At 40.3% G+C, this 57,671-nt stretch carries 49 protein-coding genes, 1 tRNA gene and 1 rRNA gene (1 of these 51 running past the window's edge); 21 read left to right on the top strand and 30 right to left on the bottom strand.

What is annotated here, in order from left to right; genetic code table 11:
* From HMPREF9969_RS00475 to HMPREF9969_RS00430, 10 genes are all read left to right on the top strand, one after another.
* Positions 1-1,127: the 3' portion of a site-specific integrase gene (locus tag HMPREF9969_RS00475; RefSeq protein ID WP_009433911.1), read on the top strand. It extends 97 nt beyond the left edge of the window; 1,127 of the gene's 1,224 nt are visible here — the last part of the coding sequence; its start codon lies beyond the left edge, outside the window; its stop codon occupies positions 1,125-1,127.
* Between the two features lie 116 nt (positions 1,128-1,243).
* Positions 1,244-1,453, top strand: a complete 210-nt coding sequence (locus HMPREF9969_RS00470; RefSeq protein WP_004381194.1) for a helix-turn-helix transcriptional regulator — start codon at positions 1,244-1,246, stop codon at positions 1,451-1,453.
* Between the two features lie 33 nt (positions 1,454-1,486).
* A complete protein-coding gene (locus HMPREF9969_RS00465; RefSeq protein ID WP_009433915.1) occupies positions 1,487-2,851 on the top strand; it encodes a toll/interleukin-1 receptor domain-containing protein in 1,365 nt (454 codons plus the stop codon).
* On the top strand, positions 2,848-4,356 hold the full coding sequence (locus HMPREF9969_RS00460) for a hypothetical protein (protein ID WP_004381192.1): 1,509 nt from the start codon (positions 2,848-2,850) through the stop codon (positions 4,354-4,356). Before HMPREF9969_RS00465 ends, HMPREF9969_RS00460 begins: the two co-directional genes overlap by 4 nt.
* A gap of 9 nt (positions 4,357-4,365) precedes the next feature.
* Positions 4,366-5,970, top strand: a complete 1,605-nt coding sequence (locus HMPREF9969_RS00455) for a site-specific DNA-methyltransferase (protein ID WP_009434003.1) — start codon at positions 4,366-4,368, stop codon at positions 5,968-5,970.
* 3 nt (positions 5,971-5,973) lie between these two features.
* Positions 5,974-8,514, top strand: a complete 2,541-nt coding sequence (locus HMPREF9969_RS00450) for a DEAD/DEAH box helicase (RefSeq protein ID WP_009433923.1) — start codon at positions 5,974-5,976, stop codon at positions 8,512-8,514.
* A gap of 137 nt (positions 8,515-8,651) precedes the next feature.
* A complete protein-coding gene (locus tag HMPREF9969_RS00445) occupies positions 8,652-11,849 on the top strand; it encodes a P-loop NTPase fold protein (protein ID WP_009433953.1) in 3,198 nt (1,065 codons plus the stop codon).
* Position 11,850: 1 nt separating this feature from the next.
* Complete coding sequence (locus tag HMPREF9969_RS00440) at positions 11,851-13,389, top strand: RNA-binding domain-containing protein (protein ID WP_036894497.1); 1,539 nt, start codon at positions 11,851-11,853, stop codon at positions 13,387-13,389.
* Positions 13,390-13,393: 4 nt separating this feature from the next.
* Positions 13,394-14,125 carry a hypothetical protein gene (locus HMPREF9969_RS00435; protein WP_009433954.1) on the top strand — a complete coding sequence of 244 codons (732 nt, stop codon included), beginning with the start codon at positions 13,394-13,396 and terminating at the stop codon, positions 14,123-14,125.
* The gene (locus HMPREF9969_RS00430) at positions 14,122-14,964 is read left to right on the top strand and encodes an agmatine deiminase family protein (RefSeq protein WP_009433879.1); all 843 of its coding nucleotides are present in this window, start codon (positions 14,122-14,124) and stop codon (positions 14,962-14,964) included. Before HMPREF9969_RS00435 ends, HMPREF9969_RS00430 begins: the two co-directional genes overlap by 4 nt.
* 166 nt (positions 14,965-15,130) lie before the next feature.
* Here HMPREF9969_RS00430 and HMPREF9969_RS00425 read toward each other — a convergent pair whose 3' ends face one another.
* The 8 genes from HMPREF9969_RS00425 to HMPREF9969_RS00385 form a co-directional block, all read right to left on the bottom strand.
* Complete coding sequence (locus HMPREF9969_RS00425; protein ID WP_009433891.1) at positions 15,131-15,778, bottom strand: hypothetical protein; 648 nt, start codon at positions 15,776-15,778, stop codon at positions 15,131-15,133.
* 2 nt (positions 15,779-15,780) lie between these two features.
* Positions 15,781-16,701 (bottom strand): relaxase/mobilization nuclease domain-containing protein, encoded by a 921-nt coding sequence (locus HMPREF9969_RS00420; protein ID WP_009433893.1) that lies wholly within the window; start codon positions 16,699-16,701, stop codon positions 15,781-15,783.
* Complete coding sequence (locus HMPREF9969_RS00415; protein ID WP_009433932.1) at positions 16,698-17,051, bottom strand: plasmid mobilization protein; 354 nt, start codon at positions 17,049-17,051, stop codon at positions 16,698-16,700. Before HMPREF9969_RS00415 ends, HMPREF9969_RS00420 begins: the two co-directional genes overlap by 4 nt.
* Positions 17,052-17,194: 143 nt before the next feature.
* Positions 17,195-18,124 carry a toprim domain-containing protein gene (locus tag HMPREF9969_RS00410; RefSeq protein ID WP_009433995.1) on the bottom strand — a complete coding sequence of 310 codons (930 nt, stop codon included), beginning with the start codon at positions 18,122-18,124 and terminating at the stop codon, positions 17,195-17,197.
* A 482-nt stretch (positions 18,125-18,606) separates the two neighbouring features.
* Positions 18,607-19,797, bottom strand: coding sequence for a primase-helicase family protein (locus tag HMPREF9969_RS00400; protein ID WP_009433920.1), 1,191 nt, complete (start codon positions 19,795-19,797; stop codon positions 18,607-18,609).
* 3 nt (positions 19,798-19,800) lie between these two features.
* Positions 19,801-20,094, bottom strand: a complete 294-nt coding sequence (locus HMPREF9969_RS00395; RefSeq protein ID WP_009433880.1) for a helix-turn-helix domain-containing protein — start codon at positions 20,092-20,094, stop codon at positions 19,801-19,803.
* A 124-nt stretch (positions 20,095-20,218) separates the two neighbouring features.
* Positions 20,219-21,139 carry a hypothetical protein gene (locus HMPREF9969_RS00390; protein ID WP_009433951.1) on the bottom strand — a complete coding sequence of 307 codons (921 nt, stop codon included), beginning with the start codon at positions 21,137-21,139 and terminating at the stop codon, positions 20,219-20,221.
* Positions 21,140-21,377: 238 nt separating this feature from the next.
* Positions 21,378-21,459 (bottom strand) — tRNA-Leu (locus HMPREF9969_RS00385).
* Between the two features lie 194 nt (positions 21,460-21,653).
* On the opposite strand from HMPREF9969_RS00385, the gene HMPREF9969_RS00380 reads away from it, so the two are divergent.
* Complete coding sequence (locus tag HMPREF9969_RS00380) at positions 21,654-22,745, top strand: mannose-1-phosphate guanylyltransferase (protein WP_009433874.1); 1,092 nt, start codon at positions 21,654-21,656, stop codon at positions 22,743-22,745.
* A 124-nt stretch (positions 22,746-22,869) separates the two neighbouring features.
* Here the strand turns inward: HMPREF9969_RS00380 and HMPREF9969_RS00375 are convergent, their stop codons facing one another.
* The 5 genes from HMPREF9969_RS00375 to HMPREF9969_RS00355 form a co-directional block, all read right to left on the bottom strand.
* Positions 22,870-23,271: an HIT family protein gene (locus tag HMPREF9969_RS00375; protein WP_009433882.1), complete on the bottom strand. Its 402-nt coding sequence runs from the start codon at positions 23,269-23,271 to the stop codon at positions 22,870-22,872.
* Between the two features lie 18 nt (positions 23,272-23,289).
* Complete coding sequence (gene greA / locus HMPREF9969_RS00370; RefSeq protein ID WP_009434004.1) at positions 23,290-23,760, bottom strand: transcription elongation factor GreA; 471 nt, start codon at positions 23,758-23,760, stop codon at positions 23,290-23,292.
* Positions 23,761-24,576: 816 nt separating this feature from the next.
* Positions 24,577-25,164, bottom strand: a complete 588-nt coding sequence (gene pdxT, locus HMPREF9969_RS00365; RefSeq protein ID WP_009433914.1) for a pyridoxal 5'-phosphate synthase glutaminase subunit PdxT — start codon at positions 25,162-25,164, stop codon at positions 24,577-24,579.
* Entirely contained in the window at positions 25,161-26,033 is an 873-nt protein-coding gene (gene pdxS, locus HMPREF9969_RS00360) for a pyridoxal 5'-phosphate synthase lyase subunit PdxS (protein WP_009434012.1), read from the bottom strand. The genes pdxT and pdxS overlap by 4 nt, the downstream gene beginning before the upstream one ends.
* Before the next feature lie 12 nt (positions 26,034-26,045).
* Entirely contained in the window at positions 26,046-27,023 is a 978-nt protein-coding gene (locus HMPREF9969_RS00355) for a hydroxymethylpyrimidine/phosphomethylpyrimidine kinase (protein WP_009433975.1), read from the bottom strand.
* Between the two features lie 276 nt (positions 27,024-27,299).
* Between HMPREF9969_RS00355 and HMPREF9969_RS00350 the strand changes: the two genes are divergently transcribed.
* Positions 27,300-29,765 (top strand): TonB-dependent receptor, encoded by a 2,466-nt coding sequence (locus HMPREF9969_RS00350; RefSeq protein ID WP_009433904.1) that lies wholly within the window; start codon positions 27,300-27,302, stop codon positions 29,763-29,765.
* A 487-nt stretch (positions 29,766-30,252) separates the two neighbouring features.
* Here the strand turns inward: HMPREF9969_RS00350 and HMPREF9969_RS00345 are convergent, their stop codons facing one another.
* The 12 genes from HMPREF9969_RS00345 to HMPREF9969_RS00290 all read right to left on the bottom strand — a co-directional run bounded on the left by HMPREF9969_RS00345 (position 30,253) and on the right by HMPREF9969_RS00290 (position 44,299).
* Positions 30,253-31,479 carry a clostripain-related cysteine peptidase gene (locus HMPREF9969_RS00345; RefSeq protein ID WP_009433955.1) on the bottom strand — a complete coding sequence of 409 codons (1,227 nt, stop codon included), beginning with the start codon at positions 31,477-31,479 and terminating at the stop codon, positions 30,253-30,255.
* Positions 31,480-31,650: 171 nt separating this feature from the next.
* Positions 31,651-32,949: a tyrosine--tRNA ligase gene (gene tyrS, locus HMPREF9969_RS00340; RefSeq protein ID WP_004384512.1), complete on the bottom strand. Its 1,299-nt coding sequence runs from the start codon at positions 32,947-32,949 to the stop codon at positions 31,651-31,653.
* A gap of 142 nt (positions 32,950-33,091) precedes the next feature.
* Positions 33,092-33,388, bottom strand: coding sequence for a membrane protein insertion efficiency factor YidD (gene yidD / locus HMPREF9969_RS00335; RefSeq protein WP_009433976.1), 297 nt, complete (start codon positions 33,386-33,388; stop codon positions 33,092-33,094).
* Complete coding sequence (gene rnpA, locus HMPREF9969_RS00330) at positions 33,388-33,822, bottom strand: ribonuclease P protein component (RefSeq protein WP_009433898.1); 435 nt, start codon at positions 33,820-33,822, stop codon at positions 33,388-33,390. The genes yidD and rnpA overlap by 1 nt, the downstream gene beginning before the upstream one ends.
* A gap of 60 nt (positions 33,823-33,882) precedes the next feature.
* Complete coding sequence (locus HMPREF9969_RS00325; RefSeq protein WP_009433905.1) at positions 33,883-34,638, bottom strand: uroporphyrinogen-III synthase; 756 nt, start codon at positions 34,636-34,638, stop codon at positions 33,883-33,885.
* A 6-nt stretch (positions 34,639-34,644) separates the two neighbouring features.
* Positions 34,645-35,577 carry a DUF4271 domain-containing protein gene (locus HMPREF9969_RS00320; protein WP_009433998.1) on the bottom strand — a complete coding sequence of 311 codons (933 nt, stop codon included), beginning with the start codon at positions 35,575-35,577 and terminating at the stop codon, positions 34,645-34,647.
* 8 nt (positions 35,578-35,585) lie between these two features.
* Positions 35,586-36,878 (bottom strand): methionine adenosyltransferase, encoded by a 1,293-nt coding sequence (metK, locus tag HMPREF9969_RS00315; RefSeq protein ID WP_009433931.1) that lies wholly within the window; start codon positions 36,876-36,878, stop codon positions 35,586-35,588.
* 172 nt (positions 36,879-37,050) lie between these two features.
* Positions 37,051-38,001, bottom strand: a complete 951-nt coding sequence (locus HMPREF9969_RS00310; RefSeq protein ID WP_009434013.1) for an FMN-dependent dehydrogenase — start codon at positions 37,999-38,001, stop codon at positions 37,051-37,053.
* Positions 38,002-38,139: 138 nt separating this feature from the next.
* Positions 38,140-39,087 (bottom strand): AEC family transporter, encoded by a 948-nt coding sequence (locus HMPREF9969_RS00305; protein WP_009433938.1) that lies wholly within the window; start codon positions 39,085-39,087, stop codon positions 38,140-38,142.
* A gap of 241 nt (positions 39,088-39,328) precedes the next feature.
* Complete coding sequence (locus HMPREF9969_RS00300) at positions 39,329-39,943, bottom strand: HU family DNA-binding protein (protein WP_009433888.1); 615 nt, start codon at positions 39,941-39,943, stop codon at positions 39,329-39,331.
* Positions 39,944-40,423: 480 nt separating this feature from the next.
* The gene (locus HMPREF9969_RS00295) at positions 40,424-43,240 is read right to left on the bottom strand and encodes a M16 family metallopeptidase (protein WP_009433945.1); all 2,817 of its coding nucleotides are present in this window, start codon (positions 43,238-43,240) and stop codon (positions 40,424-40,426) included.
* Positions 43,241-43,363: 123 nt separating this feature from the next.
* Positions 43,364-44,299 carry a site-specific tyrosine recombinase gene (locus tag HMPREF9969_RS00290; RefSeq protein ID WP_009433900.1) on the bottom strand — a complete coding sequence of 312 codons (936 nt, stop codon included), beginning with the start codon at positions 44,297-44,299 and terminating at the stop codon, positions 43,364-43,366.
* 77 nt (positions 44,300-44,376) lie between these two features.
* Here HMPREF9969_RS00290 and aroQ point away from each other — a divergent pair, with 77 nt between their 5' ends.
* The 7 genes from aroQ (at position 44,377) to HMPREF9969_RS00255 (ending at position 49,966) form a co-directional block, all read left to right on the top strand.
* A complete protein-coding gene (gene aroQ, locus HMPREF9969_RS00285; RefSeq protein WP_009433947.1) occupies positions 44,377-44,793 on the top strand; it encodes a type II 3-dehydroquinate dehydratase in 417 nt (138 codons plus the stop codon).
* 34 nt (positions 44,794-44,827) lie between these two features.
* Positions 44,828-45,499: an O-methyltransferase gene (locus tag HMPREF9969_RS00280; protein ID WP_009433890.1), complete on the top strand. Its 672-nt coding sequence runs from the start codon at positions 44,828-44,830 to the stop codon at positions 45,497-45,499.
* Between the two features lie 63 nt (positions 45,500-45,562).
* Positions 45,563-45,898 (top strand): 30S ribosome-binding factor RbfA, encoded by a 336-nt coding sequence (rbfA, locus tag HMPREF9969_RS00275; protein ID WP_009433970.1) that lies wholly within the window; start codon positions 45,563-45,565, stop codon positions 45,896-45,898.
* A 49-nt stretch (positions 45,899-45,947) separates the two neighbouring features.
* The gene (locus HMPREF9969_RS00270) at positions 45,948-47,180 is read left to right on the top strand and encodes an FtsX-like permease family protein (RefSeq protein ID WP_009433963.1); all 1,233 of its coding nucleotides are present in this window, start codon (positions 45,948-45,950) and stop codon (positions 47,178-47,180) included.
* A 104-nt stretch (positions 47,181-47,284) separates the two neighbouring features.
* Positions 47,285-48,280 carry a virulence protein RhuM/Fic/DOC family protein gene (rhuM, locus tag HMPREF9969_RS00265; RefSeq protein WP_009433912.1) on the top strand — a complete coding sequence of 332 codons (996 nt, stop codon included), beginning with the start codon at positions 47,285-47,287 and terminating at the stop codon, positions 48,278-48,280.
* Between the two features lie 154 nt (positions 48,281-48,434).
* Positions 48,435-48,983: a hypothetical protein gene (locus tag HMPREF9969_RS00260; RefSeq protein ID WP_009433881.1), complete on the top strand. Its 549-nt coding sequence runs from the start codon at positions 48,435-48,437 to the stop codon at positions 48,981-48,983.
* A gap of 386 nt (positions 48,984-49,369) precedes the next feature.
* Positions 49,370-49,966, top strand: coding sequence for an HU family DNA-binding protein (locus tag HMPREF9969_RS00255; protein ID WP_009434010.1), 597 nt, complete (start codon positions 49,370-49,372; stop codon positions 49,964-49,966).
* A 172-nt stretch (positions 49,967-50,138) separates the two neighbouring features.
* On the opposite strand, the gene glgP is transcribed toward HMPREF9969_RS00255, so the two are convergent.
* Both glgP and HMPREF9969_RS00245 read right to left on the bottom strand, forming a co-directional pair.
* A complete protein-coding gene (gene glgP, locus HMPREF9969_RS00250) occupies positions 50,139-52,694 on the bottom strand; it encodes an alpha-glucan family phosphorylase (protein WP_009433909.1) in 2,556 nt (851 codons plus the stop codon).
* 51 nt (positions 52,695-52,745) lie between these two features.
* Positions 52,746-54,392, bottom strand: coding sequence for a glycogen/starch synthase (locus HMPREF9969_RS00245; protein ID WP_036894421.1), 1,647 nt, complete (start codon positions 54,390-54,392; stop codon positions 52,746-52,748).
* A 147-nt stretch (positions 54,393-54,539) separates the two neighbouring features.
* Between HMPREF9969_RS00245 and HMPREF9969_RS00240 the strand changes: the two genes are divergently transcribed.
* Positions 54,540-55,034, top strand: a complete 495-nt coding sequence (locus HMPREF9969_RS00240; RefSeq protein ID WP_009433894.1) for a hypothetical protein — start codon at positions 54,540-54,542, stop codon at positions 55,032-55,034.
* A 4-nt stretch (positions 55,035-55,038) separates the two neighbouring features.
* Here the strand turns inward: HMPREF9969_RS00240 and HMPREF9969_RS00235 are convergent, their stop codons facing one another.
* A complete protein-coding gene (locus HMPREF9969_RS00235) occupies positions 55,039-55,236 on the bottom strand; it encodes a hypothetical protein (RefSeq protein ID WP_036894419.1) in 198 nt (65 codons plus the stop codon).
* A 22-nt stretch (positions 55,237-55,258) separates the two neighbouring features.
* Complete coding sequence (locus HMPREF9969_RS12270) at positions 55,259-56,251, bottom strand: hypothetical protein (RefSeq protein ID WP_198005068.1); 993 nt, start codon at positions 56,249-56,251, stop codon at positions 55,259-55,261.
* A gap of 804 nt (positions 56,252-57,055) precedes the next feature.
* On the opposite strand from HMPREF9969_RS12270, the gene HMPREF9969_RS12730 reads away from it, so the two are divergent.
* Positions 57,056-57,220 carry a hypothetical protein gene (locus HMPREF9969_RS12730; RefSeq protein WP_156787924.1) on the top strand — a complete coding sequence of 55 codons (165 nt, stop codon included), beginning with the start codon at positions 57,056-57,058 and terminating at the stop codon, positions 57,218-57,220.
* A gap of 88 nt (positions 57,221-57,308) precedes the next feature.
* Here the strand turns inward: HMPREF9969_RS12730 and rrf are convergent.
* Positions 57,309-57,421 (bottom strand): 5S ribosomal RNA (gene rrf / locus HMPREF9969_RS00225).
* Between the last annotated feature and the right edge of the window lie 250 nt (positions 57,422-57,671).

Below are 57,671 nucleotides of genomic sequence, written 5' to 3'. Positions count from 1 at the left end.
GTAGAGAAGAAACGCCTGTTTTAGACGATAATGGTAATCCTGTTTTGTATGAAACAGGTAAGATGATGGGCAAGCCCAAAGTTCACATCAAACACAACAGGCGAAAAGAGAATTTGCAGTTGTATTTGATAGCCAAGCCCCGTACCCCTGCCGAGCGACAGCAAAATAAAGAAACACTTGAATTGGCTGCTAAAATTCGTGCCGAGCGTGAACAACAGTTTAAGGAAAGTATGCTTGGCTATCGTTTGAAAAAAGATAGGAGTATTAACTTCTTAGACTACTATCAGGCTTACATTGATAGCTATACCAAGAAAGACCTGCGAATGATAAAGATAGCCTTGAATCGTTTTAAAGACTTTCTGAAAGAGCACTACCCTCTCTATGAGTATAGTATCAAGCCCGATCTGATAACCAAAGAAATGATGGAACGGTTTGTGGAATATCTGCAATCGCGAAGTGTTGGTGAAGGTGCAAAGAGCATCTACCAGCGTTTCAAGAAAGTGGTGCGTTATGCTATCGACCATGAAGTGATGTTGAAAGATCCATGTAAGGCTGTGGTGTGCAAGGTCGATGAGCAGATTTTGCGCAAGGATGTGCTGTCTATGGACGAAATCCAATCTTTAATTCAATGTCATTACGACAACGAGAATCCCAATGTCAGACGAGCCTTTATTCTATGCCTATATTGTGGTTTGCGCTTCTGCGATGTGAAAGATCTAACCTATAAGAACATTGATTACACCAATCGCCTATTGAAGTTTGAGCAGAATAAAACCAAAGGACATTCTGCCAATAGTGGTGTGGTTATCCCTTTGAACGATGGTTTGCTTTCATTGATAGGAGAAGCTCCCGAAGACTTAGATACTTCCATTTTCAATTTACCCACATACGAGAGTTGTTGCAAATCCGTAAAGCGATGGGTAAAGCGTGCAGGTATCAATAAACACATCAGCTGGCATTGTGCCCGCCATAGTTTTGCCGTGAATATCTTGAATAATGGTGCCAATATCAAGACCGTTGCAAGTCTTTTAGGGCATAGCGGATTGAAGCATACCGAGAAATATACTCGTGCTGTGGATAAGTTAAAGTCGGAGGCTATTAATAGTTTGCCAGAATTGAAGTTATAACAAGAAAAATGAATTAAAGAACATTTTTTTGATTAGTAACAACCATCTTTTTACTCAAAAGAGATACATTCTGAAAAATAATGAGTAATTTTATGGCGTAATCAAGTTACATAAGTATGGAACGCAAGAAAATAAACCGTTTAAAGGTGGTTCTCGCAGAAAAAGGAATGACCAATAAACAACTGGCAGAAATCTTGGATAAAGACCCTGCTGTTATATCAAAGTGGGTAACGAATGTTGCCCAACCCAATGTTGAAATGTTCATTCAGTTGGCAAAGATATTGGGAGTGAGAGTTGATGATTTGTTGTGGACAGAGGATATTTAATCCTCATATATAAACGAGTATCGTGATATTAAGATGAAAGATCAAATATTCATAAGTCATGCGACACCAGAAGATAATGACTTTACCATATGGCTCGCTTCTCGTTTAGAAATGCGGGGCTATCAAGTATGGATTGACAAAAATGGACTTCTTGGAGGAGAACGTTTCTGGCAAACCATACAGACAGCAATTTACTCCTCTCGAAAAGTTTTGCTAGTTTATTCTAAAAATATCGTACGTGATGGTATATTCAAAAAAGGTATCGAAGATGAATTAGAATATGCCAAAAGTCTTGTAGGAATAAAGAATGACACAGAGTTTGTTATTCCGTTACATATTGATGATTCTGCATATAATCTTGTAATTGGATTACCCAATATCAATCATATCCCATTTGTTGGGAACTGGGCAAAAGGATTGGTACAGCTATTTAAGAAGTTAGATAAAGATGGAGTAACATATAGTACAGATATAGAATCTTCACTATCAAATTGGTACGAAACTTCATATTCGACCGATTCATCAATTGTCTTGAAGAAAGAATTATACTATACTTCTTGGTGGAGTGTAAAATCAATTCCCCAGAAATTTTACATGTATCAATTCCTCAATAAAGAACAGGCTACCTATATTCGACAAGCGAACATAAATATTCCTATAGCTCAATTGGCAAATACATTATCTTCTTTTGATGATAGATTGTCATATCTAATAGATAAAGAGGGACAAAGTTTTGATGTTCATCCACAGTCGGTATATTCTTTCTCTCTCGAACAAATTTTATATGGCTTCAATTCTGATAGCTTCCCTACACACAAGGATGTAGTAAATCATTTTAAAGATTTCTTGAGATATTTAATCTCGGAAATTATTAGGAATAAAGGTTATCGCAAAACGGAGCTATCTAATAAAAAATATGTTTTTTATCGACCTATATATAAGAAAAAGCCAATCCCCATTCATTTTAAATATAAATACTCCTCAAAAAACAAAAGAAAATCATTAGGTGGCAGATATAAAGATAAAGGCTTTTGGCATTACGGAATATCCATACAACCAATCGTTCATCCTTTTATTGGGGCTTCTATTAAGTCGCATTTGATATTTACTCAAGATGGGGTGAATATTATAGATAATGATTCAACTCAACACTCTTACCGAAGAAATAAAGGGAAAACCTTTTTCAATGAACAATGGAGGGATATGCTGATAGCACTTTTATTTTCTTTACAAGATAATAATGAAGAGATAAAGCTTTCAGTAAGCCAGTCTAATGATATGCTTGAAATGAAAAATTGGACAGAAACCTTTTGGAGTGAATATGGCTATTATGACCCATGTAGCACCATGAGTGAAGATGACATTGTAGACTTGATAGATGAAGATAAAACAGAATGATAGAGCCAATTATTAAATACATAGAAGAACCATTTCTAACATTTGGCTGTAACCAAAAGGCAATAGACCCGAGAGATGGCCTGATGTTATTTGGCCCTTTTGACAAGACGAAGTTAAAAGGTTCAATAACACTGGGTATTATTGGACCCGCAGCGGCACGATTATCTATGACAGATTATCTTAGAAAACTGCATGAACAAATACTGCCAATTAAAGATTCTAAAAAGTATCCTATTTTTCCTGGAATTGAATCTACAATGGGGATAGCTGTGAATTTTGGAAATATACCGCAAATAGATGTAAAAGAAGAAAATATTAAATCGGCTTTAAGACATACAAATGCACATATTCGCATTCATGAACTTGTGAATTTATATGTAGATCCTTTGATGGCTTACATGAAAGAGGAAGAAATTCCCGTGAACCTTTGGTTAGTAGTTATTCCAGAAGTTATTTTTACTTATGGCCGACCACAATCAAAAATTAAGAAAGCTGAGGATAATATACACACTAAGTTTTCAAAAGAGATTTTAAATCCAAATAATCAGAATCTCTTTCCCGAGTTTCAGAAAGAAGATGATAAAATAAGGGAAGCTTATGAATATGAAATAAATTTTCACAACCAGTTAAAAGCAAGACTGTTAGGGAGTAATATAGCGACGCAAATTATCAGAGATTCAAAAATATCAAATATTGGATTGTCTGAAAAACAAATAGAGAAAGAAGAACAAGTTAGAACTGCAAAAGCTTGGAACTTAGCATCTGCCATATATTATAAGCTTGGAGGACTGCCATGGAAAATGGGGGAGGTTCGAGAAGGAGTCTGTTATTTAGGATTAGTTTATAAAAAAACTGATGAAAAAAACAGGAATGCCTGTTGTGCGGCACAAATGTTCCTTGATTCTGGAGATGGTATGGTATTTAAAGGCAATGTCGGACCTTGGTGGAACCCACAGACCAAAGAGTTTCATTTGTCAAAAGAGGATGCATATAATATAATAAGCCAATCATTAGAATCATATTTTAGTAAATTTGGATCCTATCCATCAGAAGTGTTTATTCATGCAAGAACATACTTTGATGATGCAGAGTGGGCAGGTTTTGAAGAAGCCTCATGTAACAAATCAAAAATAATTGGTGTAAGAATCAGAAGTAACAACACCTTCAAATTGTATCGGCAATTTTCTTATTGTGTGCCGCGAGGACTAATGCTCCAATATGATGAATATAAAGCCCTTTTGTGGACCAAAGGTTATATTCCAAGGTTTAAAACTCAAATTGGATTGGAAACTCCGAATCCTATTGATATTCAAATCACCCGTGGAAATGCAAATATTGATATTGTTTGCAAAGATATTATGAGTTTGACAAAACTCAATTATAATGCATGTATTTATGGAGATGGATTACCTGTAACATTAAAATTTGCAGACTCAATAGGAGAAATATTGACAGCAGGAAAAGATTTAGACACAGGTGTATTACCTTTTAAGTTTTATATATAAAATTGAGATATGCCTACACTACATTGGATAGGAAAAGATAAGGTTGTTAACCATCATGCGGAGGTACCCTTCCGTGTGTTGGAACACAAATATGGGTATCGAGGAGACAAGCCTTCTGATACCTCTGAAACTCATAGTGGAAATAAGATTATTCATGGAGATAATCTCGAAGCGTTAAAGGCATTATTACCAGAATATGAGGGACGAGTAGATTGCGTCTATATAGATCCTCCCTATAATACAGGCGAAGAGGGCTGGGTGTATAACGATAATGTGAATGACCCACACATACGCAAATGGCTCGGAGAAGTGGTAGGTGTCGAGGGCGAAGATCTTAGCAGGCATGATAAATGGCTTTGCATGATGTATCCAAGGCTAAGGCTACTCCAGTTGCTATTATCCAGTACAGGAATTATTTTTATAAGTATTGATGATAATGAATATGCGAATCTAAAGTGTATTTGTGATGAAATTTTCGGCAGCACAAATTTTGTAGCCACTTTTATTTGGGAAAAAAGAAAAAATAGAGAGAATAGAAAGGTTGTTTCATGTCGTCACGATTATATCCTTTGCTATTGTAAAGATATAATGAAGACAGATAGATGCCTGCATCTCTTACCCATGTCGAAAGAAGCATTGAGTAGATATCAAAACCCTGATAATGACCCACGTGGCTTATGGAAGTCTGACCCAGCAACAGCACAAGCAGGACATGCCACTGAAAGCCAATTTTACACATTGATAGCTCCAAACGGAAAAAAACATACTTTACCAAATGGACGCTGTTGGTTATATACAGAAGAGGTAATGCGGCAAGCTATTGCCGATAGACGAATTTGGTTTGGAGAAAGTGGTAATAATGTTCCGCGAAAGAAGACATATCTAAATGATAAAGATAGAGGATTAACCCCTGAAACCATTCTCTTTGCTGCTGATGTGGCTACAAATGAAATCGCCAAGAACAATTTAAAAAATATCTTCTCTGAACAAATTCCTTTTACGACACCTAAACCATTCCAATTGATAGAACACCTGATTCAAATTGCAACTGATGATGATAGTATTATCCTCGATTCTTTTGCAGGCTCAGGAACGACAGCTCATTCTGTGTTAGATGTTAATTTTAATACGAAGGGCAACAGAAAGTTTATCTTAATAGAAATGGAAGCTTATGCAGAAAGTATTACTGCGGAACGAATACGCCGGGTAATCAAAGGCTACGGAGAAGGGAAGAAAGCTGTTGAAGGCTTGGGGGGCTCTTTCGATTACTACGAATTAGGTTCTCCTCTGTTCAATGAAGATGGTAACCTAAACGAGCAGGTCGGTATAGGAAAGATGCGTGAATACATTTATTATACAGAGACTCACGATTACCTGACAAATCAGCAAACAGTGGATTATCCCTATCTGTTAGACTACAAGGATGGTACGGGCTATTTTTTTTATTACGAGCCCAATGAGATCACAACTTTGTCGTATGACACATTAAACATAGTACCCAAGACTGCAGACCATTATGTGATTTATGCTGATATCTGCACGATTAGTAAAGAGCAGCTGGCGCAATTGAATATTACATTCAAGAAGATTCCTCGTGACATCAATAGATTTTAAAGTATGCAACTGAAAGAATATCAACACCAAGTGCTCCGAGATTTGGAGCAATATATTGAGACTTTGAATGGTAGCAAAAGTCTCTCTGTAGCCTATTCTCAATATTGGGGAAACAGAGGAGTTTCGGTGAACGGATTCAGTAACAGCTATCTGCATCCCTATGTCAATACCGTGAACGGTGCGCCGCGTGTAACGCTGAAAGTTCCTACAGCGGGTGGCAAGACATTCATTGCCTGCAATGCTATTAAAAGGATTATGGATAACCTGCAAACAGGTACTCCTAATCGGGTTGTGGCATGGTTTGTTCCCAGCGATACCATTCTCAAGCAAACTTTGGAGAAATTACAGGATGCCACTCATCCCTATCGTCAAACAATAGATGCATTATTTTCCCACCGTGTAACAGTGGTGGACAAGGAGGCTGCGCTGATGGGGCAAGGCATTAGCCCTGTACAGATGCACGATAATCTGACCATCTTCGTGTTAAGTGCCCAGTCGTTTGTGGAAACCATCCGTGTGAAGAAAGACAAAAGTGTAGAGCAATTGAAACCTCGTGCTTTTCGAGAGAATGGAAACTTCCTTGAACATACGCAATATTATGTTCACCCAGACCAGTTGATTGACAATGCAGACCCAACGGCACTCATACAGGTGATAGCCCAGCAGAACCCGTTGGTGATAGTAGATGAAAGTCATAACTTCAAGGCCGATCTAAGAGTAGAACTGCTCAACAATCTATCTCCCCGATTCATATTGGAATTGACAGCAACTCCACGCGACAATAGCAATATCATCAGTTTTGTAGATGCCATGCAACTGAAGCGTGAAAACATGGTGAAACTTCCCGTTATCGTGGAAAATCGCAACTCGCCTAAAGATGTGCTTGTTAGTGCCATCCGAATGCGTAATAGTCTGGAACAACATGCCGTTGAGATGGAAAAGCATGGTGGTAGATACATCCGTCCAATTGTATTATTTCAAGCTCAACCAAAGATTGATAACGACAACATTACTTTTGATAAGATAAAAAACAACCTTATTGGTTTTGGTATTCCTGAGGAGCAAATCAAAATCAAGACGGCTAATAAAGACGAATTAAAGAGCATTGACTTGATGAGTCGTGCTTGTGAAGTAAGATACATTATAACCGTAAATGCGCTGAAAGAAGGTTGGGATTGTCCCTTTGCCTACATTTTGGCAACATTGGCGAACAAAACAAGTCGTGTTGATGTAGAACAAATTTTGGGGCGCATACTCCGTCAGCCATATACCACCCAGCATCAGAATCCTTTGCTCAATCTTTCCTATGTTTTCACAAGCAGTAATGACTTCCGTGATACAGTCGAGAGAATCATTCTTTCGTTACAAAAGGCGGGATTCAGCAAAAAAGACTTCCGTGAAGTAAATATGGATAGTGTTGCAGAAGAAAAGAAAAGTATTCCCAATTTGTTTGATAAGCCACAAAATCAGGAGAAAAAGAATGAGGTAGAGGATGCTATCGAATTATCAATAGAAGAGGTAGCTACAATCAAAGAAACGATACAGAACGATGCTCCAAGTAAATATATCCAAGACTTACAAAAGCAGGCGGAGCAGATGGGCAATGAGTATAATCAGAAAATAAATGAACAGTCACAAAGTGGAAACATCGATCCACTTGCGGCTATTATACCAACAGAAATGTATTATCCTATCAATGAAAGTTATAAAGAGGTAGTAGCAGAAATAAACCTCCCTGTCTTCTACACAAAGACTGTTGCATCAATATTCTCCGATGAGGAATGGATTCCTTTGGAAAAATCGATGTTGACGAAAGGTTTTGATTTGCCTTCAAAGGATGCTACTGTGGATTTCACCATTGTCCGCCCACAGGGTATTACTATCGATGTTGCGGAATCTGGCGATGATTATGTGCCAGTGCGCCGCAATAATCAGCAAGCCATAGACTTTATTCGACAGCAATATATGGATAAGTCCGCAACCACTCAGAAAGAGATGTTAAGCAAGCAAATTGCAAGTATGGTTAAGTTTGACAATGTTGTGGAGCCAGATATTAAGAAATACATAGATAGGGTGATTTCTGGACTCGATACCGACGCTATTGCTAGTTTGGTGGACAACCTCTACTTGACACGAGATGCCATCAAAGAAAAAATAGAGATTCTCTTAAAGGATTACCAAAAACAGGTTTTCCTGCAATGGTTAAATGTGGGAAAGATTCAACTTAAAGGGCATTATACCTTTATTGATGCTATTGCAATGCCAAAAGAAGAAATGGTCGGCATTGATAAAGGGTTGTATGTTGCCGAAGAAACGGTCAATGACTTTGAATACGATGTCATTTCTGCCATAGCTGATAATCCCAATGTCTTGTTCTGGCATCGTAATCGAGAAAAGAAGGATTTCTGCATTAATGGGTATATCAATCATTACCCCGACTTTATCATTCGTATGAAGTCTGGAAACACTATTCTTGTAGAGGCAAAAGGCGACCATTTAGTCAATGATGATTCGAAGAACAAGATTTGGCTTGGTAATAAATGAGCCGACCTTGCTGGAAGCGACTATAAATATTTTATGGTATTCCAAACAAAAGAGATAGAAGGTGCAATTACTGTCAAGCAGTTGTTGCAGTATTTGAATGAGTTATAAATTAGAAATATAGTAAAAAGGAGTATAATATGAATAACCTTTTCCCAAAATTCATTCAGAATCGGCCTAAAGGGTTCGATAAGTTTGATGGCGCATCTCAGACAAAACTTGCAAAAGCAATTGCACGGCAGATTATTAAGAATGATGTTCTACCAAAAGAAGATGCCTTGCCCAAAATTATTGGTATTCAAGGAGAATGGGGGGCTGGTAAAACAAACTTGGTAAGACTATTAGAGAAAGAATTGTCTGATAAATATTATTTCTTTGAATACGACGCATGGGGGCATCAAGAAGACTTACAAAGACGTTCCATTTTAGAACTATTGACAGCTAAATTAATAGATGATAGATTTTTGTCTGGCAATTCTACAATTAGAATAAAAGGTGGAGGAGAAAAAACGGTTTCTTGGGCGGAGAAACTAAAGTACTTATTAGCTAGGAAAACAGAAAAAGTTACAGAGAAGTATCCCCAAATTAGTAATGGCATGGCTGCAACTGCATTAGTTGCAATCTTGACCCCTATTTTTACCTATATTTCATATGTTATCAAGCCAACTTCTACCAATTGGTTGCAGACAATAGTTTCTATTATTATTTCAGCTCTTCCTGTTATCATAGGATTAATCGTATGGTTATGTGCGTATCTAAGAAATCACAGGTATGGTCTTAGTTATTTATTAGCCATATATAATGATAAGATTGAAAATGATGTTTGCTATGAAACTTTAAGTGAAGATGAGCCAACGGTCATAGAATTTAAGGCATGGATGATGGACATATCAAACTATATTAAGAATAACAACAAACCGAAGTTAATACTTGTATTTGATAATATGGATCGTCTACCTGCTGAGAAAGTTAAGGAGCTATGGTCTTCTATTCATACTTTTTTTGCTGATGACGGATTTGAGAATATTTGGGCGATTATCCCTTTTGATAAAAAACATTTGGCCTGCGCTTTTGGAAATGAAAAGGCTGATGAGGCAAAGGAACTTACCCAACTTTTTATTAGTAAAACATTTCCAGTAATATATAGAGTTGCACCGCCTGTTATTACGGATTATCGTAATCTATTTGAAAAACTTTTTATAGAGGCATTTGGAAATGCGGAAGAGGACTCTCGTGAAACGATAAATAGATTATGTCGTATGGTAAGGCCTGACGCAAATGTTAGGGATATTATTATGTATATAAATGCAATTGTAGCGTTAAAGCAAGAGCGGGCAAATGATATTTCTCTTATTAACATGGCTGTTTTTTTACTATTTCAAGATGATATATTAGAACATCCTAATACGCAAATTTTGTCTGGTGAATATTTGAAAAATGTAAGCTCTATTGTCAATAATGACATGCAAATGCAAAAAGAAATAGCAGCTTTAGTATATGGGGTAGATGTTGAACTTGCAAGGCAGATCCCATTGACAAAATATATTGAAAAATGTATTTCAGAAACAGAAGGATATGATATTAATGAGTATGCTGAGTCAAATATTTCTTTTGACGCAGTTTTAGAAGATGTTGCTATCAATAGGGATGATATTCCTGTTGATAATTTAATCAATTGTATTGGCAAACTAAATAAAAATAATGCGAATATACAGAAAATATGGAATTCCATTGCTCTAAGAAAGGTGCAATTGCCAATAGAAAAGCAGATGTTAACAAATGAATACAAAGTCATACTCTCAAAAGTTAAAGATCAGCTAACCCTTAAAAGGATTGTAGAAGCTTTCTACCTAAAGATTTACGATTTTTCTGAATTTAAGGGCAATGCATATTTTGCTTCATTGAAAGAATTGGAAAAATATCTTATAGAAGAAAACATTTCATGCCAATTAACACAGGTAAAGGATAAAAATGTAAATCCAGAAATCTTCATTGATTACTTACGAGAGGCAAAGGATGAATATAAAAAATATCGTGTTCATACTGTCGCGACCTCTTTTGATGCATATTTATCTGAGAAATTGAACACTGGTGATTATTCTTATTCTGATGTAATAGCTTTATTGGACGGTGATACGAATTATAAATTCCCTAAATTAATAAATGCCATAGAATTGTATATTGAAGAAGATAAAGTTGAAGCTTCTTCTATTGGGGAGATATTTTTAACTTATAAAAAGCTATCAGATAAAAAACCATTACAAAAAAGCTTGACCTCACAGACAGTTAGTTCTATAATGCAACAAATAGAACCAACACAAAAAGGTTATATTGATATTGTTGCCATGAGATTAGCACAAGGTCAACCGGTATCATCAGTAAATACATCATGCATTCCTGAAATAGCAGGAGTTATTGATTACTATGCAGATTATGGAGAACTTCTACAAAAGAGTCTCAATTGGGATAATAGCCTACTAAATGATGTGTTAAAATATATGACTCAAAACAGAAAAGGAGAACATCTTTTGATAGAAGATATTCTTCCTCTGTACTTTCAAATAAAGGATAGGATTGGTGTTTCAGACAAAGAAATGTTAGATCAACTGTCTGATTGGAGCAATAATGTAGATGGGAATATAACTAATGATAATATTCAGAAAATTATTCCAAATGCATCGTTTTATAAGTTGTCTATTCAATACAAGAATGAACTGACAGAGAAATTAAATAAAATAGTCATTGAAGCAATTAATACAGTTTCTACAGAAGAATTATATGCTCAACGAAACAGTCGTACGACATATTATTGGTTTATAGCTATACGCGAGTTCGTCGGAACAGAGTTCATGCATCCTTTGCCTACTAATATTTCCGACTTCGGTAAGAAAATATTACAAGATATTGGTAATAATGTACAGACTCTCCCTTTGCCAGAAGACTACTCCAAGATAATCAATAGCATTGATAAATGCACTACATATTCAATAATATCAGATATACGAAATTCTTATTGTAATGGGAGGGTTTCTATCGATAGGGAAAAATTTAAATTCTTTGAACAATGGTTTAGGACACAAGGAAAACTAGAGGATAGGGCTGGAGATTCTGTTGATAAAATTTTGAAGCCAATTATAAGTAGTGAAGATTGCCGGAATATTATATTAGAACAGAAAGAATTCTATATATCCTTGATAAATCATGCAGGTAATGCTGCGAATGACTTTAAGCAAACACTACATAATATTGTTGATAATACAAAAGATATTACATTGAGACAATTTGCAGAGGCAATCGGTGTTGTTTTTGAAAGTGGAGACACAGAGAATAATGAATAAGATGATTATACAAGAAATAATACTCCGTAAAGAAGATCAGACATTTGACTGCAAAAGTATTCAAATAGATCCGAAGGCATTGGCTATCACCATCGTGGCATTTGCAAATGCTGATGGCGGAACGATTGCTATTGGTGTGTCTGATAAGACGAGGAAGATAGAAGGCGTGGATCAACATACAGAGAAGCTGAATGAGTTGCTGCGTGTTCCTTTAGATTTCTGTAATCCTTCTGTGCCTATTACCAGCAACCTACTGCCCTGTACTGATAAGGATGGGAACGACAACCATATCTTGTTGATGTATATCCCTGCAAGTTCGGAGCTACACGCTAATCAGGCAGACGAAGCCTATATGCGTGTTGGTGATAAGAGTAGAAAGTTGTCTTTTGAAGAGCGTATACAGTTGATGTACGACAAGGGCGAGCGTTATTATGAGGATACGGCTGTGTATGGTGCTACGGTAGATGATATTGATATGGCTGCTGTCGAAAGATATACGGAATTGATAGGTTATACCAAGTCTGCAAAGCAATATCTACAAGAGAACAATGGATTCTTGACTATAAACGCAAAGGGAGAAGAGCAAGTTAGTGTGGCTTGTATTCTGCTATTTGGCAAATATCCCCAGAAGTTCTTCCCTCGTGGACGCACTCGCTTTATTCGCTATAAAGGTACAGAGGAACAAGTGGGTGCAGATATGAATGTGATTAAGGATGTAACCTTTGAAGGAACGATACTTGATCAAGTGAAAGCCACGATAGCTTATCTTGAAACACAAGTGGAGGAGCATACGTTCCTTGGGCAGCATGGACAGTTCGTAACCCATAGAGATTACCCAAAGTTTGTGATACAAGAAATGGTAGTTAACGCTTGTTGTCACCGTGCCTACAATATTAAGGGTACGGAAATTCAAATCAAAATGCTTGATGATCGGCTTGTGTTCGAGTCTCCGGGCAGATTACCTGGAATGGTCAAGCCCTCTAACATCCGTCATACACATTTCTCTCGCAATCCAAAAATTGCCCAATTCCTCAAAGCGTACGACTTTGTGAAAGAATTTGGTGAGGGTGTGGATCGTGTGTGTAGAGAGTTGGAAGCTAATAGGTCGCCAATCCCTACATATCATTTGGATGATTTTATCCTTAAAATTACAGTTCCAAAAGTTATACATCGGTCTATAACCAATGGCTATGCGACTGTAAATACCAAAAATGCAACTGTAAATGCAACTGCAAATAGTCCAAAAGATACTGTAAATGCTCAAAACGCGACTGTAAATGCCGAAAATGCAACTATAAATTCCAATGATACTATAGATAGATTAATAGCAAAAGCAGCCAAACAGGGGGATAAACTTACAGCGAATCGTATCTCTATTTTACGACTGATGGTAGAAAACCCTTATATTACAAAGGAAGAAATGGCTTCTATTATAGGATTGAGTGGTAGTACAATCATGCGTAATATTGAATTTATGCGTGGCAAGTATCTTCGTAGAGTCGGCTCGGATAAAAGTGGCTTCTGGGAAATTATAGAATAGAAATATGGAAACGAATTTATTGCTTGCATTAAAACAGTTTCAGCATAATGTTGAAGTAAATCCCGATTGTTTAAGAAATTTAATAGGAGAGAAACTATTAGAAGAACAATTTTCCATGGTAGCAGACACCTTATTATTTGGTGGGTTTCTGTTAATAAACAGGAGATTTGAGATTTATGCCCATTCTATAGAATTTTATTTTCATGTAGAGAAGTCGGCTAATCAAGAGTTTGTTCATGATCCTGTTATGTTTCATCGAAATAAATTAGATGATGCAGATTATAGGACTGTGAATACACCATATTTGAAGATAGGAAGTTTCTATTTGCATAAATTTGGTCTGGATATTACTTTTGAGAAAGAAGGCGAATATCGCGCATCCATTCTAATCAAAACCTTTAATGTCGTTGATAGAAATGAGCAAAGTAATAAAGCAAATTTAAATAGAGATAAGAGGATGGCAAGCTCGTATATTTATGACTATCTCCAGTTTATGGAGCCAGACAATGATACATTAAAGTCGGCTATCCAAATGGAATGGTTACCAGAATTACAAATACTGCCATCATTTTGTTCTGTAGCAGCCCCACGCATTAATATTAATAAATTCGTCATTGATAACAATGGAAATCAAACCTCTATAAAGTCACCAGAGAAAGATATCCGACCATGGCGATACTATCGAAAAGAACCTTATCATCTGCTAACAAACTTACTAAAAGCAAGAAGGGTATGATATTATCAAGTCAAACCAACAGTGTATACTTCTCGGCTCATTTGGCCAATGACTATAGGCAATTGTACGAAGCGGTGAAGTCTGTCTTACAAGACTATCAGATACATGTAGATGTTTTGTGTAAGACTGCAGATTATTGGTGTCGTGACTATATGCCAATACAGGTTACGGATAATACTTTTGTAAAGTATAAGTACAAGCCAGACTATTTGAATAAGAGGGGAAAACGTGAGTTTATTACGAATGTAGACGAACCTTTATCTTTTCTCAATCTCAATGATAACAAGTTTATTAATCTCTCAGATATTACTATTGATGGTGGTAATGTCGTTAAGACTCCGTATCATGTTCTAATGACAGAAAAGATATTTATAGAGAACCCACAATATCAAAATAAATTAAAATTAATCTATCGCTTAGAAAAAGCTTTCCAAACAGAGATAATAATACTTCCTTGGTGTAACAGGTCGCAAGATAAGTGTGGCCATACAGATGGTATGGTAAGATTTGTAAAAGACAAAGAATTATTAATGGCAGACTATACCAATTTTGCTCCAAGAAATGGAAAGCGAATAAGAAAAATATTAGAGGAGAATGGCTATATTGTGCATGAACTTCCATTACCTTATACTATCAATGATTCGTGGGCTTATATTAATTTTCTGCAAACATCTAAGGTAATTTTGGTGCCTGGACTCAATCTAAAAACTGATAGTATAGCCTTAGAGTATTTACAGTCTTTATTTCATAGCCAAAAGATAATACAAATACCTGCTCCTTATCTAATTAGTAAATATGGAGGAGCCTTTAATTGTATGTCATGGAATATTAAAGAATAGATTTTCCGGATGTCTTCTTTTACTATATCTACCATAATAGCTTTTTATGCCTAATTTCTTGACAAGTAGAAGTAGTTATGAAGATCACAGTGTCAAAGACGATGGAAAAAGTGATATAACCAGCCCAACCAAGTATTCTGTTTGGTTAGGCTTGTTCCATATGAGGCTACTTCAGTTTCCTTTGCATCAGACTATCTGCTTTCTGCTTTAATTCCAAGTCGTAGCCATCAGTTTTCTTCTTGATATTTTTGATTGCAATTTCGTTTCGATGAATATCAAACACATCGTTGAGCCATAGGATTTCCTTTGGACTGCAACCTCGCCACACTCTGATAATTCGGAACTTCAAGGCATCATCTTTGTATTGTGGTTTGCTTTGCCACAAGAAGTAGTTGCCGACCAAAGAAACAAAGCAAAGCATAGATACAGACACCATAGTAGTAAAGACTTTTGACGACTTGATGTCGAAACTGTGCCTATGAATCTGCTCCTGTGGTTGTGGATGCTCTTTCTGCTCCTGCCACTCATGTAACATAGTCAATACGCTTGCCACCAACTTATCAATAGATTTGGCTTCCTCATCCTTGATACGCATTTGTATGGCTATATACTTATTGAGTATCTCCTTCGTTTTCTGCTCATATTGTTTGAGCAGCTCTTGGTCTTGCTGTTCATTACTTTGCGCTGGAATAGTAGGTGTAGGAAGAGAAACAGAACTGATGTCCTTTTCTTTAAGTTCCCTTACTTCCTTGTAAATTGCCTCCAACTTGTTCTTGATTTCCTCAAAGAGAACAAATGTATTATTATCTGCCATAGTTATAAATGTATTTTACGTTTTTTCTTTTTCTTCTTTTTGTCGAGTGTGTTGTAAACTTCCGCAGGAACTGTACCGTGAGACTGAAATAGGTCTAATCCTCCCTCGATGAAGTCATTAACAAGTGTGCTCGTAGCATCTGCAACATCTGATATAAGATTGACGGTTCCTTGTGCCTGTTGACAGTTTTCTTTGTTAGTCTGCTGCAAGGCAAAATCAATCTTGGAATAGCTGCAACTCCTGTCCACCTTTGATCCGTTGAAATGATAGCCGTTCTTCTCAAAGACAATGCCCTGTACTTCTTGTGTATTGCCTTTGTATTTGAAGTGCACATCAATCCCTTCATTTCTCAGGTGAGCGAGTAATGATTTCCAATTCCTGCTTTTAGGAATCTTTTCCCTTAAAGCCTGATAAATCTCATACTTGGTCTTGTCTGGTTCTTTCAAGCGGTGTTCCTTGATTTTCTCCTTGCCACTGGCAAAGTATAAATCATATTTAGTGGTCAGTTCCTTACAAATCTTCTCGCTTCTGAATCTGTCGTTTTTGTCGGAGATGGTCTTGCCGTGATTGTCTATCCTATTGAAAGCAATATGGACATGCGGATGATCCTTGTCAAAATGGCGACCTATGATATACTGCGTATCTTTTATCCCCATTTTCTCCATATACTCACGAGCGACTTGTGTCATGAACTCGTTGCTTAATTTGAGAGAATCCTGTGTGGAGAAACTCAAGGAGATATGTCCGACGACCTTACGCACTCTTGAGTTTAGATTTGTTTGGTCGATGAAGCTCTGAATGATGTGGCTAATATCATCTGTCCTTACACCCGAACTATCTATAAGTTCCGTTCCTTTCTTCGGGTCGAGGATGTAGTTAATAACACCCTTGAAGCCCGAACCTTTCATTATCTTGGCAATCATTTTCGTATCAGATTTAGGATTTTGTCAATCTTGCCAATGATGATTTTGTGGAAAGGAGCAACGACATGAAACCCATCCGCATTGGCACGATGTGCCAATTGATTGAGATTGTTTGCCATTCCACACAGCTTACGGATGAAGTCTGCTTGCTCTACGGTCAGTCGTTCAATGACATTTCCTTTATCAAGAACTTTTCTTACAAACTCACTCATGGTTACTCCTGCGCTTTTGGCTTTGCCTTTGAGCGTATAGTAATCCTGCGTATTCAGTTTCACCGTGATACGGTATTTCTTCTTTTCGGCTACGCCCTTGGTTGGGCGACCACCTTTTTTATATTCTGTTTTTATCATACTTGTTTCTTTAATTTGATTTGATGGAGACCAGCGGGATGATTCTCTGCAACGACTGTCAGGAGGTGGGCAAGTGGTTTTGGTATGCCCAAAACATAAACTTGCTCCCCCAGTAAACAGATTATGTAAAACTATTCTTGTAATCATAGCTTAATCCCTTTGGTCTTCTTATTTTCTGCTTTCTCTGAATGCTTGAATTCAGCACATAAATAGTCGTTTAGATCCTTGAAATCACTATACAAAGAAGATGAATCTAAGACTGAACGACTCAATTCTTTCGATAATTGTTTATAAGCATTCCTGCCTGCATCGTCATTATCCAAGTAGCATTGGATGCTGTCGTAATGCGACAACTTCTCTGTAACCTTATGAATATTTGATACAGAATTGAGGACTATGTAATCTTGTTGGCTTAGCCCTGTCCGCTGCGGATTCTTCAATTTTCTTAGTGTAATAAAAGACAAAAAGTCCATAAAACCCTCGAAAAGAAAGCAAATCTTCTTCGACTCATGGGCATAGAAAACACTAATATCCTTTGGAGCAATGCAGCCTTTGAAGAACGGGTTGCGTATTTCATACCCACCTGCACTATTGGGAAAACCTATCCCAAAATAATGCTTACCATTAGAGTCGTAATGAAGTTCTTTACACACAATGGTAGCTACTTCCATGTCAATACATCTTTCATATAAGTATCTGATAAGGGCAGGATGTGTCAAAGGTAGAACTTTTAAGTTCTCAAAGGGGTGTGCGTGTTGTGGTGATTCCTTCCTTGAATAAGGAATAGATAAGGGATGCACACAACTTAGAGCATTGCGTTCTATCTGTCTAATAAGATAGGACACATCGGAAGACTTATATAGTTCCTCTGCCAGAGCGATGATGTTTCCACCTTTTCCTATTCCAAAGTCATACCATTGGTTGAGATTTGTGTTTACCTTGAATGAAGCATGGTGTTCTGTACGAAAGGGGGAGAGATACCATAACTTGTTACCTTGTTGTTTGATAGGTGTATGTCCCAGACTTGCAAGAAAATCTTGCAGTCTTATTGTTTTAATTTCTTGAATGTTCATATTACAATGAAGTTGAATGGTTTGAAAAATTGATGATTTGATGAAATGAAACATAATCTACTCGTTATAAACGACTTATGTACTCATCGTAGCTTCATCACAATGCCTACCAAAGTAGAATATACTTTTATGCTTCATAGAAGTGCCAAAATCTCGATTTCATGACTTCGTTATTTCCCGATCTCGCTCTCTAACATTTTCCCGAAATACAGAGATTTCTCCGTTATAACACATCTGACCTTGTTTAGCAAGTTGTACTTTTGTGCGGACAAAAGTGTTACCGATTTCGCGAAATCGGGAAATGGGGTCGCAACTCACATAAAGGAGCCAACCAAAAGAGAAACTTGATATATTTCTCTTTTGGATAGTATAGAATACTTCTTTCATCATTCCTTTATACTGATGAGCAAAAGGATGAATGAGTAAGACATTGTCAATCAGAATCTTATATACTCCTTTCATCATTTCATCAAAATAAATGATTAAATGTTTGTGAGTAGTTCTTTGGTCGCGGTGTAGTACCTACCTGTCCTCTTGATGGGCGAATAGTTCCTGAAGCTATTGTAGTCAATCTGATAGGTGAGATAGGTAAGACTGTTGGGAGCAGGCGAGAGCTTCCAAATATCCTGCACAATCCTACGGACTTGGCTTTTGTCAGCCTTGCAGCCTGTGTTGTTTAGTAGGCACACCATATCATTGATACAGAAAGAATACTCGGTAACCACCATCTGCTCCATTACCTCTAAGCAGAGTTCAGACATTTCCAACTCTATCTTATTTCTATTGCTGCGTATTATACGCTGTAGAGCGGGTGTAAAAGTCAGCTTGGGTGCAAACCACATACGACTTTCCTTTTGGGTAGATAGCGTGCGATGCTGCAGGAAATAAAGAAAGGCAGGTATCTCGGCTTTCAGCTTTTGCAGAAAGTCGGTGTCGTCACTATCAAGCCTGTTTATTTTTCTTACCCAATATCGGTTTTCTCCCACATCAATGATGACAGGGAGTAACTCGTTATTGGAGCAGAGCACGAACTTAGCAAAGAAGGAGATTTCGTCTCTGTCTTTGCCTTTTGCTTCCACCTTATAAGAAAGTGTCGTACTGAGGTTTTTGAGCCGCTCGCTATCTTCCCTGCGGTTGAGCAAAACTTCGTCCACAACGATAAGCAGTTTCCCTGCCCAATCAGCATTGAACTGGCTGCGAAAGTCCTCATTCGTGTTGAAAGTTACATTATTCTGGAAGACAGCTTTAAGGAAATTAAGGAATGTACTCTTGCCTGTATTCCTTTCTTCTGAAACCATCAAAAGGATGGGAAGTTTCTGCACGGGTTGGAGATAGAGTAACTGCAAGTAGTCTATGCCCAACTCATATTGCTCCCCGAAAATGTGATGTACCAGGGATTCGATGTGTGGAAACTCTCCTTCTTTTGGCTGGTGCCCTATTGGTTCATAGAGATTAAGAAACTTATCGATCACAGGTTGATAGTTCACATGGTTGGGAACTGTGCAAAAGCCGTCATACTTTGGGACTGTGGCTATGAAATCCTTTCCATAGTCCTGCCGCAATGTCTCATTGTTCCACACAATACGCTTTTTGGCGAAACCGCCATTGATGCGTGGTTGGTTCACAATCTTGTATAAGGTTGTGCCAACACGGATAAAATCTTCGTGTGCCATAAGTTACTTCTGCATTAAAGGTTTGCTGCCCATGATATACCTTTGGGCTTCTTGATTTTTCTGTGCAGAAGTTTTAATAGGGTTCTGCCGTAGCCATGCTTCAAGTTCTGCTTTCTCAAAGTAAAGCATCTTTCCTTGTGGCTTGTAATGCGGTATCAAGTTCCCAGAAGTAAGTTTGTAGAGATAACTCTTGGATAGATTTAGGAACTTGCTTGCTTCCTCGAAACTAAGCACGTTCTTGTTCATGAAAACCAGTTGTTCGAGTTCTTCAACTCGCGTTTCTAATGTTTTGTCCATATTGCAAACATTTTGAATTAAACAATATGAAGGTGCACCTTCGCTAATTATTCGTTAACGAGGGCAAAATTAGAAACGATAAAAGTAATTGGCATTGAGCAATGTTTGAGGTATCAACCTATGCTCAACCTTTTTTCAGTTGTTTGATGTATTTATCAATAGTTTCCCATCCTTTCGGCTGCTTCATATTGATTTGGTCTGTTGCAGTGGAAAGATCGGTGCGTGTCAGTGATGTATCTTTTGTCTTCCCTAATACAAGTTCATTACGAGCAATCGCAGATTGCCATTCATCTGTAATGAATCCTTTCAGATTAAGACTCTGCATGAGATATGCCAGTTGGCGGTTGTTGTTTGATTTCAAGACACCTTTTAGTTTACAAGCAAAGAAGTCTTTGAGAATATTGGAGGATATGTTGGTCGTGAATAATTGAATTTCGTTGATGCAAGTGGTAAGAATCTCTATTTGCTCTTCCGTAAAATCAGATTGAAATGGATTTATTTCTTTACCAACAATGACAGGTTTCTTTTTCTGCTCACATGGTTCATCGTTTACCAAAATTGAAGAGCGAGGCTGAACGGTTTGTACCTCTGTCAATTCTATGCGGTCTATTTCTCCCATGAGATATTCTGTGTAGCGTTCATACAAAATAGCATCGACAAGATAAGAGAACATCGGCAGGGCATCATTATAGTAGATATGTGCCTCAATGTACTTTGCATATTCAAATGAAGATACGGGGAAAGAGGTATATTTCTGTTTTTGTTCTTTGGTCAGTGATTCAAAAAAGGTACTTTCCCACAAGAAGTCGCCAGCATTGTAGTACTCCTCTACACATGCGAGAGCAGAATGATTGAGATAGATGGAAGAAAGTTCATCGGTTATTCGGATATATTCTTTCTGCAAAATCTCTTTGAACTGTATATTGTTGATGCAACCTTTCTTCCTCAGAATATTTCCAATGAGCACATTGTAGGTCTGAGTAATGCAATAGCTTAATATTCGTTGAATACTGTCAAGCTGTATCTTTAGATTGTCATTTTCCATTTTTTCAATTTTCTAAGATAGGTATTGTTTACAAAGATAGGGCATTCGTTGGAGAAAAAGCCAAGAAAGGGAAATAAACAGAATAAAAGGGAAGAGTTGTCGTTAATTAAATATAAAACTAAGAGGCGAAAAGCTATAAAAGTACACCTTTCTCATTGTTTTGTTACAAAGTACACTTTTAGTACATACTGAAAAAGAAAAATCCCTTGTAAATCAGCGATTTACAAGGGATTTGTAGTACCCAGACCCGGGCTCGAACCGGGATGGGTTGCCCCACTGGTGTTTGAGACCAGCGCGTCTACCTATTCCGCCATCTGGGCTTGGCTTGCTGTTTAAGAACAACGAGTGCAAAGGTAGGTAGATTTTCTGAATGTGACAAATTTTTGAGTGATTATTTCAAGACAGGGGCATGATTAATTAGAGTTTAGGGTATTTAACACTGAAAGATTTGGTAGAATAAGATATAAAAGGTAACTTTGGAGAAAAGACATAAACAGGTTAGCTTAAACAAATTATGACTACGACACAGAACAACTATTGTGTAATACTAGCTGGAGGAAGGGGTCGTCGCCTATGGCCAAGCAGTCGGAACAATTATCCAAAACAGTTTATTGATTTCTTCGGTGTGGGTCGCACACAGCTTCAACAGACCTTCGATCGCTTCTCTCAGATTCTTCCAAAAGAGAATATATACATCAATACTAGCCGAGATTACCTTGACATCGTACGTGAACAACTCCCAGAAGTATCCCTTGACCACATCATGGCAGAACCTATACACCGTAATACGGCACCAAGTGTAGCATGGGCAGTGCACCGCATATCAATGTTTGATCCACGTGCAAACCTCATCGTATCTCCTTCCGATCAGAGTATCATCAATGAAGAAGCATTCCATCGTGATATCACCGAGGGCTTATTATTCATAGAGAAGAACGATGCCTTACTCACGATGGGAGTAAGTCCAACACGCCCAGAACCAGGTTATGGATATATTCAGAAAGGCGTTTATACTGGTCAGAACGATATCTATAAGGTGCAAGCCTTTACTGAGAAACCTGACAGAGAGTTTGCTAAAATGTTCATGACAACTAAGGAGTGGTATTGGAATACAGGCTTATTTCTTGCTAACATACACTATCTTTGGCAATGCTTTACGAACTTTCTTCCATCCGTCATACGCAGTGAGGAACAAACAAGAGAGATAATGAGTATTGAGGAAGAAGATGCCTTTATGCAAGAGAATTTCTCGCTTTATCCGAATATATCACTAGACTATGGTCTACTTGAGAAATCGAATAACACCTATGTAAAGAAGTGTCATTTCGGATGGGCTGATATAGGTACTTGGCACGGAATCTATGAGACAATGAGCAAGAAGGAAGGCGATAACGTCATTATAGACTCCGATGTCATCTTAGAAAACTCAGCCAATAACGTTATCAAATTACCGAAAGACAAATTAGCTGTCATCAATGGGCTCGATGGTTATATAGTAGCAGAAAAGGACAACGTATTATTTATCTGCAAGAAAGAAGACTCCTCTGCACTTGTGAGGAAATATGTCAATGAAGTACAGATGATTAAAGGAGACAAATTTATCTAACCTCTCTCTCCTATCCATCTCATATTCCGTCTGACAATACGTAACACCAATTATAAAACAAGAACGAGGACATATACCTTATTATATATGTCCTCGTTTTTGTTATCTACTAACAAACAAGACTCTATTTGTCTAACTCCTGGAACGCTTTAAATATCTTTGCAGCTATTTCCTGTTGCTCTTCAGCCTCAACTTTTACATGATGTTTGAAATCAACATCAGCCTCACTATTCATTGGCAATAGGTGGATATGAGCGTGATTAACTTCTAACCCCAACACAACTTGTGCCACCTTCTTACAAGGAAAGACCTCCTTTATAGCACGGGCAACCTTTTTTGCAAAGACTTCAAAGGCTGCCAAATCCTCATCACTCATATCGAAGATATAATCAATCTCCTTACGAGGAACCACCAAAGTGTGCCCCTTCGTTACAGGATCAATATCCAAGAAAGCATAGAACTGATCATTCTCTGCACATTTGTAACTAGGAATCTCACCTGCAGCAATCTTACTAAATATTGTCATAAAAAGCCTCCTTACTGATTAAACATCAATTGAAATCTTATCTATACGCAACTTGATTGTTCCTCGAGGGATTGTTATCTCAACCTCATCCCCTACCTTCTTATTCAACAAGCCCTGCGCAATAGGTGTCTTTATTGATATCTTATTTTGCTTTAAGTTAGCCTCCGTTTCACTTACGATAGTGTACTTCATCTTAGCCTTAGTCTTAACGTTTGTCATCTCAACTGTGGACATAATCTGTACAGCCTCAGTGCTTAAACGTGACACATCAACAATCTTTGCCTGCGCAACTGTCATCTTCATCTCTGCAATACGAGCCTCTAAGTGGCGCTGAGCCTCCTTTGCTGCATCGTATTCAGAGTTCTCACTCAAGTCACCCTTATCAGCAGCTTCAGCAATGGCAGCCGATGCCTTAGGGCGTTCAACAGACTCTAAATACTGCAAATCGGCTACGAGTTTATCGTAACCTTCCTGTGACATATAAGCCATAATATCTCTTTTTAAATAATTAATACGTTTTTCAATAGACATAAAAAACATAGAATTCCAACATAACTTACCAATGTCGGAATCCCATATCCTCAAATGTCTTAATCTTTATATTCTGCTGCAAAGATAACTCTTAAATATGAGATAGCAAAGTTTTAGAGGTTAAAAATACTTTTAAAAACAAATCTCTATATTGCTGCTAACCAATGATTACTATTAATCTAACACATTTATAGGTATAAAAGAGGAGTCTTTATTACAATTTGAAGATATATAATAAATTTCGCTTGATATATATCAATAAATCAAACAAGACGTAAAAAAGACAATAAAAAACTTGCATGTATAAAGAATACTACCTATCTTTGCATCGTGTTTTTCATAGTATTAGATTTAAGGTTAACAAAGGTTGGACTACAGCGGTAGTCCTTTTTTTATGTCCTTAAGTCTCATCTAGCCAAGAAATAGAGACTAATACGCTTATAATAAGGAGTGTTGCGGCACATAAACAAAGACTTTTACCCATACTGATTGAGTCTTTATCCTGTCTTGTACGAAGCATATCTCAATCATACAAACATGTATCTAAGACAGACATTATTACTTTTTAAATTAGAGGGAACGCCCTTCTCCATTCAAAAAGAGCGTTTTCTTGACGTGAGAAGAGGCTCTCTTCTTATGAAAGAAAGCCTCTCTTTATCAATAGACCAACAATACATGAATCAGAAACAACAGCTTATACAAAACAAAAATGCTTCGAATCCCACTTTATATGTGGGTTCGAAGCATCTTATTAATCATCTTAAGAAACGCTATTTATCTATTACGAATCATGTTCAAGAAGTATTCATGCACGTGTGTATCTGCATCTAATTCAGGGTGAAAAGCTGTCACCAGCTGGTTACCTTGTCGTGCAGCTACAATCCGATCATCCACCTTTGCCAATACTTCCACAGCCTCTGTAGCATCTTTTATATAAGGAGCTCGAATAAAGGTCATCGGTATCTGACCTTCAATCCCCACAAATGTAGACTCTACTCTAAAGCTACCTAGCTGCCTTCCATAGGCATTGCGTGCTGTAGTTATTTGCATTGTACCCAATCGAGGAGGTGCAGGAGCAGTTTCACTATTACCCTCCACGTCACGAGAAAGGAGTATCAAGCCCGCACAAGTGCCAAAGACTGGTAAGCCATTCTCTATTTCTTCACGAATAGGCAACAATAAACCTAATTCATCCAAGAGCTTTCCTTGCGTCGTACTCTCGCCTCCTGGGATAATCAAAGCATCTTTCTCCTGTAACCAATCCTGCTTTTGACGCACTTCAAAGCAGTCTACTCCTAACTTGCGGAGTATCATCTCATGTTCAAGGAATGCCCCTTGCAGAGCGAGAACAGCTATTCTCATTGTCCACGTTCAGCCATGAGCACCTCTATCTCATGCTCGTTGATACCCACCATAGCCTCACCTAAGTCTTCAGATAACGCTGCCAAAGCCTTCGGATCATTATAGTTTGTAACGGCTTTCACTATGGCTGCGGCACGCTTAGCAGGGTCTCCACTCTTAAAGATACCCGACCCTACGAATACACCTTCAGCACCCAGTTGCATCATCAAAGCGGCATCGGCAGGTGTTGCCACACCACCAGCTGCGAAGTTAACCACTGGTAGTTTGCCATGCTCATGCACGTATTTCACCAAGTCATAAGGCACCTGCAACTGCTTAGCAGCCTCATATAACTCATCCTCACGCTTGCTTACCAGTTCACGAATCTGGCTCTGCATCAGTCTCATGTGGCTCACTGCTTGCACCACATCACCCGTTCCAGGCTCCCCTTTCGTTCGAATCATTGTAGCGCCTTCAGCGATTCGGCGCAATGCTTCTCCTAGGTTACGAGCACCACAGACAAACGGTACATCAAACTGGTTCTTATCGATATGATAGATGTTATCAGCAGGTGACAACACCTCACTCTCATCGATATAATCAATCTCAATTGCTTGCAGGATCTGAGCTTCAGCAATGTGTCCAATGCGGCACTTAGCCATCACAGGGATAGTAACCGCTTGCTGAATACCCTTGATCATCTTAGGGTCACTCATACGTGAAACACCACCTGCTGCACGAATGTCAGCGGGTATTCGCTCCAAAGCCATTACTGCACAAGCACCCGCAGCTTCGGCTATTCGTGCCTGTTCAGGTGTAGTTACATCCATGATAACACCGCCCTTTAACATCTGAGCGAGATTACGATTTAATTCTTGTCTATTAGTCATATTGATTTGATATTAATGTTTTCTCCATTCTGTCGGAGCCTGTCCCATCTGCTTCTTAAAGAACTTTGAGAACTGAGCTTGCGAACTAAAGCCAAAATCATAGGCTATTTCTTGGATAGTTGATTGCGTTGTACGCAACTGACAGGACAATGCCTCTGCCAGCGTGTGATCGATGATACTCTTCGGCGACTTGCCTGATATGCGATGAGCCACTTGTGAGAGATAACGTGGCGAAACGTTCAGGCAGTCTGCATAAAAGGCTACATCACGGTTCGTTCGATAGTGCTTCTGTACTGCTTCTAAGAACTCGTTGTACAACAGACTACTGCGTCCACTTAGGTCGCTCTTGCGTGCAACGAGTGTTCGGATGTATTCCTTTGCATGCTTTATAGCATCTTCCATCGTTTCATCTTGGCTTAGATAAACCGCAAGGGCCGATGAGAAACTATTTGAAAGACCATGCTGTAACACTTCATCCAGCACTAATGAGCGTACACCTTGCTTATTAGCACTTATCGAAGCTGTTATTTCAGAATCCTGTAATGAGGTACAATTAAAAATTCGTTCAGCATCACTTTCACGCAGAATAACCATAGAACAAAGGGGCAATAAGCGGTGACGAATCTGCATAATAACGTCATCTGTCATCAGTCGGTCACCATTGCTTGCCGTCACAATGGGGTCATAAATAATGTGATGAGGTCTATATTTCGATAGAGCTTCTACAATAACAGCAAGCGTCTCGGTCGTTCTTATCATACCAATCTTCACCGTATCGGGTTGCATATCATTGATGATTGCTTCAATCTGACCCTTTACAATATCAGCAGGAAGATCATAGAAAGCCTGAATACCCACGGTATTCTGCACCGTAATTGACGTGACTGCAGACACTGCATAACCACCCAATGCGGCTATCGTTCTGATGTCAGCTTGCACACCAGAGCCTCCCGTACTATCCGAACCAGTTATTGTGAGTATTGTCTTCAATGGTCTTTTAATTATATTTTGACTACAAAGTAAAGAGAAAATATCCATTCCTGCAAGACTTGTTCCTATATTGACAAGAAAAACTAAAGTTATGACCTCTTTTGTTACTCATACCTCTTATTATTATAGCACACTACCGAATGAGACTAAAAGAATCTAGGAACTATTAGGGAGGTAATGGTTGATAACAATAGAGAAGAATACCTACAAACAGGTATTGCGTCGTTAACAATAAACAACTAAATTTGTCGCAGATTTACAAACTCATATACTATAATGAATAAAATCTTAATGTTTTTGATTGCTTTGATGTGTTCGCTCGCATCAATGGCACAAGGAACCGATGCCATGTTATTCGGTGACGTAAAGGCAAAAGAGGGTGGACAACATCTTCCACATGCCACAATCAGAGTGAAAGGTACAAACCTTAAGACTCAATGTGATGGTACAGGGCACTTCAAACTAAGTAACTTACCACTCGGAAAACAAACTATCATCGCCACACTGGATGGTTATCAATCCCAGGAGAAGGAGGTAGTAATGACCGAGAACAAAGGTACTGATGTTTATTTCGAGCTTGAGAAAGACCCATTGGAACTTAGTCAAGTGGTGGTAACAGGTACTCGCACAAGTCATTTTATTAAGGATGTGCCTATCAGAACAGAAGTTCTTACATCTCAAGCTCTCACTAAGAAGAACGCACAAAACCTCTATGAAGCTCTAGAAGGTGTACCAGGAATCCGCGTAGAACAGCAATGTCAGTTCTGTAACTTCTCTGAGGTACGTATGCAAGGGCTTGGTGCAGAGCATACACAGGTGCTTATTGATGGTGAACCAATATACTCTGGACTTGCAGGAGTATATGGTCTTCAGCAGATGGGAACGAATGATATTGACCGACTTGAGGTTGTAAAGGGCGCAGGCTCTGCCTTGTATGGAAGTAGTGCAGTAGCTGGTGCCATCAATATCATCTCTAAGGAACCAACCTTCGAGCCTACCATCAATGGTGATATACAATTCGGTAACTATGGCTTTAAGGGCTATAAAGGCTCTGGTTCTATGCGTTACAACAACATTGGTATCAGTGTCTTTGCACAAAGAGCAGAGATGGATGCTATCGACGAGACGCAAGACGGACTTACTCGTAAGGAGGTGAAGCATAAGGATGGGGTATCTGATCGTGTAAACGAAACGATGAATAACCTTGGTTTCAACCTCTACTTCTATCAGCCATTTACAAAGAATGATAAGCTTGTGTTGCGTGGTAAGGCTATAGACGAGCATCGATTCGGTGGAGTTATGACCAATAATCAATATTTAAACCCCTATACTGATCAGACAGAGGACATCCGCACGAATCGACTCTCTGCTGATTTGACTTATAACCTACCACTGGGTGCGCATTCAGAGTTGAATCTTTCAACCGCATACGTATACCACAAGCGCAATGCAACGAATGATACTTTCCTCCATGACTACATGGATTCGCACAAAGATCCAGCACATCCAGATGAGGACGGAGCTACTCCTCCTGTAGAGATGATGCGCCCTTACATTGCTAAGGAGCACACGGTAACTCCTTCGCTCACCTTCACTTCTATCTTAGATAAGCATACATTACTTGCAGGAGTGCAGGCTTACTTCACTCGCTTACGTGAGACTGGACTATATGTAATCTCTGCTGAAGACGAAAAGACAAGTCCTTATTACGGCGTACCATACACTTCTATCGGCAAGAAGCACGCTAACGAGGTTGGTTTCTTCGTACAGGATGAATGGAACGTAACACCTAAGTTGACCGTTGTTCCTGGTATTCGCCTCGACTCTCACAGCTCTGGTGAAGAATATTCTACCAGCGTGAAAGTTTCAGATAGCGCATTCCCTTCAACGAAGTTCAGTAAGACAACCATCAATCCACGCATTGCTGTGAAGTATGAAGTTACCCCATCGCTCATCCTTCGTGCGAATATTGGAACAGGATTCCGTGCTCCTTATGGTTTCTCAGAGGATCTCCACCTATGCAGTGGTTCACCACGTGTATGGAAATCGTCTAACTTGAAAGGCGAACGCGCCATCAGTTATAATCTTTCGGCAGACTATTATAGCAAGCAGTATCAGTTCAGTATAAATCTATTCCGCACCAACCTAAAGGATAAGATACAATTCTCTCCTGCCGACGATGAGGTTAAGAAGTTTGGATACTCGTATCAATGGGAGAATGTAGATGACGCTTACGTACAGGGAGTAGAGCTTGGAGCAAAGGCAAGTATCGCTCGTAACCTCACGGCAGGCGTCAACTGGACATTCAATCAAGGTAAGTTTAAGCACGAACGTGCCGAGTGGTCTGACCCTAATGATGAGTCAGTAAAGGAGTTCCCACAGCGTCTTAAATACGCTAAAGAGAGTCGCAACATCTCTCGCTTCCCTGGTATGACAGGCGACTTCGATATCGACTACACTCCTGGCACATGGACTTTCTCTCTCACAGGATCATTACAAGGTAGCATGTACATCGACTATAACTCCGAAGACTCAGGTCAGAACTCTAAGATCAAGAAGACTTCTACGTTCATGCTATTCAACTGTCGCGCTTCAAAACGCTTAGGAATGTGCACCATCTATGCTGGTGCTAAGAACATCTTTAGCTATATCCAAGATGAGAAACACACGGATGACGCTGCCTTTATGTACGCCCCTGTCTATGGTGCAACATGGTATGTCGGTCTCAGTGTGAAGCTATAACTCTCTGATCATTTATATAGTAAGAGTCGTATTGTCTGGTTGACAATGCGGCTCTTTTTGTTGCTGTTACATACGTGTAATATCCATCAAGACATTCCACTTTATGGGAGTAAGCTAACTAATTCAAGCCTTGAGACTATGTGTTCCAGATATTTGAGACTATGTGTTTCAGAGTTTGAGACTATGTGTTTCAGATATTTGAGACTGTGTGTTTCAGAGCCTGAGACTGTGTGTTTCAGAGCCTTGAGACTGTGTGTTTCAGAGCCTGAAACTCTATGTCTCAAAACCTGAAACAATAAGTGTCATGGTTTGAATCCAATTTGAATAGGTGCATAAAAAGACATAAGACGCATGAGAAAGGAAACAAGGGAGAAATAATGCGGAAATGTATTAGACAAAGAGCACGAACAGAATTCAAAAGGATTTAAATAAGAATAACTCCCCCTCCGAACGGAGAAGGAGCGTTTAATGAGTATGCCTTAAAGCATTAATGCGTTGCCCGATAATAGGGTGAAACAGCGAAAGCATTCGAGGCTTGCGTGTTCATAGAAGGGTCGGAAATGGTGATACCAGAATAGGTGGTGATGGGATATATAACACCATTTCTATCGACGACTGCCGATAGATAGGACGGTGTATGCCGTTTGTAAGGGACAAGCAGATTGAGCTGATTGCGGAATTGAGATAGAAGGATAGGCTCGTTAACTGCCCTCTTCTCAACATAATCTCCCATATCGAAGAAGATTGAAGGATTATATCCATCCATCGTTTGAATATTAGTGACTGGCACCGAGACAAGGTTTGTTGAATGGTTTATTTGTCGCATGATATTCACCATGCCTTCAGCTTGGGAGCAGTCGATAACACTGATTGTTCCGTATGGACTTGAGTAGCTGCTATAGAAGTTATAGAACTCATCTACTACATTCTGATAGTTTGGATTACTCTTAGTAAGCTCATTCCACAGCTGTTCATAAGGCATACCATGCGCCATAATCTCCGTTGGGCAACCAATAAGATAATGCGCACTATGTCGCAACTCGTAGGCTACCTCAATCGTTGACATATAGCAGTCATCGAAGAGGATATACTGCATTTTACCTATGCCCGATTGTGCAATACCTCGATCTAAGATAGAAATATCTGTCTTGTAGGTATCACCACCAAACCAACGGGTTAAAGGTTTTGATTCTACATCACGCCATCTTTTCTGTAAAGTATTCGAGACACTAGTACGTGTACCTGCATAAGAAGGAATCCATCCCATACCATGGCAACCCACAATCATGGAGTAATTGCGTGCTGGTGCGTATGCTTTCACACGGGTGAGAAGACTACTTATCCATCGAGACGTGTTCAATTGCTGGTTGGGCTGCGTGTTATCAAACTTCGCCAATGTATCATCTACACATTGACCACGTTGATACTTAACATTGATCAATGCGCCCTTCTCTGGAGCTTCAGATATAAATACAACCAATCGTTTATTGCCTAATCCACCTTCATTAACTATGGCTTGCTTCATGTCACGCAGGTTCGTCTTAAAGTAATCATACAAACTATAAGGGTCGCCCGACCATGGCATATAAACGATGATGGTATTATCTACTTCATTTGCATTACCATTCGTATTTGGGTCTGGTAATGGATCATCAGTACAAGAAGACAATGCAATGACTGCAATCAGCTGTAGGAAAAAGAGGAACTTCTTCATTCTATGCATATTAAAACTCGATTGGATACATCAAAATAGTAATCTTTACTTATAAGAGGGAACGTTATCTACAACGTTATTATTCCTTTCCTTTTATAAAGGGAAAGCCTTGCAACATCACAAGAGATGTGGTAAGGTTTCCATAGTCGTATTGGGAGTAAGTCGAATGACTTACTTTACAATAATCAAAGAGTAATTCTTCTTACCTTTCTGGACGAGAAGATATTTCCCATCGATGAGATCTTCGGCTGTTACAGGCTGATCGAAAGCTGCGAGCTTCTCCTTATTCAAGGATACACCACCACCCTTCACGAGCTTGCGCATCTCGCTCTTACTGGGGAAGATCTGCATGCCTTCCTGATTGAAGACATCAACGGCAGGCTGCCCAAGAACGTCCTTTGACACCTCATAGTGTGGTACATCCTTAAAGACATCAGCGAAGGTCTGCTCATCTAACTGCAATAGATTCTCTTTCGTACTCTTACCGAATAAGATATTAGAAGCGGCGATAGCCATATCTAGATCCTCTTGCGAGTGAACCATACGAGTAACTTCTTCAGCTAAGCGACGCTGCAATGTACGGCGACCAGGGTCTTGACGATGCTCTTCGATAAGCCCATCTATAACATCTTTCTCAAGTGATGTGAAGATCTTAATATACTTCTCAGCATCATCATCGCTCACATTCAACCAGAACTGATAGAATGCGTATGGTGTTGTGCGGTTGCGATCGAGCCAGATGTTACCACTCTCTGTCTTACCAAACTTCTTTCCGTCAGCCTTAGTAATTAGAGGACAAGTAAGGCAATAAGCCTCAGCCTCACTACCAAGAGTACGACGAATAAGCTCGGTACCAGTGGTCATATTGCCCCATTGGTCATTACCACCAAGCTGCAACTTAACGCCGAATTTCTCATATTGATATAAGAAATCGTACCCCTGCAAGAGCTGATAAGTAAACTCTGTAAAGCTTAGTCCATCACGAGCCTCACCATTGAGACGCTTCTGAACACTGTCTTTAGCCATCATATAGTTGACCGTGATGTGCTTACCCACTACACGAGCAAAGTCCAAGAAGGTGAAGTCCTTCATCCAATCATAGTTATTCACCATCTCTGCCTTATTAGCTTCGTTGCCATCAAAGTCTAGGAACTTACTAACCTGCTTCTTGATAGCCTCTTGGTTATGATATAGTGTTTCAGCATCGAGGAGATTACGTTCCTGGCTCTTACCTGACGGATCACCAATCATGCCCGTAGCACCTCCTACGAGTAGATAAGGCTTATGTCCACAACGCTGCAAATGGCGTAGCATCATAATACCACACAAGTGTCCAATATGCAATGAGTCAGCTGTTGGGTCTGTACCTAAGTATGCTGAAACCATCTCTTTCTGGAGTAATTCCTCTGTACCCGGCATTATTTGAGCCAGCATACCACGCCAACGGAGTTCTTCAACAAAGTTCTTCATCTATATTCTTTATTTATGAAAAGGGTAAAAGACATAGGGTGATTGGAAACCAACCAATGCATCAAAGCCCTTATCCTATATTGATATTCTATAATTATTACGTATTGGTAGCCCTGTTATTGTACCTTAGTAGTATTCTTTCTTACGGCACAGGGTCATATCCACTGCCACCCCAAGGATTACACCTCAGTATTCTCCATATTGCAAGAGCAAGTCCTTTGAAGGGACCATGCTTCATTATTGCTTGTCTGGCATACTCTGAACATGTGGGGGTAAAGCGACAAGACGGGGGCGTGAAAGGTGAGATAAACTGGCGATAGAACAATATTGGGAGTATTAATAACCACGACAAGCCACGTGACAGAAAGCTTAGAACCTTCTTAAAAGGATTCTTGTATTGCTTATCCTGCTGTATTCTATCGTCTTCAAGTTCTTTCATTAGATACGTTCTCCTATTCGATGAAGTAAGTTCTCCACTCTTTCTTCAACAGTAACAGAACTTGCTAACTCATTAGAAAGCCAAATAAAGGCTATGAGTAATCGCTTATTGGTCATCTCCGCCATACGTGGGAAGAGTAACTGCTTATGCTTACGATAAGCCTCACGCACCTGCCGCTTCACTCGATTACGCTTCACGGCACGTTTGAAATGCTTCTTAGGAACACTGATTAAAACCTGCACATCCACCATAGAGGGCACATCCTCTATATGCGTATCAACATTCCTTGCCTCCGTTCCATCAGTCAGTCGGTATACAGCTTTCAATGGGAAAGACGTCATAGCATGGCTACCACCTGTACCAAAGAGCGTATCTATAAGCTTCTTACTACACAATCGCTCTTCTTTCCTCAGTCCTTCTCCCTGCTTCTCCATACTACTCAGTTACGGATTCCAGCTCTATTCCCATTCAAAACATGAGAAAAGAACCATCTATTACTTACTCATCTTTTGCTTTTCCAAGAAGTCCCTCAACGCACCAGTCATAGAGGTGTGCTGCTTAGAAGGAGCTTGTAAGTCTAATTTCAAGCCCTGCGTTTCAACCTCCTTAGCCGTTGCAGGACCAAAAGCAGCTACCTTTATATCACCTTGCTTAAAGTCTGGTATATTCTCTTTCAACGCCTTTACACCCGTAGGACTAAAGAAGATGAGCATGTCATAATCGAAGTTCTTCACTTCTTCGTCCGTCAGTCCGTTGCTGACCGTACGATACATTACACACTCCTTATGCTTTAGCTTGTTAGCATCTAACAACTCCGAAATAGAATCTGTATGTACAGAACTTTGCGGAACAAGGTATTTCTCGCCTTTATGCTTCAGCATTGTTGGAATCAAACTATCAATCTTTCCAGTAGTTCCAAAGAACACCTTACGCTTACGATACTGCACATACTTCTGGATATAGAGTGCGATTGTCTCAATAACACAGAAGTACTTCATGTCTTCTGGTATGGTTATGCGCATTTCCTTGGCTAGATTAAAGAAGTTATCAACAGCATGTCTCGATGTAAAGACTACTGCAGTATAATCTAACAGATTAATCTTCTGCTGACGGAACTCCTTCGCTGTGAGTCCTTCAACCTTAAAGAAAGGTCTGAAAACAAGCTCCACTCCCAAGTCCGTTGCTATATCGTAATAAGGCGACTTATCGCTTGACGGCTTCGGTTGTGAGACCAAGATCTTATTTATCATTGTGTCCTAAAAGTTTATAATCAAATAGTTATCTGTAATTACTAACATTCCCCATAATACCATCATCGGTATCATTTCGAGTGCACAAAAGTACAAAATTATTTGCAGACTGACAGCTATTCTCTTGAAAAAGATGGTATAACTCTTATAAAGAGTAAGCATTTTAACGAATAAAACAACAATTAGCGCATAAACAAATGCTGCTTGTAACGACAAGGAGAAATATATCTGCAACAGGACTAAAGGGAATAGCAGCACCCCCTCAAGAGATGATAGAAAGAGCCAAGTACGTCCCCATTGTCCATTACTTTTACTATCAAAGAACACCCAGTTTACGAGTTTATAAAGCAGATTCTTTATAAAGAAATACCCCATAAAGATGCCAAAGAAGCATCCAATAACACTCAATTGTGAATCTGTCTGAAGCCCCCCATAACCGCTCCCATGCGTAAAGAAATAATAGAGAATACTAAAAAGTAGCGATGTCTGCGCTATTAAAAAGAGCTGAAACCGAACTTCATACGCTGTTTCTGTGACCACATCTTTACTTCTAGCAACATGAAAGAAACTCTTTATCTGCTTCTCTATGAAATTGCGAGAGACCGAGAATGCAATCATCGCCATCACAAAACAACCTAGAAGTAAGGCTGTCACTGTATTGTCATTACTAACAGCATAGTGCGATGGAACGCCCTGCACACCATCTGCATGTGCGTTTCCACGCCCTAGTTTAAAGTATTTATTACCTTTAAAATAACCTTCTTCTGCAAAATGAATATCCGTCAGCTGAAACGTTTTCTGCTTCTTTGGGCACAATAAACCCAGCGAGTCAACCTCTTGACTCGCCTTAGCCACAGTATCAGTCTTCGCTTTCTTCGTTGCAGCCAAAGTCGACTTCAACAGCAAAGAAGGACGAGTTATAGAATCAGTTGTCGGCATCTGTCACTTTAAAGTCCGAACGTTTTCTTTATCTCTTCAACTCTATCTAACTTCTCCCAGGTGAAGAGTTCCACCTCAATAGACTTCGTTTCATGATAACGGCTATTGAATACCTTCTTTACAACCTCATTCTGTCTTCCCATGTGTCCATAAGCAGCAGTCTCCAAATACATGGGTTGACGGAGCTTTAATTGGCGTTCGATAGCCTTTGGACGAAGATCGAATAGGCGCTGAATCTGCTCTGCTATCTCGGCATCAGACGCCTTCACATGTGAGCGACCATAGGTATTTACGTACACACTAACAGGTTCTGCGACACCAATGGCATATGCCAACTGCACTAGCATCTCATCGCTAACACCTGCAGCAACCATGTTCTTGGCTATATAACGAGCTGCATAAGCGGCAGAACGGTCTACTTTACTAGAGTCCTTACCAGAGAATGCACCTCCACCATGGGCTCCCTTACCACCATAGGTATCAACAATAATCTTACGACCAGTCAACCCAGTGTCTCCATGAGGACCACCAATAACGAACTTACCAGTTGGGTTCACCAAATACTTAATGTCATCATTGAACAGAGCCAACACCTTCTCTGATTTGACTTGAGCCTTTACACGTGGCATAAGAACCTCTAGCACGTCCTTGTGAATCTGTTCCACCATTGCTTTATCAGCCTTCAACTGCGCTTCTTTACTATCATTAGTAGGTTGAATGAAGTCGTCGTGCTGTGTAGAAACTACTATCGTATCAATACGCTGAGGGATGTTATCATCGCTATACTCCACTGTTACCTGGCTTTTAGAGTCTGGTCTAAGATAGAGCATGTGCTTTCCTTCCTTGCGTATATCTGCCAACGTACTCATAATAAGGTGTGCCAAATCAAGTGTAACAGGCATGTAATTGTCAGTTTCATTGCATGCGTAACCGAACATCATACCCTGGTCTCCAGCGCCTTGATTATCATCATCACCATTATCTACACCACGATTGATATCATCACTCTGCTCATGAATGGCGGAGAGAATACCACAACTATTACCATCAAACTGGTATTCAGCCTTTGTGTAACCAATATTATTAATTGTCTTACGGGCGATTGCCTGAAGATCAACATATTCCTTTGAACGCACCTCACCCATGATCACAACCTGACCAGTGGTATTGAATGTCTCAATAGCACAACGAGCATGCTCGTCATAAGCCAAGAATTGATCTAGTAAAGCGTCACTTATCTGATCGGCAACCTTATCTGGATGTCCCTCAGATACTGATTCCGATGAAAATAAATATGCCATATATTTACCTTATATATTATTACTTTGTTAATTATCCATTGTTATTTTAAGGTTGCAAAGTTACTGCAAATTAGCCGGATAACAAAATAAGGGCTTAATATTTATACATTATTATAGTGGTAGAAAAGTCTATTCTGTCATCCGACTAACGCACAATCGTGGCGCTTATAAACTATAGGTAGAGCACCGAAGCATCAAACGAACGAGTATCTTTCACACATGTGTACATCATTAACTCTGACAATTGCTCATTCATTTTACCGACAGTCTCTTTCACGCCCTCTGCTCCTTCTTGAAGTAAGGGCTTTAAGATTCCACGTCCCACTGACACTGCGTCGGCTCCTAAAGCCAATGCTTTATAAGCGTCATAACCTGTATCTATACCGCAATCCACAAACAATGAGATTCCAGAACCTGCTAGTGCTACCTTGATCTTAGGCAGAACCATCAGCGGAGCGACACCAAAGGGGATACGACCATGATGATGAGAGATAACAATACCAGCACATCCTGCGTCCTTGCACTTTAATGCATCTTGCACAGAAAGGACTCCTTTAGCGATAAAAGGAGTATTACCAGCAGCCTTCACATACTCCTTTAAATCGGAAAGAAGCACTGGTCCGAGGGGTAAACCATCCACTATATCGTATCGCCCATTCGTTCCTGGAACGTGATCAATATCTACTCCCACAGCTATTGCACCATGTTCGATGGCAAAGCGAATCTGATCTAGAATCATCTCATGGTCTGCGAAGGGCTTTATAATGCGTACTGTCCTAGCCCCCTCAGCTGCTATCTCGGCATACTCTTCGTCTGGCTCCATACCAACCCAGTTCACAGTACGCAGGTCTCGAGCTGCCTTGGCATATTCCAACATGGGCTTCTTACCATTCTTCAACACCTTATTGAGGTGCGAGAAAGCTGGCATCATAATCGGACTATCAAACTCCTCACCGAAGATAATTGTCTTCAACGAAGGCTCAACAGCATCAATAACACGCATCTCCACATGGATGGAATCCAGATAAGAGCGATTGTAAACGTTTGCATCATCTGCACGACCACTTGTAACAGGTATCATCCCTGCTGGTCCTGGCCACGGACTCTTAATGTTGTTATCCATATTTTTCTTTTGAAGTTACTATTTCGAGAAGTGAAAGGAGTGAAGGAGTGAAAAGGGAGTTAAGGCGATTGTACTATTGCTTAAACTCGATAATTACGCCCTACGAAACGCTCATCTCACGCCTTATTAACAATCTCATCACACCCCATGATCTATTCCTACGAACGTTATTAATGTATAGGCTATCATTGCCAAAACGATGAAAAGGGAGATAAAAGCCGACATGAATCCCTCGTCATCACTGCTTTTACACAGACTACGAACCTGCAATGGTACGGGGAAACCTGGTGGGCAAGCAAAATAAAGTAGAACTCCTATAAGGAAGAACTTCCCTTCCATCAGTCCAGGGAACAACAGAAAGAAACCGCCAACGATAGCCCCACAACCTATCATGCGCACTAGGCTTAACTGAATAAGTGGGCGTATCTGCGATAGATGGGGCTGGAAATCATAACCAAGTGTAAAGAGGATGATACTAGCAATGGGTGCAGTGGCTATCGACATCGTACTCGTAAAGACTCCATGTAGCTCACTTTCCAACAGCCAATGCCCTATCCCCGACAGATTCATGACAACTCCTAGAATCACAGCAATGATAAACGGAGCGGTTACAATCCGTTTAGCAAGTGGAAACAAAGCCACTTCTTTCGTCGTCTGGCGCATGACAAGTGCAGGAACTAACCCAAAATTGATAAGGATTCCAGCCACATCAAAGGTGACAATATTCATTGCATGTGCCGTTCCCACAAGCGTGATATAAAGCGGCAAGGCTACACTTCCCCCCTCACAGGTCATCAATAAGAAGGGAGCTAACTGCGCATAACGACCACTAACGGGCTTAGCTATGCGCTTACCAAGCACATAAATCACAATCCAAGCCACATCTAAGAAAAGTATCTCATAAATGAAACTAGTCGTGAGCTTTGCTTCCATCAGTATTTGAAAGACTAACAAGGGTAGAAGGATACTAAAGACTATCGACTTAGCACCTTCATTTTGCGCTGTTGTTATCCATCTCCTCCGTCTACTAAGCCACCCTAGTAACATCATGAAAAATACGGGAAAGAGTATTTCTATTGCCTTCATCCGTGTTGACTGTATAATGGTTCTTGTATTATTTACAATCCGCAAATATACTTAAATACCCTGACATCCACAAATGATTAATCCTCTTTTCGCCATTCGGAAGCCTCAACTGACCCGCTGAAATAGCCTTATCCACTAAAGTCAATAGGATGGTTTGCATCATGAATAAACACGATGTCACAGCATTGCTCATACTCTTCTTTTCTCTACGATAGAATGGAATTTGATGGGGAAAGTGGGATTATTCAAGGGAGGAGGGATGTGACTTTCGGAATATCTTGCAATGATGTGAACCGATATCTACTATCTTTCCCTCGGCTTCTAACTTCGAGAGGATACGATAGGCAGTGGACTGTGAGATGTTGAGTGCGCTTCGGAAGTCTCTAACGGTAAATACTTCTTGATGAGCTAACAGCTCTTCTATCGCCTCGCCTATCGCCTCCGCCGTTGGTGAAGAGGATAAGTCATGCATGTCGGTGATGTTCTTTACCTCGATGTTAGCCATTTCTTGGAGCAATTCTCGGTCTGGTCTGAACTTTATCGTGCGCACTTCTGCCTTGCGCAATCGTGGTTTGTGCGAGCGTGGGTCTTCATAGATTTCGCCCTTCAAAGCCACTGTGAAGTAGCCAATACCGGGTAAGTGCACACTATTACCATTCTTCAACTCCCTTGCAATCTCCTCTTTCAACGAGAGGATTGTGGCGTGTATGTCCCCCGAAGTGAGCGATGTGGCTTGCACAATACTCTCACTCATGCGCCTTAATCCAGCGGTTTGATACTGTATCGGAACTATTCTAAGCTTCGCATTCTTGGGTAAATTGCCACCCGTTTTCATGAGTTTGTAAACTATTGCCATCTTATTTGTTTTATGTTAGTAAGCTATTGTAAAGCAGGGATATACCCTATCTGTAAACGTTTATGACGTGTTATGCGATTGCAGCACATAGGTCTTGCGATTGGTTTAGCACCTATTCTGCATTATCGTCACCATGGTGGCGAATATTTTTCACCATGGTGAAGTTGTAATTTCACCGTGGTGACGAATTATCCTCACCATGGTGAAAACGTTTCAGAACTAGTGCAAAGATAATACAATATACGGGTATTTGCAAATCAAGAGCCTAATAAAATGAATGTTAGCACCTATGAGGAATTGCGCTAATACGCCTACTGACGCTAGGGCATGAAGGTTATATCGCTTCATCATAGGCTTTCGTAAGGGAGGAAGTGCCTATGTTTTATCATGGGTTAGGATACGAAAAGCGGGCAAAGGATGGGTCAAGTCGACCCGTTTCCTTCGCCCGCAAGGTTATGAGTAATACGTGTTTCTGTGCGATTACTTCGCTGGTGTCATCACCACTTCGGCGTGGTTACCAGCTGCAACGAGGCTCTTCAAGTAAGCTGCGATCTTAGCTGGTGTGAGCGACTCGACTGCTGCCTTATAGCCAGAGTGGAGGTCTACGCCAGTTGAGATATACTCGTCAATAACGTCCATCCAGTAGCTGTTGTTCTTCGCTGATAGCTCTGCTTGCTTCAACATGAAGTCCTTTACTTTCTGAACCTTATCCGCGTCCATCTTCATTGTGTTATCCTTCATGCCCTCAGCTAAGAGCTTCAAGGCAAGGTCGGACTTGTTAGGATCCATTGGGCAATATGCCTGGATGAGAGCAACGGCTTTATCGCCACGACGCTGCAATTCGCCACCTGCGCCAACAGAGTAAGCCGCACTAGCATCCTCACGAATGTTCTTTAGATAAACCATTGACAATACTTGTGCTGCAGCATCGGTCAACACTTTGTTCTCAACGTTGTAAGCAGCAGGTGCGTGCCACAACTCGAGGGCGATAGCCTTTGGTGTTTCCGACTTACGAGTGAACTTATTAACAACATTGCCCTTCACAAGTCCTGGTACATCACGCCAGTTCTCCGCCTTGCCCTTAGGCAGACATGCGATATACTTCTCGATCAATGGGCGTAAAGAAGCCTCATCGAAGTTACCAACGAAGTAGTAAACAAACTGCCCTGGATTAGCAAAACGCTCCTTCCAAATCTGAAGAATACGGTCGTAGTTAACGCCCTTCAGCGTATTCAATGACAATGGAGCGAAACGTGCCTCATGACCATAAATGGTAGTTGTAACCGAGTCAGAATAAACGCTCTCTGGTGAGAGATCCTTATTCTTCAGTGCTAGTTCCAACTGCGACATCATCGCCTTATAAGACGCCTCATCCTTAGCAACCTTCGTGAAGTTGAGGTAAAGCAACTGGAGCATGGTCTCAACATCCTTAGGAACACATGAGCCAGAGAGTGTCTGATAATAGTTTCCTAAACCACAAGCAACAGAAGCCTGCTTACCAGCGAGTGCCTTCTGCAACTCTTGGTTAGAGAAGTTACCGAGTCCGCTGTAAGCTATGACGTTATTAAATAGCTGCAAGTTGCTGTAGTCAGGCTTACCATAGAGTCCCTTACCGCCCTTTGCGACAGCCTGGAACTGTATCTCGTTATCCTTAAAGTTCGTCTTCTTCAAGATGACACGTGCGCCATTGCTCAATGTCAACTCCTTGTATCCGAGTGTCTTGTTCTCCTTCTCACTGACAATCTTACCAGCCTTTGGCAATGCCTTCTCATCGAGTAAAGGCTCTTGTTTCACATTGTCAACATAAGCCTTGATCTGCTCTCCACGCACGTTAGCGATGGTTTGCGCCATCTGTGCCTTCGTTGGGTAAACCTTGTTAGCCTTCTCTTGTGCGAAGATCTGAATGACTAAGTTACTATCCTTATCTGTGATGAGATCCTTTGCAAACTCATTAATGACATTGACGTTCAAAGCAGGCATCTCGACGAGTTGTTTCATAATCTGATACTCGTCTTCCTTGCTTGGGATAGGTTCGTTTGATAAGTAATGGTCGCGCAACTCATCGCCATACTGATCGTTCTTTATCTTATTGCGGTTGACATAAGCCGACTCTAATTGAGACAAGAACTCGTCCTTTGCACGCATAAATTCAGTAGCAGTGAAGCCGTGCTGGTGTACACGCTGTGCCTCTCTATACAATGCGGCAAGCGTCTCAAGATCCTTACCATCCTTCGCATTAGCCTCCATGCTGAAGGCGTCTTTCGTTCTTGAAAGCATGTAGGTACCATCGCCTGCATACGCTCCAGTAAATGGGCAGTCTGGCTTCTGGGCTAGTTCTGCCAAACGCTGGTTCAGCATCATACTGATTATACGCTTAGCATAAGAATCGATGAAATAGCTCTGATCGGTCTTTGCCTCGTCTGGGAAAGCGTCATGCTTCATATAAAGAGCCACGTCACTGTATGGCAATTCCTTGTCTTTACCAAAGATATAAAGGGCTTGGGCATTATCAGGAACTGGCTCTGCTACTACCTGAGCGGCATTAGCAGGAACGACTACTCCATTCCAAAGTTGCTTAATCTGATTCTCGATGTGATCTACATCAACATCGCCCACAACGATGATACACTGGTTATCTGGGCGATACCACTTCTTGTAATAATCGCGCAGTGCTTGATAAGGGAACTTATCTACAATCTCCATCAAACCGATTGGCAGACGCTTACCATACTTAGAGTTAGGATAGAACTCTGGTAACACCTTGTCAAGGATACGCATCTGGGCTGACTGACCTAATTGCCACTCTTGATGGATAACACCACGCTCCTTATCAATCTCCTTATCAGCTAATGTCAATCCATTTGACCAGTCTTTGAGGATGAGTAAGCAAGAGTCGAGAGCTGTCTGGCGTGTTGTTGGCACATCGCAAACACGATAGACTGTCTGGTCAATGCTCGTGTAAGCGTTTAAGTTACTACCAAACTCTACGCCCAAAGAACGGGTGAACTCCAGCAGAGTAGAGTCAGGGAAATGCTCAGAACCATTAAACGCCATGTGCTCCAGGAAGTGAGCCAAACCACGCTGATTCTCGTTCTCTTGAATAGAACCAACACGCTGTGCAATGTAGAAATTGGCTACATGCTCAGGCCAATCATTGTGGAGAATGTAGTAAGTCAAGCCATTGCTAAGCTTACCTTGCCTTACATTCTTATTCACAGGAATAGGTCCCATCTGCTGTGCAGAGACCATACCAGTGATGAAAAGTAAGGCGATTAAGAATAAATGTTTGAGTTTCATCTTAAACGTTGTTTAATTATTTAATATCAGATATTACCTCGCAAAGGTACATAAAATATTGTATCTCTATTGCCTTTTATCGTTTTTTATAGTTAACGTAGGCGATAAGAGAGGACTATTCTATCAGATTGCTTGTTGGGATTCTTCATCGTATTTGATATTGCGAGGGTGATGCTCGAGTATCTCCTGACGTAAGGTTGTGGTGTCAATGTGCGTGTATATCTCCGTCGTACCGATGCTCTCATGTCCTAACATGGCTTGAATAGCACGCAAATCAGCTCCACCTTCAAGCAAAGAGGTGGCAAAGGAGTGACGAAGGGTGTGCGGAGAGATAGTCTTCTTTATGCCCGCTTCTACCGCATAACGCTTTATCATGATAAGAATCATGGTGCGGGTGAGGTGATGTCCACGCCTATTGAGGAAGACATAATCCTCTTCACCCAGCTTTATATCCATCTTGTTACGGTCATCAAACCAATAACTCAATTCCTCTAAAGCCCTAGGAGAGATAGGGACAAGGCGTTCCTTTGACCCTTTTCCTAATACTCTGATATATTGCTCTTCGATGTATAGATTAGACAAAGTAAGGTGAGTAAGCTCGGAAACACGTAAGCCACACGAGAAGAGTACCTCAATAATAGCGCGATTACGATGCCCTTCCCACTTAGAAAGATCTATGGCTTGTTCGAGGAGATCGACTTCTGCAGTGGAGAGAACTTCGGGTAAGTGGTTAGGTTGTTTCGGGGATTCTAATAGTTCGGTAGGGTCTACCTCCAAGTAACCATCCAATACAAGGAAACGATAGAACTGGCGCACACCGCTAAGGATACGCGCTAAAGAACGAGGTCCGATACCGAGGTCGGATATTGAGGCTGCGAAGAACTCTAAGTCTTCCAGTTTTACCTTCAACACATCTATCTTCTCTGCCGCAAGATAACGTAAGAGCTTATCCAAATCACGCATATAAGCATCCAAAGTATTGGCAGAATGCCCTTTTTCTAACTTCAGATAACGACGATAACGACTGACAATATCATTTGAAAGCTTGTCTGTTTCCATTTAATTTCTTATTTTTGCATACAGCTTATCTTATGCAAAGATAATGTAGAAAAACGATATTTAAGCAGGAAAGAGAGATGAAAGTAATCATTATCAATGGGCCGAATCTGAACTTACTCGGCGTTCGTGAACCCAGAATTTATGGCAAGGAGTCAATGGAGACGTATCTCCAACAACTCCGTAAGGATTATCCGAACGTCGAAATAGAGTATTATCAAAGCAATATAGAAGGCGAACTAATCAATAAGTTACAGGAAGTTGGGTTCGCTTATGATGGTATTATTCTCAATGCCGGAGCTTATACGCACACAAGCATAGCCTTATTGGATTGCATTCGCTCACTACAAACTCCCGTCATCGAAGTACATATCAGCAACGTCAATGACCGTGAGGAGTTCCGTCGCCATTCAATGATAGCCCCTGCTTGTAAAGGTACTATTCAAGGATTCGGCATGAATAGCTATCGACTGGCAATAGAAGCATTCCTCCTTTAAATATCGTGATACAGACTTTGAACATTTGAACTTCATGATAACAAGTAACACTTCTCTCCATTTGGATGAAGAACGAGAGAAAGCATACGACAATTATCTCTCAGCACATATTGACCCCGAGGGAGATTATCTCTATCGGCTTTATCGTGCGACAAACATCCACACTATTCATGGTCGAATGGCTAGTGGGCACCTGCAAGGACGCTTATTGAAGATGCTCGTACAAATGATTCGCCCTAAAAACATCCTTGAGGTGGGAACATTCAGTGGCTACTCTGCTATCTGTATGGCGGAAGGATTGGAAGAAGGTGGCAAAGTATATACGTTCGAGATAAACGACGAGATGGAGGACTTCACACGCCCATGGATAGAACAATCCCCCGTTGCTAACAAGATTGACTTTCGTATCGGAGATGCTGCAAAAGAAGCTCCCAAACTCGGAATAACGTTTGACATGGCATTTGTGGATGGTGACAAGCGTACATACGCAGAGGTGTATGAGAAGCTACTACCTATCATCCGCCCTGGTGGATACATCCTTGCCGATAACACGCTATGGGACTGGCACGTCATTGATCCAGCTTATGACCACGACCACCAAACCATTGGTATTCGACAATTCAATGATCTTATCGCCAAAGATGAGCGTGTAGAGAAGGTTATTCTGCCCTTACGAGACGGACTAACACTGATTAGGAAGAAATAAGTTTGTTGATTCTTCAAACTTTCAGTATCTTTGCATGACGTAGAAATCATTATAAACAAGAATATGCAGGAAACAAGACAAAACCGTATATCACGCCTCCTTCAGAAGGAATTGGCAAGTATATTCCAGACACAGACACGCATGATGCATGGCGTATTGGTGAGTGTTACACGTGTGAAAGTAAGTCCAGACCTCAGTATCTGTACTGCTTACCTCAGTATCTTCCCATCAGAAAAGGGAGACGAACTACTAAAGAACATCAATGCTAATGAGAAGACAATCCGTTACGAATTAGGTCAGCGCGTACATAATCAGCTGCGCATTATACCAGAGTTACGCTTCTTCATTGATGATTCACTCGACTATCTAGAGCGCATTGACGAATTACTTAAGAAGTAAGCCCTCTCAATCACTAGCATATAACATTCTGTACACAACATTCGAAGACATGAATTTTCCCTTTTACATAGCCCGTCGTTACCTCTTTTCAAAGAAGAGTACACATGCAATAAACGTCATCAGTCTTATCTCCGTACTCGGTGTGGCTGTGGCAACAATGGCTTTGGTGGTTGTGTTAAGTGGGTTCAATGGATTCTCCGACTTGGTGGCTTCGTTCTTTACTAACTTTGATCCGCAACTGAAGATAGAAGCAACAAAAGGGAAAGCAATGCCTGCCGATGACCCTTTACTTATAAAGGTTAAACACCTCCCAGGCGTTGAGGTAGCTACCGAATGTGTACAGGATCAAGCACTGGCTGTCTATCACGATAAACAGGCTATGGTAACAGTGAAAGGTGTGGAAGACAACTTTGATTCGCTCACACACATCAGTAATATCCTCTATGGTGACGGCGATTTCACACTGCATGTAGCCAATCTACAATATGGTGTAATTGGTATAAGACTGGCACAAGACCTTGGTACAGGGGTGACATGGCAGGATTATTTGCAGATATATGCACCTCAAAGGGAGGGACAATATGATGCTTCTAACCCGACAGATGCCTTTGTGAAGGACTCACTAGTGTCTCCGGGAGCATTATTCCAAGTAAAGCAAAGCAAGTATGATCAAGGTTACATCATTACGTCAATAGACTTTGCTCGCCGCATATTTAACCGCCAAGGAGAGATTACATCACTAGAGTTACGCATGAAACCGGGTGTGGATATTGACAATGCGAAGGAAGAGATACAAGCCATGTTAGGCGATAAATATAAGGTACTCGACCGCTATGAACAACAAGCTGACACGTTTAATATCATGCGTATAGAGAAGCTCTTTGCTTATGTATTCCTCACGTTTATCCTTATGGTTGCCTGCTTTAATATCATAGGTTCGCTCTCCATGCTCATTATCGACAAAAAGAATGACGTTATCACCCTGCGCAACCTTGGTGCTACTGATGGACAGATACGTCGTATCTTCCTCTTCGAAGGACGCATGATATCGGCAGCAGGAGCAGTGATTGGTATCGTACTCGGTCTCATCCTATGCTGGTTGCAACAAACTTATGGGCTTGTTCAGCTTGGCGACCAAGCTGGTAACTTCGTTGTCAACGCCTATCCTATCAGCGTTCATCCCGAAGACATCCTCCTTATCTTCCTCACAGTTATCCTTGTTGGCTGGCTTTCCGTATGGTATCCTGTGCGTTATATGAGCCGTAAACTGACGAAAGAATGAGATAGAAGAAACTATCTAATACCAGTACACGAGCCCTGCACTTCTACCATTAAAACACGAATAGTGAATCATCACACTTACGAATAACTAAACATCTAAACAATATGACTGAGAACCTAAACGACAAGATCATTATCTACCAAAGTGAAGATGGTAAGACCCAACTTGATGTGAAGTTGGAAGGAGAGACCGTGTGGCTTACACAGGCACAAATGGTGGAACTCTTTCAAACAAGTAAGCAGAATGTAAGCCTACACATCAACAACATCTACAAAGAAGGTGAGCTAGAGAAAGAGGCAACTGTCAAGGATTACTTGACAGTTCAATCGGAAGGGGCAAGAACCATTCATCGCAGAGTAAAATACTATAATCTTGACATGATAATATCAGTTGGTTATCGCGTCAACACAAAGCGTGGTATCCGTTTCCGCCAATGGGCTAACAGCGTTCTCAAGCAATATCTTGTAAAAGGTTATGCCATTAATGAGAACATTCGCAAGCAGCAGATTGCCGAATTAAGACAGCTGGTGCAAGTCGTTAGTAGAACCATTCAGCAACAGCCAGCGAAGTCTACTGACGAAAGCAATGCCCTCTTTGACGTGGTTGTGGATTACACCTATGCGCTCAATACTCTCGATGATTACGATTATCAACGACTGCATATCGCACGAATAACTAAGGAAGAACCCTTCCATGCCACATACGAGAATGCAATGCACGAGATCAACCTCCTTCGTCAGAAGTTTGGTGGTTCGGTACTCTTTGGTAATGAGAAGGACGAGTCCTTCAAAAGTTCTATCGGACAAATCTACCAGACCTTTGATGGCACGGAACTTTATCCGAGTGTGGAGGAGAAAGCGGCTATGCTTCTCTATCTTGTAACCAAGAACCACTCGTTCAGTGATGGTAACAAGCGCATTGCAGCTACCCTCTTCCTATGGTTTATGAACAACAATGCCATCCTCTATCGCCCCGATGGCACCAAAAGAATTGCTGACAATACACTCGTTGCCCTCACCCTAATGATTGCCGAGAGCAAAACAGAGGAAAAGGATATAATGGTAAAGGTGGTGGTGAACCTTATCAACCAAGCTAATTAACCCATTTCCTAAAATAACATTTCATACTTTTAGCAAAAAGATAAGAGTATATCAAAAAATAATTATTAACTTTGTCGTAAACATAAAGAACAAAGATAACTATAAAAAGAATATCTACTTACCCCGAAAGTATAATTACAAAACATAATAACGTATGAAAAAGATTTTATCAGTGCTGATGTTACTCTTGTTGTCTATATCAATATATGCACAACAAGATGTTACTAAGTTCTTAGGTATTCCTGTTGATGGCTCCAAAGCTGCCATGATTCAAAAGCTCAAGGAAAAAGGATTCACATACAATACAACAACTGATTTTCTTGAAGGAGTATTTAATGGTGAGGAAGTGTATATTCATATACAAACTAACAAAAACAAAGTATGGAGAATTGCTGTAGGAAATAAAACAGGGCTGCGAGATGAAGGACAAATTAAAATAAGGTATAATAAACTCTTCCAACAATTCGAAGACAATTCAAAATACACAATATCTAAAACATCCCACAAGTTATCTGACAGCGAAGACATATCATATGAGACCTCTGTACACAAAAAACAATATGCTGCTACTTTTTATCAGCTACCATACGAAGGAGCACAGAATAGAATAGTGTGGTTCACAATAGCCAAAGAGCATGGTGAATATTATATTATGATATTTTATGAAAACGAAAACAATGCTTCCCATGGAGAAGACTTATAACTACCATAGAATATCATCTAAGATAAACGAATAAGCATATAAAGCTCTCACACCACACTGGTCTGAGAGCTTTTCTTTTACCCTTTTAGTGTCTCATCCCAAATCTACACCCACGCAAAAAAGCACAAATACACAGATTACTACATAGCTTATACTTGCCAAGCAACCATTGAAACAGTATCTTTGCAGCATGAATCACGAATTATTTTCATGAAAAAGAATCTTTCTCTTCATGAAAAGAAAGATTTATTTTCACGTAAATAATTTCTTTTTTTCATGAAAAGAATTCAGCTCAAGCCTAAGATTGTAGAGGATAGCCCTACATTCTGTAGAGCTATGGCACATAGAAAAGACGATTATTAACCCTTTATTATAAACATAAAGCTATGACTGTAAATTACAAACTATTAAGAACAAGCGGTAAACTCGCACAACGTAAAGCACTGAGAATAGTAGCAATCAAGAAAGACGTAACAGATATAGAAAGAATCTGTCAGCATATCCAACAAACGACAACGCTTACAACAGCCGACATTCTTGGGACTATCTCGGCAATAAAAACAGAATTAGCAGAGGAGCTAAAAAGTGGGAATACAGTTCATCTACCAGGTATTGGATTCTTCTCGCTTGCCCTTAAAGGCGACATGTACGAAGACCAAAAGACGCATCGTCACCACCTCCGTAATGTTGCTGTGCGCAAAATTAGGTTTCGTCCCGATAAGGATTTCTATGAAGCTTTGGGAGAAGTGGATTTTGCCAACAAGACCTACAAAGACGGAACACCATCACTCCCCATGAGACAAGCCGTCAACGCTGCTCTAAAAGAGTTATTTGAAGAGAAACCGATAATCACCGTTAACGACCTCCGTCGCCGTCTGAACCTTTCTACAACCTACGCCTATCAACTTACAGCACAGTTAGAACGTGAAAAGAAAATCATCAACATTGGCTCACGTTATCGCAAGATGTTTAAAAAGGCATAAGCAGAAGGCGGTAAACAAATGGTAAACATATCGAGGGAAAGGCACATTACCATTGTAAATTAGATTAAGCCCAGTGATAATTCCATGACATATAAACACAAAAAAGCCATTCCCAACCCTTTACAGAGTTTAGGAATGGCATTTATTTATTGATTAGTCCTCAGACTATTTTTTATCCAATCCACTTCACATAAGCGAAGTCCTGACGGTGTGGCAGGAGAGCATTCTTAGGATACATACGTACAGCGTACTTATAAGCACCTGCTACAGTTGCATCGAAAGTAGCCTCGAAGGTATAGTGATTACCCTCTGTCTTCACCATCTTGAATGGGATTACCTTATGGATGTTTACATCATCAACAGGTGCATTCTTCAAGAATACCAACTCAAGACCTACTGCATCGTTCAAGCCCTGCTCATCGATAACGTAAGTAACCTTAATCTTATGACCCGTGGCAATATCCTGCAGTGCATCCTCGTCCTTAGAAACAACATAGATGCTGTCCCAACGCTCAGCAACAGACTCCTTCCAAAGAGCAATCTCCTTAGCAAGTTTATAGTCGTTAGCTATGAGCTTATGAGAACGTTTAGCCTGATTCTCATAGAACTTGTCATAGTAGTCATCAAGCTGACGCTTCATTGTATAGTGAGGAGCGATAGTTGCAATAGAGTTCTTTACAACCTTTACCCAATCCTCTGAGTAGCCATCTTGATTCTTATTGAAGTAGAGAGGAGCAATCTCATTCTCAAGAAGACCGTAAATTGTAGCTGCATCAAGCTGATCCTGATAGCCCTGATTCTGATAGGTACGCTTCTCTGGCAATGCCCATCCAGCACCCTCACGGTAGCCTTCAACCCACCAGCCATCAAGTACTGAGAGGTTAACAACACCGTTCATCTCTGCTTTCTCACCAGATGTACCACTTGCCTCGAGTGGACGAGTTGGTGTGTTCATCCAGATATCAACACCAGAAACGAGACGACGAGCCAACTGCATATCGTAATCCTCAAGGAAGATAATCTTACCGAGGAACTGTGGCATACGTGAAATCTCAAAGATACGCTTGATAAGTCCCTGTCCTGCACCATCAGCTGGGTGAGCCTTACCTGAGAAGAAGAACAGAACTGGACGCTCTGGGTTGTTTACAATCTTCTCCAAACGCTCAAGGTCAGTGAAGAGCAAGTGTGCACGCTTATACGTTGCAAAGCGACGGCAGAAACCAATCATCAATGCGTTAGGGTTGATACGCTCAAGGATAGAAACGACCTTAGCTGGGTCACCCTGGTTGCGGAGCCACTGCTTGGTGAACTTATCACGGATATACTTGATAAGTTTCTGCTTCAATGCCATACGTGTCTCCCAGATTTCAGAATCTGGAACATTATAGATTGCGTGCCAGATAGACTCGTTACTCTGGTCGCTCATAAAGCTTTCATCGAAGTACTTGTCGTAAACCTTACGCCACTCTGTTGCGGTCCATGTTGGGAGGTGTACACCATTGGTTACATAACCTACAGCATTCTCCTCTGGGAAGTAACCTTTCCACAATGGAGCAAACATCTTCTGACTTACCCAACCGTGAAGCTTTGACACACCATTGACCTCCTGACAGGTGTTACAAGCGAAGGTACTCATACAGAAACGCTCACTGTGATCATCAGGATTGGTACGACCCATACCGATGAACTCATCCCAAGAAATACCAAGCTTTGCTGGATAATCACCCATATACTTACCGAAGAGTTCCTCGTCGAAGTAGTCGTGACCTGCTGGAACTGGAGTGTGAACGGTATAGAGTGATGAAGCACGTACAAGCTCCATAGCCTGATTGAATGTCAAGCCACTCTCGATGTAGTCGCAAAGACGCTGGAGGTTGCAAAGTGCTGCATGACCTTCATTGCAGTGATAGATATCCTTCTTGATACCCAATTTCTTCAAAGTAAGAATACCACCGATACCGAGCAGAATCTCTTGCTTCAAACGGTTCTCCCAGTCACCACCATAGAGAGAGTGAGTGATAGGACGGTCGAACTCAGAGTTCATATCGTTGTCTGTATCGAGCAAGTAAAGCTTAATACGACCAACGTTCACACGCCATACAAGTGCGTGTACCATATAGTTACGGTAAGGTACATCAACAACAACCTGATTGCCGTTCTCATCAAGCTCACGCTCAATAGGAAGAGAGTTGAAGTTCTGTGCATCGTACTTAGCAATCTGCTGACCATCCATAGAAAGACTCTGTGTGAAGTAGCCAAAGCGATAGAGGAAACCTACAGCACAGAAGTCTACGTTAGAATCAGAAGCCTCCTTTATGTAGTCACCTGCCAAGATACCAAGACCACCAGAATAAATCTTCAAAGCCTGGTTAAGACCAAACTCCATACAGAAGTAAGCAACAGAAGCACGCTTCTTATTAGGCTTAACGTCCATATAAGTACGGAACTTCTTATAGACATCACTCACCTGCTTCATCAGCTTTTTGTCCTTTACGATAGCTTCCTTACGGTCATAGCTAAGACGCTCAAGGAGCTGGACAGGATTATGTCCAACCTCTTCATAGAGTTCCTCATCAAGAGCTTTGAACATGTTGCGTGCTTCGTAATTCCATGCCCACCACATATTGTGAGCAAGCTCATCAAGACATGCCAGTTCCTTTGGCAGAGTTGACTTTACAGTTACCTCTTTCCACTGAGGTTCGTTGGAATAATCTGATTTAATTTTCATAACTTATTATAGTTTTGACTGTTATTTCTTTATTTCGTTACTAAGCAGTTATCACTTGTTTCTTGCAGCTGCTTTCTTTAATGCTATGTCGTAAGCCTGCTCATAATAGATGATAAACTCACTCCAAAGAGCCTTACGAGAGAGCTTCTCGGCATTTGAACGACACTTGTTCACCTCAGTCTTCGTAAAGCAAGAGTAACGGGCTATGGTATCCTTAATACCATCAGCTACCTCTGAATAATTATAATCTGTACGATGTAATACCTTCACACCATCTTCTATCTCGCTATATTTTCCCTTCTTTGTATTTGCCCACAAGCCGAAGCCTGCAAGGTCGGTTGTAATACAAGGAACCTTAAAGGCTATTGCCTCTAATGGTGTATATCCCCATGGCTCATAGTAAGACGGATAGACACAGAGGTCGTTACCCAATACGAGGTCATAATAGCTCATATTCATAATGCCATCATCTCCTGTCAGATAGCAAGGCAAGAGGATGACCTTCACCTTATCTCCCTTTGCATTGTTTATACCGAGAGAACTGAGCATATTAAGTACATTGTCATGGTCCATATTGTGGAGCCAATGTGTGAGTACAGGTTTATCCAATGGTGTGTCAAACTGTTTACCGCTGTTGAGACGCTCCACAAGGTCCTGACGTGGACCCGCTACCCAGCCTGGAACCTCAATGAAGGCTACAACCTGCTTCTTCAAGTTCTCATCATAACGCAAGCGGTTCATTGATTCTATGAATACATCAATACCTTTATTGCGGAACTCATATCGTCCACTGGTTGATACTATTAACGCATCATCTTGTATATCGTCACCTGTCAACGCATTGGCAACATCAAGCAAACGCTTACGCGCTGCCTTGCGCTTCTTTGTGAAGGTTGCACCCTTTGGTACAAAGTCGTTTTCAAAACCATTTGGAAGAACTAAATCTACTGGTTTATCAAGCAACTCTTTGCACTCTGTTGCAGTAATATCGCTCACTGTCGTGAAGCAATCAACATAATGTGCTGTCTGCTTCTCGATAGAATGCTTACTCTCCATATTCAACTCCGAAGCCATCTGGTCACCATTATATGCCCAGAGATATTCGTACAATGGCTTGTTATTGCCCGCTATACTGCGACCAATACCTGTTGCGTGAGTTGTAAAGATAGATGCTATCTGTGGCAAACGATGCTGTAATACGAGTGCGGCAAACCCTGTCTGCCATTCGTTTGCATGGAAGACAACCTTATCTTTCTCACTAAGATAGAATCTATAGAAACTCTCTACGACAAGTGCCGTAGCATAAGCAAACATAGCAGATTCGTCATAATCACCGTAGGCGTGGAGACTATCAACATGATAATATTCCCATAGATTACCATACAATTCATCTTTATGAGCATAAGCCTCCCTAAAGTCAACAAGCATAGCTATGGGCTCTCCTGGAATATCCCAACGACCAACCTTGACCTTTAGACCATCAGACAATGCCTTTTGTTGCCAATCAGCAAAAAGATTATCATCTTGCTTAAAATAAGGAGATTGAGATTCATACCAACAATCTGGACCAAGGAATATAACATGATCCTTCATCCTGTCCTGTAATGTCTTTGCGCGAGTGGAAAGTACGGTATAGATACCTCCGACCTTATTACATACCTCCCAACTAGTTTCGAAAATATAATCCGGAAACAACATCTTTCCTCTTAAAAAATTTGATATATATCGCATACAAAGGTAATACAAAAACATAGAAAACACAACTTTACCACTTACATTTTTAAACACTACGAGTAAAATAACCACTAAATTGATTAACTTTGCATATATCAAACAATTAGAATTATGAAACATAGAATAGTTATTGTCGTATTAGTTCTGTTATCTATGGGACTCAACATGAATGCTCAAAACGTAACAGGCGAAACGAAGAAGATCGAGAGTCAAAAGAAAGAGGGACAAGATAGTATCTTCAAAGCTCATCTGGTAAACAATGAATATCAGGTTTGGTTAGATATCAACTTCTACGATAACAACATTATTGTACCACGCCAGGAGATATTCGGCAAAGTTCCCGGTTACTTCGGTGCAAAGCGTGATACCCGTAAATGGATTATCTCTGATGCAACCATTAAAGGCAAGAAAGCGATACTTACCATCATCAACGATTACGGAAGTGAAGACTTAAAAGCTGAATTGAAACGTAATACAGACGGAACTTACACGCTTACACGCTTAGAAGGAAGCATGATGAAGATTGTTGTTGACAATAAATGGGTAAAGATTCCAAAGGAACTCACCTTCAATTTCGTATATAAGACATCAAAGGGAACTTATTAGAGGCTTAATCACTCCAAAGGTTTTTACCATCTTCTTCCTCATCACAAAACTCGTCAAAGGGTAATTCCTTTGCGAGTTGATGTCCAGAGCCTCCATGATTATGACGTTGTGCTTCAGATGGCGAGCCCGAAAGAAGATAAAACTTATCAAAGTCGTGAAAGCATTTGATAGCTGGTCGGATATAGTTTTTCACTTTATTCATGTTATCAGAGTATATTAGTGATTTATTTCCTTAAATATTTCTTGCCATTGATGATAACGATTCCCTTATAATCTTTATCAACTCGCTGCCCTGATAGATTATAGATTGGACTTTCATCTATCGTCGTATCGAAATGCGGCTCATCATTTATACTTGTCGTCGTATCAAAACCAACAAAGCCTTTAACGCCTGCTGCGTTTTTATAAGGAAGGTATGCTTTGTGTGCCCCATTCTTAAAAGCCGCCCCAGTAGGATTCATCCAATAAAACCCATAACCTTGGTCACCATCCGTAAAAGCATAGTAAATGTCTCCGCTAGTTGTTTTAACTGGATGATCTGTTCCTCTCAACACATTGTCTTCGTCTTTTACTCCATCTTCATTTGTGACGACAAAGTTATAAGTATTAGGGGCTGCATTCAGTATCACAGCCGTTCCCCGAGGAAGAACCATACCTGCCACATATTCCTTACTTCTTTGTAACTTATCACCCACAAGCTTATAAGTTCTAGCAACAACACCATTGGGAATTATAAAAGCTCTGTCACCATAATACAAACTACAATAACGTGCATCCGAGACTTTCACGCTCACAGAAGAAGGCTTGTAAGTGACCTTTATCTTAACGATCTTGAACAGAGAACTACTCTTTGACACAAGAGTAATCTTTTGGCTCTCCCCTCTCCATATTCTGTATTTATCCAACTTTTCTGTAAAAAGATTACCACTTGTGTTATCAAGGTAATCAAATTCTATTTTCGCAATCGTCGCATCAACACAACTAAAAGTCAACGAGTTTCCATCATAGACCTTCAAGTAAGAGCGTTTGCTACTTTCCCGATAGAAAGTAGGGGCACTCTTGCCACTAACATCACCACGTTCAAAACGAAGAAAAATATCTTTATAACGAAGATTAGGAACTTCTTTATTATGCTCAAGAAACTTTATCTGTCCAAACACAAACTCAAGACTCTCCTCACGCACTTGTGCAGAACACGCAAGAGTAAAGAATAACATTAAAATAAGCGTATTGACACCCTTAGACATATTAGAAATAAGTTTAATTATACTTTAGGTACTCTGCCCCCCTTTACTATTAAGTTCAGGAGAAAAGCGGTGTAAAGGTAGCACTTTAAGAAGAAATATAAGAATAAAGTAAATTATTATTTACAAACAAAAGACAAACAGAGGAATACACTCTATAGCTTCAAAGATTTTACATACTAATTAATTTGCTCATAACACACCTGCATTCCCTTTCTTGACGAAACTCTCTATAACAAGTAGCACTATTAGATTATTAAAATCACTTCTACAAAACGAGTTATATCATGAGGGTACCTCCCCAATCTCTTCCATCACTCCACAAGACACTTAAAAAATTGTTCGCGAACTCTTCCCAAATTGTTCGCGAACAATTTTGATTTTGTTCGCGAACAATTTTTAGCCTGTCTTAGAAGTGCTTTTTCTTGGTGCTTTCATAAAGTCTTATTGGCGTAAGATTATTAAGGTAAGGTCGAATTGTTAACATCAACGAAATGTACTTTCGTGGGGCACGGGTTATACTTCCGTGCCCTACGGGTCGTACACCCGTACTCCATAAGTCCTACTACTAGGATAAGGGTGTTAAACACTCTTGGGCAAAGGTGTTAAACACTCTTGGGCAAAGGTGTTAAACACTCTTGGGCAAAGGTGTTAAACACTCTTGGGTAAGGGTGTTAAACACTCTTGGATAAAGGTCTTTAAACACTCTTGAGCAAGAATGTTAAACACTCTTGGATAAGGGTATTAAACACTCTTGGGTAAGGGTGTTAAACACTCGTGGGTAAGGGTGTTAAACACTCGTGGGTAAGGGCGTTAAACACCCTTGATGCACACCTACGTATCTCGGTAATTACGCTCTATCAGCATTACGTCCCTGCGGATGGTGGAGGTTCGTTTGGAGAAGGCGGGAGAGAGGATTTGGGAGAGGAGGTTGAGGTGTAATAAGGTGATAGAATTGAGAGTGGAGCCACAAAAAAGGGAACAAAAAAAGAGAGCTTCAAAGATTTCTCTTCAAAGCTCTCTAAGTAAAAGAAGGCGGCCACCTACTCTCCCGCATTGCATTGCAGTACCATCGGCGCAGACGGGCTTAACTTCTCTGTTCGGAATGGGAAGAGGTGGAACCCCGACGCAATAACCACCTAATATTTCGTTCAGTTGACTAGTTATGAAGTTGACAAGTTGACTAGTTATCACTTCTGTCTTTTGTCATTTCTTCCTTTCTTATCAGTAGATTTTTCATCATTTTATATTAGTCTCTCCGACTAATAACTCGTTTACTTGTATACTTTTAACTTGTTAACTTGTCTACTCGTAAACTCATCTACTGATCTGTCAACCGTATAAGGTGACGTATTTTCACAAGCAAAGACTCGTTTGTTAGAACTGATTACTT

Origin of the sequence: Prevotella sp. oral taxon 306 str. F0472 (assembly GCF_000257925.1) — a bacterium.
Classification (GTDB): Bacteria; Bacteroidota; Bacteroidia; order Bacteroidales; family Bacteroidaceae; genus Prevotella; species Prevotella vespertina.
The sequence above is the reverse complement of the archived record's forward strand: the minus strand, read 5'-3'. Positions and strand labels throughout refer to the sequence as shown.

What these genes read in the sequence shown, in the direction of transcription:
- HMPREF9969_RS00420 (WP_009433893.1), bottom strand. Translation starts at nt 16,701, where the DNA reads ATGATTGCCAAGATAATGAAAGGTTCGGGCTTCAAGGGTGTTATTAAC.
- HMPREF9969_RS00255 (WP_009434010.1), top strand. Translation starts at nt 49,370, where the DNA reads ATGACTGTAAATTACAAACTATTAAGAACAAGCGGTAAACTCGCACAA.
- HMPREF9969_RS00290 (WP_009433900.1), bottom strand. Translation starts at nt 44,299, where the DNA reads ATGGAAACAGACAAGCTTTCAAATGATATTGTCAGTCGTTATCGTCGT.
- HMPREF9969_RS00350 (WP_009433904.1), top strand. Translation starts at nt 27,300, where the DNA reads ATGAATAAAATCTTAATGTTTTTGATTGCTTTGATGTGTTCGCTCGCA.
- HMPREF9969_RS00270 (WP_009433963.1), top strand. Translation starts at nt 45,948, where the DNA reads ATGAATTTTCCCTTTTACATAGCCCGTCGTTACCTCTTTTCAAAGAAG.
- HMPREF9969_RS00395 (WP_009433880.1), bottom strand. Translation starts at nt 20,094, where the DNA reads ATGGACAAAACATTAGAAACGCGAGTTGAAGAACTCGAACAACTGGTT.
- HMPREF9969_RS00375 (WP_009433882.1), bottom strand. Translation starts at nt 23,271, where the DNA reads ATGACAATATTTAGTAAGATTGCTGCAGGTGAGATTCCTAGTTACAAA.
- glgP (WP_009433909.1), bottom strand. Translation starts at nt 52,694, where the DNA reads ATGAAAATTAAATCAGATTATTCCAACGAACCTCAGTGGAAAGAGGTA.
- HMPREF9969_RS00400 (WP_009433920.1), bottom strand. Translation starts at nt 19,797, where the DNA reads ATGGCACACGAAGATTTTATCCGTGTTGGCACAACCTTATACAAGATT.
- HMPREF9969_RS00320 (WP_009433998.1), bottom strand. Translation starts at nt 35,577, where the DNA reads ATGCCGACAACTGATTCTATAACTCGTCCTTCTTTGCTGTTGAAGTCG.
- rhuM (WP_009433912.1), top strand. Translation starts at nt 47,285, where the DNA reads ATGACTGAGAACCTAAACGACAAGATCATTATCTACCAAAGTGAAGAT.
- HMPREF9969_RS00470 (WP_004381194.1), top strand. Translation starts at nt 1,244, where the DNA reads ATGGAACGCAAGAAAATAAACCGTTTAAAGGTGGTTCTCGCAGAAAAA.
- HMPREF9969_RS00430 (WP_009433879.1), top strand. Translation starts at nt 14,122, where the DNA reads ATGATATTATCAAGTCAAACCAACAGTGTATACTTCTCGGCTCATTTG.
- HMPREF9969_RS00440 (WP_036894497.1), top strand. Translation starts at nt 11,851, where the DNA reads ATGATTATACAAGAAATAATACTCCGTAAAGAAGATCAGACATTTGAC.
- HMPREF9969_RS00295 (WP_009433945.1), bottom strand. Translation starts at nt 43,240, where the DNA reads ATGAAACTCAAACATTTATTCTTAATCGCCTTACTTTTCATCACTGGT.
- HMPREF9969_RS00435 (WP_009433954.1), top strand. Translation starts at nt 13,394, where the DNA reads ATGGAAACGAATTTATTGCTTGCATTAAAACAGTTTCAGCATAATGTT.
- HMPREF9969_RS00300 (WP_009433888.1), bottom strand. Translation starts at nt 39,943, where the DNA reads ATGGCAATAGTTTACAAACTCATGAAAACGGGTGGCAATTTACCCAAG.
- HMPREF9969_RS00465 (WP_009433915.1), top strand. Translation starts at nt 1,487, where the DNA reads ATGAAAGATCAAATATTCATAAGTCATGCGACACCAGAAGATAATGAC.
- HMPREF9969_RS00410 (WP_009433995.1), bottom strand. Translation starts at nt 18,124, where the DNA reads ATGAACATTCAAGAAATTAAAACAATAAGACTGCAAGATTTTCTTGCA.
- rnpA (WP_009433898.1), bottom strand. Translation starts at nt 33,822, where the DNA reads ATGGAGAAGCAGGGAGAAGGACTGAGGAAAGAAGAGCGATTGTGTAGT.
- HMPREF9969_RS00450 (WP_009433923.1), top strand. Translation starts at nt 5,974, where the DNA reads ATGCAACTGAAAGAATATCAACACCAAGTGCTCCGAGATTTGGAGCAA.
- HMPREF9969_RS00325 (WP_009433905.1), bottom strand. Translation starts at nt 34,638, where the DNA reads ATGATAAATAAGATCTTGGTCTCACAACCGAAGCCGTCAAGCGATAAG.
- HMPREF9969_RS00235 (WP_036894419.1), bottom strand. Translation starts at nt 55,236, where the DNA reads ATGAATAAAGTGAAAAACTATATCCGACCAGCTATCAAATGCTTTCAC.
- aroQ (WP_009433947.1), top strand. Translation starts at nt 44,377, where the DNA reads ATGAAAGTAATCATTATCAATGGGCCGAATCTGAACTTACTCGGCGTT.
- HMPREF9969_RS00380 (WP_009433874.1), top strand. Translation starts at nt 21,654, where the DNA reads ATGACTACGACACAGAACAACTATTGTGTAATACTAGCTGGAGGAAGG.
- HMPREF9969_RS00415 (WP_009433932.1), bottom strand. Translation starts at nt 17,051, where the DNA reads ATGATAAAAACAGAATATAAAAAAGGTGGTCGCCCAACCAAGGGCGTA.
- pdxT (WP_009433914.1), bottom strand. Translation starts at nt 25,164, where the DNA reads ATGAGAATAGCTGTTCTCGCTCTGCAAGGGGCATTCCTTGAACATGAG.
- HMPREF9969_RS00260 (WP_009433881.1), top strand. Translation starts at nt 48,435, where the DNA reads ATGAAAAAGATTTTATCAGTGCTGATGTTACTCTTGTTGTCTATATCA.
- HMPREF9969_RS00460 (WP_004381192.1), top strand. Translation starts at nt 2,848, where the DNA reads ATGATAGAGCCAATTATTAAATACATAGAAGAACCATTTCTAACATTT.
- HMPREF9969_RS00445 (WP_009433953.1), top strand. Translation starts at nt 8,652, where the DNA reads ATGAATAACCTTTTCCCAAAATTCATTCAGAATCGGCCTAAAGGGTTC.
- pdxS (WP_009434012.1), bottom strand. Translation starts at nt 26,033, where the DNA reads ATGACTAATAGACAAGAATTAAATCGTAATCTCGCTCAGATGTTAAAG.
- tyrS (WP_004384512.1), bottom strand. Translation starts at nt 32,949, where the DNA reads ATGAAGAACTTTGTTGAAGAACTCCGTTGGCGTGGTATGCTGGCTCAA.
- yidD (WP_009433976.1), bottom strand. Translation starts at nt 33,388, where the DNA reads ATGAAAGAACTTGAAGACGATAGAATACAGCAGGATAAGCAATACAAG.
- HMPREF9969_RS00305 (WP_009433938.1), bottom strand. Translation starts at nt 39,087, where the DNA reads ATGAAGGCAATAGAAATACTCTTTCCCGTATTTTTCATGATGTTACTA.
- HMPREF9969_RS00425 (WP_009433891.1), bottom strand. Translation starts at nt 15,778, where the DNA reads ATGGCAGATAATAATACATTTGTTCTCTTTGAGGAAATCAAGAACAAG.
- HMPREF9969_RS00310 (WP_009434013.1), bottom strand. Translation starts at nt 38,001, where the DNA reads ATGGATAACAACATTAAGAGTCCGTGGCCAGGACCAGCAGGGATGATA.
- HMPREF9969_RS12270 (WP_198005068.1), bottom strand. Translation starts at nt 56,251, where the DNA reads ATGTTATTCTTTACTCTTGCGTGTTCTGCACAAGTGCGTGAGGAGAGT.
- HMPREF9969_RS00455 (WP_009434003.1), top strand. Translation starts at nt 4,366, where the DNA reads ATGCCTACACTACATTGGATAGGAAAAGATAAGGTTGTTAACCATCAT.
- greA (WP_009434004.1), bottom strand. Translation starts at nt 23,760, where the DNA reads ATGGCTTATATGTCACAGGAAGGTTACGATAAACTCGTAGCCGATTTG.
- metK (WP_009433931.1), bottom strand. Translation starts at nt 36,878, where the DNA reads ATGGCATATTTATTTTCATCGGAATCAGTATCTGAGGGACATCCAGAT.
- HMPREF9969_RS00390 (WP_009433951.1), bottom strand. Translation starts at nt 21,139, where the DNA reads ATGGAAAATGACAATCTAAAGATACAGCTTGACAGTATTCAACGAATA.
- HMPREF9969_RS00245 (WP_036894421.1), bottom strand. Translation starts at nt 54,392, where the DNA reads ATGTTGTTTCCGGATTATATTTTCGAAACTAGTTGGGAGGTATGTAAT.
- HMPREF9969_RS00345 (WP_009433955.1), bottom strand. Translation starts at nt 31,479, where the DNA reads ATGAAGAAGTTCCTCTTTTTCCTACAGCTGATTGCAGTCATTGCATTG.
- rbfA (WP_009433970.1), top strand. Translation starts at nt 45,563, where the DNA reads ATGCAGGAAACAAGACAAAACCGTATATCACGCCTCCTTCAGAAGGAA.
- HMPREF9969_RS00240 (WP_009433894.1), top strand. Translation starts at nt 54,540, where the DNA reads ATGAAACATAGAATAGTTATTGTCGTATTAGTTCTGTTATCTATGGGA.
- HMPREF9969_RS00280 (WP_009433890.1), top strand. Translation starts at nt 44,828, where the DNA reads ATGATAACAAGTAACACTTCTCTCCATTTGGATGAAGAACGAGAGAAA.